The organism is Methylophaga sp. F7, assembly GCF_056863975.1.
Genome location: NZ_CM166511.1, coordinates 574,900 through 627,500, shown reverse-complemented (window position 1 = coordinate 627,500; position 52,601 = coordinate 574,900). Strand labels below are relative to the sequence as shown.

59 protein-coding genes, 4 tRNA genes and 3 pseudogenes (2 of these 66 only partly in view) are annotated in these 52,601 nt (G+C 44.7%); 8 read left to right on the top strand and 58 right to left on the bottom strand.

What is annotated here, in order from left to right; genetic code table 11:
• The 44 genes and pseudogenes from AC08OG_RS03245 to AC08OG_RS03030 form a co-directional block, all read right to left on the bottom strand.
• On the bottom strand, positions 1–805 hold the 5' portion of the coding sequence (locus AC08OG_RS03245) for a DNA-directed RNA polymerase subunit alpha (RefSeq protein WP_292398502.1). 179 nt of this gene lie to the left of the window's left edge; 805 of the gene's 984 nt are visible here — the first part of the coding sequence; its start codon is at positions 803–805; its stop codon lies beyond the left edge, outside the window.
• Positions 806–845: 40 nt separating this feature from the next.
• A complete protein-coding gene (gene rpsD / locus AC08OG_RS03240; protein WP_014707471.1) occupies positions 846–1,466 on the bottom strand; it encodes a 30S ribosomal protein S4 in 621 nt (206 codons plus the stop codon).
• A 21-nt stretch (positions 1,467–1,487) separates the two neighbouring features.
• Positions 1,488–1,877: a 30S ribosomal protein S11 gene (gene rpsK, locus AC08OG_RS03235; protein ID WP_014707472.1), complete on the bottom strand. Its 390-nt coding sequence runs from the start codon at positions 1,875–1,877 to the stop codon at positions 1,488–1,490.
• Between the two features lie 14 nt (positions 1,878–1,891).
• Positions 1,892–2,245 (bottom strand): 30S ribosomal protein S13, encoded by a 354-nt coding sequence (gene rpsM, locus AC08OG_RS03230; protein ID WP_014707473.1) that lies wholly within the window; start codon positions 2,243–2,245, stop codon positions 1,892–1,894.
• Positions 2,246–2,329: 84 nt separating this feature from the next.
• On the bottom strand, positions 2,330–2,443 hold the full coding sequence (rpmJ, locus tag AC08OG_RS03225; protein ID WP_009726913.1) for a 50S ribosomal protein L36: 114 nt from the start codon (positions 2,441–2,443) through the stop codon (positions 2,330–2,332).
• 31 nt (positions 2,444–2,474) lie between these two features.
• Positions 2,475–3,827 (bottom strand): preprotein translocase subunit SecY, encoded by a 1,353-nt coding sequence (gene secY / locus AC08OG_RS03220; RefSeq protein WP_014707474.1) that lies wholly within the window; start codon positions 3,825–3,827, stop codon positions 2,475–2,477.
• 5 nt (positions 3,828–3,832) lie between these two features.
• Positions 3,833–4,267, bottom strand: a complete 435-nt coding sequence (rplO, locus tag AC08OG_RS03215) for a 50S ribosomal protein L15 (protein ID WP_292398509.1) — start codon at positions 4,265–4,267, stop codon at positions 3,833–3,835.
• A 2-nt stretch (positions 4,268–4,269) separates the two neighbouring features.
• A complete protein-coding gene (gene rpmD / locus AC08OG_RS03210; protein WP_014707476.1) occupies positions 4,270–4,458 on the bottom strand; it encodes a 50S ribosomal protein L30 in 189 nt (62 codons plus the stop codon).
• A 4-nt stretch (positions 4,459–4,462) separates the two neighbouring features.
• Positions 4,463–4,972 carry a 30S ribosomal protein S5 gene (gene rpsE, locus AC08OG_RS03205; protein ID WP_292398516.1) on the bottom strand — a complete coding sequence of 170 codons (510 nt, stop codon included), beginning with the start codon at positions 4,970–4,972 and terminating at the stop codon, positions 4,463–4,465.
• 18 nt (positions 4,973–4,990) lie between these two features.
• Entirely contained in the window at positions 4,991–5,344 is a 354-nt protein-coding gene (gene rplR / locus AC08OG_RS03200) for a 50S ribosomal protein L18 (RefSeq protein ID WP_014707478.1), read from the bottom strand.
• Positions 5,345–5,356: 12 nt separating this feature from the next.
• A complete protein-coding gene (gene rplF, locus AC08OG_RS03195) occupies positions 5,357–5,890 on the bottom strand; it encodes a 50S ribosomal protein L6 (protein ID WP_292412772.1) in 534 nt (177 codons plus the stop codon).
• A gap of 22 nt (positions 5,891–5,912) precedes the next feature.
• Complete coding sequence (gene rpsH, locus AC08OG_RS03190; protein WP_292398520.1) at positions 5,913–6,308, bottom strand: 30S ribosomal protein S8; 396 nt, start codon at positions 6,306–6,308, stop codon at positions 5,913–5,915.
• Between the two features lie 29 nt (positions 6,309–6,337).
• Positions 6,338–6,643 (bottom strand): 30S ribosomal protein S14, encoded by a 306-nt coding sequence (rpsN, locus tag AC08OG_RS03185; RefSeq protein WP_014707481.1) that lies wholly within the window; start codon positions 6,641–6,643, stop codon positions 6,338–6,340.
• A gap of 23 nt (positions 6,644–6,666) precedes the next feature.
• Entirely contained in the window at positions 6,667–7,206 is a 540-nt protein-coding gene (rplE, locus tag AC08OG_RS03180) for a 50S ribosomal protein L5 (RefSeq protein ID WP_292398526.1), read from the bottom strand.
• Between the two features lie 21 nt (positions 7,207–7,227).
• A complete protein-coding gene (gene rplX / locus AC08OG_RS03175) occupies positions 7,228–7,545 on the bottom strand; it encodes a 50S ribosomal protein L24 (protein WP_014707483.1) in 318 nt (105 codons plus the stop codon).
• Between the two features lie 16 nt (positions 7,546–7,561).
• Positions 7,562–7,930 carry a 50S ribosomal protein L14 gene (gene rplN / locus AC08OG_RS03170; RefSeq protein ID WP_292412771.1) on the bottom strand — a complete coding sequence of 123 codons (369 nt, stop codon included), beginning with the start codon at positions 7,928–7,930 and terminating at the stop codon, positions 7,562–7,564.
• Positions 7,931–7,957: 27 nt separating this feature from the next.
• A complete protein-coding gene (gene rpsQ / locus AC08OG_RS03165) occupies positions 7,958–8,218 on the bottom strand; it encodes a 30S ribosomal protein S17 (protein ID WP_104935022.1) in 261 nt (86 codons plus the stop codon).
• Positions 8,219–8,227: 9 nt separating this feature from the next.
• A complete protein-coding gene (gene rpmC, locus AC08OG_RS03160) occupies positions 8,228–8,413 on the bottom strand; it encodes a 50S ribosomal protein L29 (RefSeq protein ID WP_014707486.1) in 186 nt (61 codons plus the stop codon).
• Positions 8,413–8,826, bottom strand: a complete 414-nt coding sequence (gene rplP, locus AC08OG_RS03155) for a 50S ribosomal protein L16 (RefSeq protein WP_014707487.1) — start codon at positions 8,824–8,826, stop codon at positions 8,413–8,415. Before rplP ends, rpmC begins: the two co-directional genes overlap by 1 nt.
• Positions 8,827–8,837: 11 nt before the next feature.
• Positions 8,838–9,497 carry a 30S ribosomal protein S3 gene (gene rpsC, locus AC08OG_RS03150; RefSeq protein WP_292398529.1) on the bottom strand — a complete coding sequence of 220 codons (660 nt, stop codon included), beginning with the start codon at positions 9,495–9,497 and terminating at the stop codon, positions 8,838–8,840.
• A gap of 12 nt (positions 9,498–9,509) precedes the next feature.
• Positions 9,510–9,842: a 50S ribosomal protein L22 gene (gene rplV, locus AC08OG_RS03145; RefSeq protein ID WP_014707489.1), complete on the bottom strand. Its 333-nt coding sequence runs from the start codon at positions 9,840–9,842 to the stop codon at positions 9,510–9,512.
• A gap of 9 nt (positions 9,843–9,851) precedes the next feature.
• Positions 9,852–10,127, bottom strand: a complete 276-nt coding sequence (rpsS, locus tag AC08OG_RS03140; protein WP_041354584.1) for a 30S ribosomal protein S19 — start codon at positions 10,125–10,127, stop codon at positions 9,852–9,854.
• Positions 10,128–10,144: 17 nt separating this feature from the next.
• Positions 10,145–10,972: a 50S ribosomal protein L2 gene (gene rplB / locus AC08OG_RS03135; protein WP_014707491.1), complete on the bottom strand. Its 828-nt coding sequence runs from the start codon at positions 10,970–10,972 to the stop codon at positions 10,145–10,147.
• Between the two features lie 26 nt (positions 10,973–10,998).
• The gene (rplW, locus tag AC08OG_RS03130; RefSeq protein WP_014707492.1) at positions 10,999–11,292 is read right to left on the bottom strand and encodes a 50S ribosomal protein L23; all 294 of its coding nucleotides are present in this window, start codon (positions 11,290–11,292) and stop codon (positions 10,999–11,001) included.
• Entirely contained in the window at positions 11,289–11,906 is a 618-nt protein-coding gene (gene rplD, locus AC08OG_RS03125; protein WP_014707493.1) for a 50S ribosomal protein L4, read from the bottom strand. The genes rplW and rplD overlap by 4 nt, the downstream gene beginning before the upstream one ends.
• Positions 11,907–11,929: 23 nt before the next feature.
• The gene (gene rplC / locus AC08OG_RS03120) at positions 11,930–12,562 is read right to left on the bottom strand and encodes a 50S ribosomal protein L3 (protein WP_014707494.1); all 633 of its coding nucleotides are present in this window, start codon (positions 12,560–12,562) and stop codon (positions 11,930–11,932) included.
• Positions 12,563–12,575: 13 nt separating this feature from the next.
• Entirely contained in the window at positions 12,576–12,890 is a 315-nt protein-coding gene (rpsJ, locus tag AC08OG_RS03115; RefSeq protein WP_007144672.1) for a 30S ribosomal protein S10, read from the bottom strand.
• A 5-nt stretch (positions 12,891–12,895) separates the two neighbouring features.
• Positions 12,896–14,086: an elongation factor Tu gene (gene tuf, locus AC08OG_RS03110; RefSeq protein WP_292400745.1), complete on the bottom strand. Its 1,191-nt coding sequence runs from the start codon at positions 14,084–14,086 to the stop codon at positions 12,896–12,898.
• A 24-nt stretch (positions 14,087–14,110) separates the two neighbouring features.
• The gene (gene fusA / locus AC08OG_RS03105; RefSeq protein ID WP_292400748.1) at positions 14,111–16,210 is read right to left on the bottom strand and encodes an elongation factor G; all 2,100 of its coding nucleotides are present in this window, start codon (positions 16,208–16,210) and stop codon (positions 14,111–14,113) included.
• A 74-nt stretch (positions 16,211–16,284) separates the two neighbouring features.
• Positions 16,285–16,755, bottom strand: a complete 471-nt coding sequence (gene rpsG, locus AC08OG_RS03100) for a 30S ribosomal protein S7 (RefSeq protein WP_292400751.1) — start codon at positions 16,753–16,755, stop codon at positions 16,285–16,287.
• Between the two features lie 46 nt (positions 16,756–16,801).
• Complete coding sequence (rpsL, locus tag AC08OG_RS03095; protein ID WP_007144668.1) at positions 16,802–17,176, bottom strand: 30S ribosomal protein S12; 375 nt, start codon at positions 17,174–17,176, stop codon at positions 16,802–16,804.
• 152 nt (positions 17,177–17,328) lie between these two features.
• Positions 17,329–21,521 (bottom strand): annotated as a pseudogene (gene rpoC / locus AC08OG_RS03090) (DNA-directed RNA polymerase subunit beta').
• Between the two features lie 54 nt (positions 21,522–21,575).
• Positions 21,576–25,652, bottom strand: a complete 4,077-nt coding sequence (rpoB, locus tag AC08OG_RS03085) for a DNA-directed RNA polymerase subunit beta (RefSeq protein ID WP_292400757.1) — start codon at positions 25,650–25,652, stop codon at positions 21,576–21,578.
• A gap of 169 nt (positions 25,653–25,821) precedes the next feature.
• Positions 25,822–26,196: a 50S ribosomal protein L7/L12 gene (rplL, locus tag AC08OG_RS03080; protein ID WP_292400760.1), complete on the bottom strand. Its 375-nt coding sequence runs from the start codon at positions 26,194–26,196 to the stop codon at positions 25,822–25,824.
• A 58-nt stretch (positions 26,197–26,254) separates the two neighbouring features.
• A complete protein-coding gene (gene rplJ, locus AC08OG_RS03075; RefSeq protein ID WP_014707501.1) occupies positions 26,255–26,782 on the bottom strand; it encodes a 50S ribosomal protein L10 in 528 nt (175 codons plus the stop codon).
• A gap of 210 nt (positions 26,783–26,992) precedes the next feature.
• Positions 26,993–27,685, bottom strand: coding sequence for a 50S ribosomal protein L1 (gene rplA, locus AC08OG_RS03070; RefSeq protein ID WP_292412561.1), 693 nt, complete (start codon positions 27,683–27,685; stop codon positions 26,993–26,995).
• The gene (rplK, locus tag AC08OG_RS03065; RefSeq protein WP_014707503.1) at positions 27,685–28,119 is read right to left on the bottom strand and encodes a 50S ribosomal protein L11; all 435 of its coding nucleotides are present in this window, start codon (positions 28,117–28,119) and stop codon (positions 27,685–27,687) included. Before rplK ends, rplA begins: the two co-directional genes overlap by 1 nt.
• Positions 28,120–28,194: 75 nt before the next feature.
• Complete coding sequence (nusG, locus tag AC08OG_RS03060; RefSeq protein WP_292412562.1) at positions 28,195–28,728, bottom strand: transcription termination/antitermination protein NusG; 534 nt, start codon at positions 28,726–28,728, stop codon at positions 28,195–28,197.
• 13 nt (positions 28,729–28,741) lie between these two features.
• Entirely contained in the window at positions 28,742–29,080 is a 339-nt protein-coding gene (secE, locus tag AC08OG_RS03055; RefSeq protein WP_014707505.1) for a preprotein translocase subunit SecE, read from the bottom strand.
• A 37-nt stretch (positions 29,081–29,117) separates the two neighbouring features.
• Positions 29,118–29,193: transfer RNA gene (locus tag AC08OG_RS03050), tRNA-Trp, on the bottom strand.
• A gap of 55 nt (positions 29,194–29,248) precedes the next feature.
• Positions 29,249–30,439 carry an elongation factor Tu gene (gene tuf, locus AC08OG_RS03045; protein ID WP_292400745.1) on the bottom strand — a complete coding sequence of 397 codons (1,191 nt, stop codon included), beginning with the start codon at positions 30,437–30,439 and terminating at the stop codon, positions 29,249–29,251.
• Between the two features lie 80 nt (positions 30,440–30,519).
• A tRNA-Thr gene (locus AC08OG_RS03040) sits at positions 30,520–30,595 on the bottom strand.
• Between the two features lie 19 nt (positions 30,596–30,614).
• Positions 30,615–30,688 (bottom strand) — tRNA-Gly (locus tag AC08OG_RS03035).
• 24 nt (positions 30,689–30,712) lie between these two features.
• Positions 30,713–30,796, bottom strand: a tRNA-Tyr gene (locus tag AC08OG_RS03030).
• A gap of 168 nt (positions 30,797–30,964) precedes the next feature.
• On the opposite strand from AC08OG_RS03030, the gene hslV reads away from it, so the two are divergent.
• From hslV to ubiB, 6 genes are read left to right on the top strand one after another with little or no spacing between them, the layout of a single operon-like run.
• The gene (gene hslV / locus AC08OG_RS03025) at positions 30,965–31,510 is read left to right on the top strand and encodes an ATP-dependent protease subunit HslV (protein WP_014707506.1); all 546 of its coding nucleotides are present in this window, start codon (positions 30,965–30,967) and stop codon (positions 31,508–31,510) included.
• Positions 31,510–32,838 (top strand): ATP-dependent protease ATPase subunit HslU, encoded by a 1,329-nt coding sequence (hslU, locus tag AC08OG_RS03020; protein WP_292400770.1) that lies wholly within the window; start codon positions 31,510–31,512, stop codon positions 32,836–32,838. Before hslV ends, hslU begins: the two co-directional genes overlap by 1 nt.
• A gap of 8 nt (positions 32,839–32,846) precedes the next feature.
• Entirely contained in the window at positions 32,847–33,212 is a 366-nt protein-coding gene (locus tag AC08OG_RS03015; RefSeq protein WP_292356319.1) for a gamma-butyrobetaine hydroxylase family protein, read from the top strand.
• A gap of 7 nt (positions 33,213–33,219) precedes the next feature.
• Positions 33,220–33,966, top strand: a complete 747-nt coding sequence (ubiE, locus tag AC08OG_RS03010; RefSeq protein WP_318988379.1) for a bifunctional demethylmenaquinone methyltransferase/2-methoxy-6-polyprenyl-1,4-benzoquinol methylase UbiE — start codon at positions 33,220–33,222, stop codon at positions 33,964–33,966.
• Between the two features lie 3 nt (positions 33,967–33,969).
• Positions 33,970–34,572 carry a ubiquinone biosynthesis accessory factor UbiJ gene (locus AC08OG_RS03005; RefSeq protein ID WP_292356317.1) on the top strand — a complete coding sequence of 201 codons (603 nt, stop codon included), beginning with the start codon at positions 33,970–33,972 and terminating at the stop codon, positions 34,570–34,572.
• Positions 34,569–36,236 carry a ubiquinone biosynthesis regulatory protein kinase UbiB gene (gene ubiB, locus AC08OG_RS03000; RefSeq protein ID WP_292356315.1) on the top strand — a complete coding sequence of 556 codons (1,668 nt, stop codon included), beginning with the start codon at positions 34,569–34,571 and terminating at the stop codon, positions 36,234–36,236. The genes AC08OG_RS03005 and ubiB overlap by 4 nt, the downstream gene beginning before the upstream one ends.
• Here ubiB and AC08OG_RS02995 read toward each other — a convergent pair.
• The 6 genes and pseudogenes from AC08OG_RS02995 to AC08OG_RS02970 all read right to left on the bottom strand — a co-directional run bounded on the left by AC08OG_RS02995 (position 36,237) and on the right by AC08OG_RS02970 (position 42,352).
• Positions 36,237–37,870: pseudogene (locus AC08OG_RS02995) on the bottom strand (formate--tetrahydrofolate ligase).
• A gap of 105 nt (positions 37,871–37,975) precedes the next feature.
• A complete protein-coding gene (locus tag AC08OG_RS02990; protein ID WP_292356312.1) occupies positions 37,976–38,584 on the bottom strand; it encodes a UbiX family flavin prenyltransferase in 609 nt (202 codons plus the stop codon).
• Positions 38,577–39,932, bottom strand: a complete 1,356-nt coding sequence (gene mpl / locus AC08OG_RS02985) for a UDP-N-acetylmuramate:L-alanyl-gamma-D-glutamyl-meso-diaminopimelate ligase (RefSeq protein ID WP_292356310.1) — start codon at positions 39,930–39,932, stop codon at positions 38,577–38,579. Before mpl ends, AC08OG_RS02990 begins: the two co-directional genes overlap by 8 nt.
• Positions 39,933–40,445: a hypothetical protein gene (locus AC08OG_RS02980; RefSeq protein ID WP_292356308.1), complete on the bottom strand. Its 513-nt coding sequence runs from the start codon at positions 40,443–40,445 to the stop codon at positions 39,933–39,935. It abuts the gene before it with no gap.
• Positions 40,446–40,569: 124 nt separating this feature from the next.
• Positions 40,570–41,526, bottom strand: coding sequence for a PQQ-dependent catabolism-associated beta-propeller protein (locus AC08OG_RS02975; RefSeq protein WP_292356307.1), 957 nt, complete (start codon positions 41,524–41,526; stop codon positions 40,570–40,572).
• A gap of 28 nt (positions 41,527–41,554) precedes the next feature.
• Positions 41,555–42,352: an ABC transporter substrate-binding protein gene (locus AC08OG_RS02970; RefSeq protein ID WP_292356305.1), complete on the bottom strand. Its 798-nt coding sequence runs from the start codon at positions 42,350–42,352 to the stop codon at positions 41,555–41,557.
• A 175-nt stretch (positions 42,353–42,527) separates the two neighbouring features.
• Here AC08OG_RS02970 and AC08OG_RS02965 point away from each other — a divergent pair, with 175 nt between their 5' ends.
• A complete protein-coding gene (locus AC08OG_RS02965; protein WP_292411631.1) occupies positions 42,528–42,878 on the top strand; it encodes a hypothetical protein in 351 nt (116 codons plus the stop codon).
• A 31-nt stretch (positions 42,879–42,909) separates the two neighbouring features.
• On the opposite strand, the gene secF is transcribed toward AC08OG_RS02965, so the two are convergent.
• The 4 genes and pseudogenes from secF to tgt all read right to left on the bottom strand — a co-directional run bounded on the left by secF (position 42,910) and on the right by tgt (position 47,290).
• Positions 42,910–43,860, bottom strand: coding sequence for a protein translocase subunit SecF (secF, locus tag AC08OG_RS02960; protein ID WP_292356302.1), 951 nt, complete (start codon positions 43,858–43,860; stop codon positions 42,910–42,912).
• 14 nt (positions 43,861–43,874) lie between these two features.
• Positions 43,875–45,730: pseudogene (gene secD, locus AC08OG_RS02955) on the bottom strand (protein translocase subunit SecD).
• Positions 45,731–45,779: 49 nt separating this feature from the next.
• On the bottom strand, positions 45,780–46,109 hold the full coding sequence (yajC, locus tag AC08OG_RS02950) for a preprotein translocase subunit YajC (protein WP_014707521.1): 330 nt from the start codon (positions 46,107–46,109) through the stop codon (positions 45,780–45,782).
• A 74-nt stretch (positions 46,110–46,183) separates the two neighbouring features.
• Positions 46,184–47,290, bottom strand: coding sequence for a tRNA guanosine(34) transglycosylase Tgt (gene tgt / locus AC08OG_RS02945; protein ID WP_292356298.1), 1,107 nt, complete (start codon positions 47,288–47,290; stop codon positions 46,184–46,186).
• Positions 47,291–47,411: 121 nt separating this feature from the next.
• Here tgt and pyrF point away from each other — a divergent pair, with 121 nt between their 5' ends.
• Positions 47,412–48,104, top strand: a complete 693-nt coding sequence (gene pyrF, locus AC08OG_RS02940) for an orotidine-5'-phosphate decarboxylase (protein ID WP_292356295.1) — start codon at positions 47,412–47,414, stop codon at positions 48,102–48,104.
• A 63-nt stretch (positions 48,105–48,167) separates the two neighbouring features.
• On the opposite strand, the gene AC08OG_RS02935 is transcribed toward pyrF, so the two are convergent.
• The 4 genes from AC08OG_RS02935 to AC08OG_RS02920 form a co-directional block, all read right to left on the bottom strand.
• A complete protein-coding gene (locus AC08OG_RS02935) occupies positions 48,168–49,361 on the bottom strand; it encodes a methyl-accepting chemotaxis protein (RefSeq protein WP_292356293.1) in 1,194 nt (397 codons plus the stop codon).
• 39 nt (positions 49,362–49,400) lie between these two features.
• Complete coding sequence (locus AC08OG_RS02930) at positions 49,401–50,672, bottom strand: flagellar hook-length control protein FliK (protein WP_292356291.1); 1,272 nt, start codon at positions 50,670–50,672, stop codon at positions 49,401–49,403.
• An 82-nt stretch (positions 50,673–50,754) separates the two neighbouring features.
• The gene (locus tag AC08OG_RS02925) at positions 50,755–52,101 is read right to left on the bottom strand and encodes a globin domain-containing protein (RefSeq protein ID WP_292356289.1); all 1,347 of its coding nucleotides are present in this window, start codon (positions 52,099–52,101) and stop codon (positions 50,755–50,757) included.
• Positions 52,101–52,601: the 3' portion of a ParA family protein gene (locus AC08OG_RS02920; RefSeq protein ID WP_292411633.1), read on the bottom strand. The gene runs 123 nt beyond the window's last position; only the last 501 of its 624 coding nucleotides appear in the window; the start codon falls outside the window, past its right edge; its stop codon occupies positions 52,101–52,103. Before AC08OG_RS02920 ends, AC08OG_RS02925 begins: the two co-directional genes overlap by 1 nt.

Here is a 52,601-nt window from a genome sequence, read left to right as displayed (position 1 = left end):
TCAAACAATTTGCCGAACGAACCGTCAGATCCAAGTCATCAATTGCCTGTAATAAAGCTGGATCAATTGGCGGCTGTTTTGGTTCTGATGCTGCTTCTTCAATGACAGTAAAATCAACAAAAGAAGTTAGCTGATCACTTAAGATAGTTGCTGCGTATTTAATAGCATCTTCAGCATCTAATGTGCCATTGGTTTCAACATCAAGGATCAATTTATCCAAGTCAGTACGGTTTTCAACACGGGCACTTTCTACCGCATAAGTCACCAAACGTACCGGACTGAAAGATGCATCAAGATGTAACTGACCAATTGCACGATCTTCATCTTCACCCAACGCTCTGGTATTAGCAGCAGAGTAACCACGGCCTTTAACAACCTTAAATGTTACAGAAAGACTACCACCAGTCAAATTAGCAATAACATGGTCAGGATTTGTTACTACAACATTGTGCGGCAACTGAATATCGGCAGCAGTTACAGGGCCGACACCTTCTTTATTCAAGCTTAAAACAGCTTCAGTAGCATCATGCAACTGGACTGCAATACCTTTCATATTTAAAAGAATGTCTAAAACATCTTCCTGAACGCCAGTAATTGCTGAGTATTCATGCACAACACCGTCGATTTGTGCTTCAACAACAGCAGCGCCTTCCATTGAGGAAAGCAGGATTCTGCGCAATGCATTTCCCAGCGTATGTCCAAAACCACGTTCAAGCGGTTCCAGAACCAGACGTGTACGTGTGTCACTAAACTTTTGGATATCGACAATCCTTGGTTTAAGAAATTGACTCGTATAAGTCGTCATGCAAATTCCTCTAATAAATCCTTAATGGATTTAGTTATGTCTATTTCGAGTAAAGCTCTACAACCAGGTTTTCTGAAAGTTCGGCTGGCAACTCATCACGTTCAGGAGCGCGTTTAAACACACCTGACAGAGCTTGCGTATTTACTTCGATCCATTCAGGAAAACCTAACTGCTCTGCTACTGACATAGCATTAACAATGCGTTCTTGTTTTTTAGCTTTCTCACGGATTTCAACTACATCACCCTCTTGAACTTGATAAGATGCGATGTTAGTGACACGTCCATTGACCATGATTGCTTTGTGAGAAACCAATTGTCTGGATTCAGCACGTGTTGATCCAAAGCCCATTCTATAAACAACATTATCAAGTCTTTGCTCAAGAAAGTTCAGCAGGTTTACACCAGTTGCGCCTTTCTTCTGATCAGCAAGTTTGTAATAATTACGAAACTGCTTTTCAAGTACGCCATACATACGACGAATACGTTGTTTAGCACGTAACTGGACAGCATAGTCTGATTCACGACCACGTCTTGCACCATGTTGACCTGGCTTTTGTTCAACCTTGCACTTGCTTTCAAGAGGATTACCTCTGCTTTTCAGAAAAAGGTCAGTACCTTCTCTGCGGCTTAATTTGCAAGTTGGGCCACGATATTTTCCCATTTGTGATACTCCAAAAACCTGTTAAACGCGACGACGCTTAGGAGGACGGCAACCATTATGTGGAATGGGCGTCACGTCTGTAATATTAGTAATTTTGAACCCTAAATTATTAAGGGCACGGACTGCAGATTCGCGTCCCGGACCTGGACCTTTAATTTCAACATCCAGATTTTTCATACCAAATTCTTTCACCACTTCGCCAGCTTTTTCAGCAGCGACCTGGGCAGCAAACGGGGTACTTTTACGAGAACCACGGAAACCACAACCACCGGCAGTTGCCCAAGAGAGCGCATTACCCTGGCGATCTGAAATCGTTATGATCGTATTATTGAATGATGCGTGAACGTGTGCGACACCGTCGACCACATTCTTCTTAACGCGTTTGCGTTGTCGTGCTGATGTATTTGCCATCGAAGCCTCTTACCTTACTTAATCATACGGCGAGGACCTTTACGAGTCCTTGCGTTAGTTTTAGTTCTCTGCCCGCGAACTGGCAGACCTCTGCGGTGGCGAACACCACGGTAGCAACCTAAGTCTTTAAGACGTTTAATGTCCATTGAGACTTCACGACGCAAATCACCTTCAACAACAAACTTAGCTACTTCAGTACGAAGCGCCTCAACTTCCTGTTCGTTTAAATCACGAATTTTTGCGTCAGGCGCAACACCTGCAGCCTCACATATTTTCTCAGAGCGAGTCCGGCCAATACCGTAAATCGAAGTGAGTGCGATTACCGTGTGCTTTTGCACAGGAACATTTATACCAGCTATACGAGCCATTCAATTACCCTAAATTTCTCAGGAGTGAACAGTGAATTGTAACATACAAAACTACAGTTCAACAACAATCACAAAACAGTCAATTTAACCTTGACGTTGCTTATGTCGAGCTTCTTTACATATAACGCGAAGAACCCCGTTTCTTTTTACGATCTTGCAATTACGGCAAATCTTTTTTACTGATGCCTGAACTTTCATTAGATTTTCTCCAGCAAACTATTTTGTAAAGCTAGCGCAAAAACCCGCCAGCTCCATTATTATTCTTGTTTGATTTACGCATCAAACTTTCATACTGCTGCGACATCATGTGTGATTGGACTTGCGATACAAAATCCATAGTCACTACAACGATGATAAGCAAAGAGGTACCACCGAAATAGAAAGGTACACTCCAGTAAAGTATGAGAAACTCCGGCAATAAACAGACTGCCGTAATATAAACAGCACCAGCTAATGTCAATCGACCCATTACAGTATCGATATAACGCGAAGTTTGCTCACCAGGTCTAATTCCTGGAATAAAAGCACCAGACTTCTGCAAGTTTTCTGCTGTTTCTTTAGGGTTGAAAACCAACGCCGTATAAAAGAAGCAGAAAAAGATAATCGCCAATGCATAAGCCATTACATACATAGGTTGGCCTGGTGACATCAATGTAGAAATATCACTTAACCAGCTCATGCCTTCTGACGAACCAAACCAGCCAGCAATTGTTGCAGGAAACAATATAATGCTTGATGCAAAAATCGGTGGTATAACACCCGCCATATTCAATTTCAACGGCAAATGAGTAACCTGACCCGCCATCATTTTGCGACCTTGTTGACGCTTCGCATAATGGATGGGAATACGTCTTTGGGCACGCTCAACAAATACAACAAAAGCAGTTACAGCAAGAGCCATTACTAATAAAGCTATTACCAAGAATGGTGCAAGCTGACCAGTTCTCGCGAGCTCTAACGTTCCACCAATTGCAGCTGGAAGACCAGCAACAATCCCAGCGAATATGATTATAGAGATACCATTACCAATTCCACGTTCGGTAATCTGTTCGCCTAACCACATCAGGAACATTGTTCCGGTAACCAATGTGATCACAGCGGTGACTCTAAATAACATGCCCGGATCAATCACAACTCCCATACCACCGGCTTGCTGACTTTCTAATGCGATCGAGATGCCGATTGCCTGAAATGTCGCTAAAGCCAAGGTACCATAACGAGTATATTGAGTAATCTTGCGTTTACCTGCAGCGCCTTCTTTCTTAAGCTGGGCTAACTTCGGGTGCACAACCGTCAAAAGCTGCATAATAATAGATGCAGAAATATAAGGCATAATCCCTAAAGCAAATACAGACAATCTTTCCAGTGCACCACCAGAAAACATGTTGAACATATCGAGGATTGTTCCTCTTTGCTGTTCAAACATAATGGCCAGTGCAGCAGGATCGATACCAGGTACAGGAATAAATGTTCCTAACCGATAAACGAGCAATGCACCCAAAACAAATAGAAGACGACTTTTAAGTTCTCCATATCGTCCTCCGCTCATCAATGCGGCAGCTTGTTGTCTGTTTTTTTCCACAAATATTACTCTTCGACCTTACCACCGGCAGCTTCAACCGCAGCTTTAGCGCCTGCAGTAAGAGCCATACCTTTAATTGTTACTGATTTAGTAAGTTCACCAGAGTTAATTACTTTTACACGTAACGTGTTTTCAGGCACAGCACCAACAGATTTTAAAGTCAGCAAATCGATAACATCTGCATCAATAGCAGCAAGCGTATCCAAGCGAACCTGAGCAGTTGTTCTGCTCACACGTGAACTGAAGCCAACTTTTGGTAAACGACGTTGCAAAGGCATCTGACCACCTTCAAAACCGCGTTTGTGGAATCCACCTGAGCGAGCTTTTTGACCTTTGTGACCACGGCCACAGGTTTTACCTAAGCCTGAACCAATGCCACGGCCAACACGTTTGGCTGATTGCTTTTCACCTTCAGCTGGAGCAATTGTATTTAAGTTCATATTTATGCTTCCTCAACCTTCAACAGGTAAGAAACACGATTAATCATGCCTCTATTTTCTGGTGTATCGATAACGACAGCACTACTTCCTGTTTTTCTTAACCCTAAACCTGCTACACAGGCTTTATGTTTTTCAAGTCTGCCAATGGTGCTTTTAACCAAAGTGACTTTTAATTTTGCTTGTGAACTCATTTGATTATTCCATGATCTCTTTAACCGACTTACCACGTTTGGCAGCGATAGATTCAGGGTTGTTCATGTCAGTAAGACCATTAATCGTGGCGCGAACCACATTTAAAGGATTGGTTGAACCAATCGATTTGGCCAGAACGTTATGAACACCAACCGCATCAAATACAGCACGCATCGCACCACCGGCAATTACACCCGTACCTTCCGAAGCAGGTTGCATAAATACCTTAGCTGCACCATGCCGTGCAGTCAGAGGGTGCTGCAGGGTATCACCATTGAGCACAACTTTCTTCATATTTTTGCGTGCTTCATCCATTGCCTTTTGAATGGCAACTGGTACTTCCCGTGCTTTACCTTGTCCGAAGCCAACACGACCATTACCGTCACCAACAATAGTCAATGCGGAAAAACCAAATACTCGACCACCTTTCACTACTTTAGCGACGCGGCGAATACCTACTAACTTTTCAATCAAGCCATCTGATGCGGCTTGGCGTTGTTCATTCTGTGCCATGAGTCTTACCTTATATAACTAGAACTGCAAGCCGTTTTCACGTGCTGCATCAGCCAGGGCCTTAACGCGACCGTGATAACTAAAACCGGAACGATCAAAGGCAACTTGTGTAATACCTTCTTTAGCTGCACGTTGTGCAACAGTCTTTCCAACCAATTCGGCTGCAGCTACATTTCCAGTACCTTCAAGTGCTTTTTTCACTTCTGGATCCAAAGTTGAAGCAGAAGCAACCACCTTAGAACTGTCGTGAGTAAGGACCTGTGCATAGATATGACGCGGTGTTCTGTGAATTGTCAGTCTATAGACTTCCAATTCTCTGATTTTGGCACGCGCTCTTGCAGCTCTGCGTAATCTTGACGATTTTTTATCCATGATTCAGCCTAATTATTTTTTCTTAGCTTCTTTACGAGCAACATATTCATCTGAGTAACGAACGCCTTTACCTTTGTACGGTTCAGGTGAACGATAAGCACGAATATCTGCAGCCACTTGTCCGACCGCTTGTTTGTCAGCGCCCGTAACAACAATTTCTGTTTGACCTGGGGTTTCAACTGTAATACCAGCCGGCACATCATATTGAACAGGATGTGAAAAACCCAAAGTCAGGTCGAGTTTGTTACCTTGTGCTTTTGCACGATAACCAACTCCAACCAGCGTAAGTTTCTTTTCAAAACCTTTTGAAACACCATTAACCATGTTGTTAATTAATGCTCTAGCAGTACCGGTAAGGGCAACAGCTTGTTTTGAATTATTTTTTGCGACGGTCTTGAGTGCAGAACCTTCCTGCGACACTTCTACATCGGAATGAAAAGTACGTGATAATGTTCCTTTCGAACCTTTAATCGTTACTTCACTACCGTTGAGAGCAACCTCAACACCAGCGGGTATTTCAACTGGCGCATTTGCAATACGTGACATGTTCTATCTCCTGGAAAAAGGCTTAGCTAACGGCACACAGGACTTCACCGCCCTGACCAAGTGCTCGTGCTTTACGATCAGCCATCACACCTCTAGAGGTAGAAACGATAGCGACACCAAGCCCACCAATTACTTGCGGAATATTACCCGCAGAACGGTAAACTCGAAGTCCCGGACGGCTGATACGGTTGATTTGCTCAATAACCGGTTTGCCTTCAAAATATTTCAGGCTAATACTAAGCAACGGTTTTCCTGCATTTTCATTAACACTGAAATCTGCAACATAACCTTCATCTTTAAGGACTTGAGCAATACTCAATTTAACCTTAGAAGATGGCATGGTTACATCAACTTTGTTTGCTTGTTGGGCATTGCGAATACGTGTCAACATATCAGCAATAGGGTCAGTCATACTCATTTATTTAGCTCCACTAAACAGATTGGCGTCTACCAACTAGCCATGACTAGGCCAGGGATATCACCATTCATTGCATGTTCGCGCAGTTTGTTTCTTGAAAGACCAAACTTACGGTAATAACCGTGTGGACGACCAGTAATTTCACAACGATTTCTCATACGAACTGCACTAGAATTACGTGGTAACGCATGAAATTTCTTTGCAGCAACTTCACGTTCTTCCATGCTTAATGATGAATTGATCATTTGTTTTTTCAATTCAGCACGTTTTGCAGCGTACTTTTCAACCATTTTTGCTCTTTTAATCTCGCGATTAATCATGCAACGTTTAGCCATAACTTATTCCACCCGGACTTGGTTTATTTTCTAAAAGGAAACTTGAATGCAGCCAATAAAGCACGTGATTCTTCTGCAGTTGATGCAGTAGTCGTGATGGTAATATCCATACCACGTGTTTTATCGATCTTATCAAACTCAATTTCAGGGAAAATGATTTGCTCTTTAATCCCCATACTGTAGTTTCCTTGACCATCAAATGATTTCGGGTTTAATCCACGAAAGTCACGAATTCTCGGAATAGAAATGCTAATCAGGCGATCAAGAAAGTCATACATACGCTCACTGCGTAATGTAACTTTACAACCAATCGGCCAGCCTTCACGTACCTTGAAACCTGCTACTGATTTACGGGCTTTCGTAACGACAGCTTTCTGACCGGAAATAGCTTCCATGTCAGCAACTGCATTTTCGAGAACCTTTTTATCAGTCAGCGCTTCACCCACACCCATATTCAGTGTGATTTTGGTAATGCGTGGCACTTCCATTACGGATTTGTAGCCGAACTGCTCTTGCAGTTGCTTGACTACTTCTTCACGATAAAAATCTTTTAATCTGCTCACTTTAATATCCCAACTCTAAGCTCAAGCGCCAACGGTTTCGCCGTTCGACTTGAAGACGCGAACTTTGCGGCCATCTTCGAGAAATTTGAAACCTACTTTATCGCCTTTTCCAGAAGCTGGATTAAGCAAAGCAAGATTCGACTCATGAATTGGCATTTCTTTTTCAACAATACCACCTGTGCGACCTAACGCCGGGTTTGGCTTAGTGTGCTTTTTGACAAGATTGATGCCTTGAACAACAAACTTACCACCTTCGACCCGACGTAGGATTTCGCCTTGTTTGCCACGATCTTTACCGACCGTAACAACAACTTGATCGCCTTTAACTAATCTTTCCATCTTTCAGCGCTCCTACTTAAAGTACTTCCGGTGCCAATGAAATGATCTTCATGAATTTCTCACCACGAAGCTCACGTGTGACCGGGCCGAAAATACGTGTACCAATTGGCTGATGTGCAGTATTCAATAAAACAGCAGCGTTAGTATCGAAACGGATAACCGAACCATCTGGACGGCGTACTCCTTTACGAGTTCTAACGATGACAGCATTGTGCACATCACCTTTTTTTACTTTTCCACGCGGCGCAGCCTCTTTAATGGTGACTTTAATAACGTCACCAATACCGGCATAACGACGGTGTGAACCACCTAAAACTTTGATGCATTCTACTCGTTTAGCACCGCTATTATCGGCCACATCGAGACTGCTTTGCATTTGAATCATGGTCTAAACTCCAAACTGAATAGTTGCTTACTTCGCACGATCAATAATGTCGACCAGCTTCCAGCACTTCGTCTTAGACAGTGGGCGCGATGAGGCAACACTTACTACGTCACCGATATTACATTCATTTTTTTCATCATGAACATGCAATTTGGTTGAACGTTTAACATATTTTTTGTAGATAGGATGGGCAACACTACGTTCTACTAAAACAGTAATTGTTTTATCCATCTTGTCACTGACAACACGACCAATTAAAGAACGTGTAGTATTTTCTTGTTCACTCATTTCAGTGCCCTATTTATTCTCAGTCAGTACAGTCTTGATGCGTGCAATGTCACGGCGCACACGTTTAAGTTCAGAATTACGTGTCAATTGGCCGGTAGCGTTTTGCATACGCAAATTAAACTGTTCCTTGTGAAGTTCTCCCAGCTCTTTAGCTAGGTCCTCAGCAGATTTTTGTCTAATTTCACTCGCTTTCATTACAGTATCGCCCGAGTTACAAATGTTGTTTTAACAGGAAGTTTAGCTGCAGCAAGACGAAATGCTTCACGAGCAATCTCTTCAGTTACACCTTCCATTTCATAAAGCATGCGACCTGGCTGTACATTAGCCACCCAGTACTCGACATTACCTTTACCTTTACCTTGGCGAACTTCCAATGGTTTACTGGAAATTGGCTTATCTGGAAATACACGGATCCAGATCTTTCCGCCACGTTTGATGTAGCGAGTCATAGCACGACGAGCTGCCTCAATTTGACGAGCAGTAATACGTCCGCGATCTAGTGACTTTAAACCGAACTCACCAAAACTCACTTTGGCGCCACGGTGGGCCAGGCCACGGTTGCGCAGCTTCTGCTGCTTTCTAAATTTCGTTCTTTTTGGCTGTAACATTGGTTATAACCTTATTTTTCTGCAGGTGCGTTTTGTGCCGGAGCATCAAAAACTTCACCTTTAAAAATCCAAACCTTAACACCGATAATACCGTAGGTTGTTTTTGCTTCTGCAGTACCATAATCGATATCAGCACGCAGAGTGTGCAAAGGAACACGACCTTCGCGGTACCATTCGGTACGGGCAATCTCTGCGCCGTTGAGGCGACCAGCAACATTAATACGAATACCTTCAGCACCAACACGCATTGTGTTAGTAACTGCACGCTTCATAGCACGACGGAACATAATGCGACGCTCAAGCTGTTGCGCAACACTTTCAGCAACCAAGGTTGCATCAAGCTCTGGCTTGCGAATTTCTTCAACGCCGACATTGACAGGAATACCCATGATTTCTGATGCTTCCTGGCGAAGTTTGTCGATATCTTCACCTTTCTTACCAATTACAATCCCTGGACGGGCTGTATGAATGGTAATTTTTGCATTCTTAGCTGGTCTGTCGATTTGAATCTTGCTCACAGAAGCATGTGCAAGTTTCTGTTTAAGATAGTTACGTACCTTCAGATCATTATTCAGCATTTCCGAAAAATTGGCTGAATCTGCATACCAGATTGAATTCCAATTTTTAATTATACCAAGTCTGAAACCAGTTGGGTGAACCTTTTGTCCCATAAGTATTCTCTCTTACTTTTCGTCTACAACCACAGTGATGTGGCTTGTACGTTTAAGAATGCGATTACCACGGCCTTTAGCACGAGGTGACATACGCTTCATAGTCGGACCGTCATCAACCATTACGGCCGAGACGTATAATTCATCGATGTCAGCACCATCGTTGTGTTCAGCATTTGCAATCGCTGAATCCAAAACGCCTTTCATTAAATCAGCAGCTTTTTTAGGGCTGAAGGCTAGAATGTTGATAGCGCGTTCAACGGGCAAACCTCTGATTTGATCCGCTACCAAACGCACTTTTTGTGCTGAAATGCGTGCATAGCTGAGTTTAGCTTTTGTAGCCATATCTTAACCTTATCGCTTAGATTTCTTATCAGCGGCATGACCTTTAAAGGTGCGCGTTGGTGAAAACTCACCTAACTTATGCCCTACCATATCTTCTGTGACAAACACAGGTACATGCTGTTTACCATTGTGAACAGCCAGTGTGAGACCAATCATATCCGGGGAGATCATAGAACGACGTGACCAAGTTTTGATCGGACGTTTGTTACTTGCATCTCTCGCTTCCAAGACCTTCTTTTCAAGGTGATGGTCAATAAATGGACCTTTTTTAATTGAACGCGGCATCTGAAATTCCTAGCCTCTTATTTACGATTACGACGACGTACGATCATATTATCCGTACGTTTATTCTTACGAGTCTTGTAGCCTTTGGTCGGCACACCCCAAGGTGTAACAGGATGACGACCACCTGATGTGCGGCCTTCACCACCACCATGTGGATGGTCTACCGGGTTCATAACCACACCGCGAACGGTTGGTCGAACACCACGCCAGCGTTTGGCACCCGCTTTACCCAATGAACGTAATGAATGCTCGCCGTTACCGACTTCACCCATTGTTGCTTTACAATCAAGAGGTACCTTGCGTGTTTCACCGCTACGCAGACGAATAGTCGCGTAACCATTTTCACGTGCAACATATTGAACACTGCTACCAGCACTACGAGCTATCTGAGCGCCTTTACCAGGTTTCAGTTCAACACAATGAACAGTGCTACCTAATGGAATAGCTGAAAACTTTAACGTATTGCCAGCACGTATTGCTGCGTTATCACCTGATTCCAGACGATCACCTGCAGTAATACCTTTAGGAGCAATAATGTAACGCTTTTCACCATCCGCATAATTCAACAGAGCAATATGCGCTGTACGGTTTGGATCGTATTCAACACGCTCAACAACAGCTGGAATTCCATCTTTGTTGCGTTTGAAATCAACTACACGGTAGCGTTGTTTATGACCACCACCTTGATGGCGGACAGTAATACGACCGGCGTTGTTACGACCACCATTTTTAGTCTTTTTCTCTACCAAAGGTGCATAAGGAGCACCTTTGTACAGATCTGGAGTACTGACCTGCACCACAAATCTGCGACCTGCTGATGTAGGTTTAGCCTTTTTTAATGCCATTCCTGTTTCCTCACCCGTATTCTGTATTATTCGCCAAGGAAGTTGAGATCAGCACCATCAGCTAATGTCACATAGGCTTTTTTCCAGTCACTGCGTTTACCGAAACTACGGCCTACACGTTTGACTTTGCCTTTAACATTGGCTGTTGATACAGCAGCAACTTTCACATCAAAAAGGCTTTCGACAGCTTTTTTGATTTCAGCTTTGTTGGCGTTAGGCAATACTTTCAGTACTACCTGGTTATGATCTTCGGCAACACGTGATGCTTTTTCAGCAACCACTGGGCCAAGAATGATTTTGCTTAAGCGCTCTGTATTCATACAAATGACTCCTCAAGCTTGCGAATTGAGTCTTCACTCATTACGACTTTTTCAAAACGCAATAATGCAACTGGATTAACGTGAGCAGCATCTGTTGCGGCAATGTTATACAGATTGCGAGATGCAAGCGCCAGATTACCGGCAGCATTTTCGGTGACGATTAAAGCATTATCAACACCCAGTGATTTCGTCATTGCTAACAAATCTTTTGTTTTGGGTGAGTCAAGTTCAACTTTATCTACAACGACTAATGCATCTTTACGGCGTAACTCTGACAAAATGACAGATATCGCATTACGATACATTTTACGATTAACCTTCTGACTGTAATCGCGATTTTTTGATGCGAATGTCACACCACCACTACGCCATAATGGACTACGGATGGTACCAGCACGTGCACGACCACTACCTTTCTGTGCGAAAGGTTTTCTACCGCCGCCACTCACTTCTGAGCGTGTTTTCTGTGCGTGCGTACCGGCACGTCCACCCGCTAAATAAGCGGTGACAACTTGGTGCACAAGTGACTCATTAAACTCACGATCAAGAAAGGTATCAGAAACAGTAATGTTTCCGGCTTTCTTACCGTTGAATGTTTGTAACTGAAGATCCACGTTAATTCCCCTCAGAATCTTTCTTAGGCTTTCACAGCTGGGCAGACAACGACATTACTGCCTGTCGCACCTGGCACTGAGCCTTTGACCAAAATCAGGTTCCGTTCCGCATCCACTCTGACAACAGAAAGATTTTGCAACGTGCGTTTTTTATCACCCATATGGCCAGCCATTTTTTTACCCTTGAACACACGTCCAGGAGTTTGACATTGACCAATTGAACCCGGCGCTCTATGTGACAAGGAGTTACCATGCGTTGCATCACCGCCACGGAAACCGTAACGCTTAACAACACCAGCAAAGCCTTTACCTTTTGTCAGACCTGAAACATCAATCTTCTGACCAGCTTCAAAAATATCCACTTTAATTTCAGCACCAACGGCAAGATCGTCATGTGAATCCACACGGAACTCACAAACTTTACGGCCTGCTGCTGCTTGAGCCTTGGCAAAATGTCCTGCCTGTGGCTTGGTCACACGTGAAGCTTTACGCTCTCCCACTGTGACTTGAATTGCGTTGTAGCCATCTGTATCAACAGATTTCATCTGACTGATACGGTTTGGTTCTACCTCAATAACAGTAACCGGAGTTGATACACCATCTTCAGAAAAGATGCGTGTCATACCACGTTTACGTCCGATGAGTCCGATAGTCATGACCCAACCCCTCTTAGTTCAACTTAATCTGGACATCAACGCCAGCGGCGAGATCCAGCTTCATCAGAGCATCAACTGTTTTATCAGTTGGCTCAACAATATCCATAAGACGTTTGTGAGTACGGATTTCGTACTGTTCACGAGCATCTTTGTTTACATGTGGTGAAATCAGCACAGTGAATCGTTCTTTTTTGGTCGGCAATGGAATTGGTCCATTGATACGAGCACCAGTACGTTTCGCTGTTTCAACGATTTCCTTAGCTGATTGATCAATCAAACGATGGTCGAATGATTTCAGCCTAATTCTAATAGTTTGGGTTGCTGCCATTTCTATTACTCAACGATTTTACTGACGACGCCAGCACCAACAGTGCGGCCGCCTTCACGAATAGCAAAACGTAAACCTTCTTCCATCGCAATCGGATTGATTAAAGTTACGTCCATCTTGACGTTATCACCAGGCATAACCATTTCTACACCAGATGGTAATTCACATGCGCCTGTGACGTCGGTTGTACGGAAATAAAACTGTGGACGGTAACCATTGAAAAATGGTGTATGACGACCACCTTCGTCTTTCGACAAAATATACACTTCCGCTTCAAATTTTGTATGTGGCTTGATGGTGCCCGGGTGAGCCAGTACCTGTCCACGGTCAACGTCTTCACGTTTGGTACCACGTAACAACACACCAACGTTATCGCCTGCTTGACCTTGGTCCAGCAGCTTGCGGAACATTTCAACACCTGTACAGGTGGTTTTCTGGGTGTCTTTGATACCAACGATTTCTAGTTCGTCGCCAACTTTGACAATACCGCGCTCTACACGACCGGTTACAACCGTACCACGACCAGAGATAGAGAAGACGTCTTCGATAGGCATTAAGAATGCACCATCAATCGCACGTTTCGGCTCTGGGAAGTATTCGTCCATCGCTTCTGTCAGACGAATAATTGAAGGAGCACCAATTTCGCTGGTGTCGCCTTCCAATGCTTTCAGTGCTGAACCAACAATAATCGGGGTGTCATCACCTGGGAAGTCATATGAATCCAATAATTCACGTACTTCCATTTCAACCAGTTCAATCAGCTCAGCATCATCAACCATGTCTGCTTTGTTCAGGTAAACAATGATGTATGGAACACCAACCTGACGTGACAGCAAAATGTGCTCACGTGTTTGTGGCATCGGACCGTCTGCTGCGTTAACCACCAGAATTGCGCCATCCATCTGCGCCGCACCAGTAATCATGTTTTTGACATAGTCAGCATGGCCTGGGCAGTCTACGTGGGCGTAATGACGATTCGGTGTTTCGTATTCTACGTGCGCTGTCGCAATCGTAATGCCGCGCTCTCTTTCTTCCGGTGCGTTATCAATATCCGCGTAATTTTTGAATTCGCCACCTGATGCTTCTGCCATTACTTTGGTAATCGCAGCTGTCAGTGTCGTTTTACCATGGTCAACGTGACCTATGGTGCCCACGTTTACGTGGGGTTTTGTACGTTCAAATTTTGCCTTGGACATCTGTCTACCTCGTTCAACTATGTTTTATTTCGTTTTGTTAATGATTGCTTCAGCCACATTTCCAGGAATTTCACTGTACTTCGCAAACTCCATCGAATACGTTGCGCGTCCCTGTGTTGCTGAGCGTAAATCTGTTGCGTAACCGAACATTTCTGCTAATGGCACTTCTGCCTTAATTATTTTTCCGCTTGGCGCATCATCCATACCGTTGACCAAGCCGCGACGGCGATTCAAATCACCCATCACATCTCCCATATAATCTTCGGGAGTAACCACTTCAATATTCATTATCGGTTCAAGCAATGTAGGCGAAGCATCAAATGCACCATTTCTAAAGGCCATTGAGCCAGCAACTTTAAAAGCCATCTCATTTGAATCGACATCATGGTAAGAACCGTCAAACAAAGTTACTTTGACATCTTCCACAGGGTAGCCGGCTATTACACCATTTTTCATCTGCTCTTGTATACCCTTATCTACAGATGAAATGTATTCTTTTGGAACTGTCCCGCCGATCGTGGCATTTTCAAAGGCATATCCACTACCTGCAGGCATTGGTTCCAAACGTAGCCAGACATGACCATATTGGCCACGGCCGCCACTTTGGCGCACGAACTTGCCTTCAGCTTCAACTTTCTTGCGGATTGTTTCTCTATAAGCAACTTGAGGCGCGCCGACATTCGCATCAACACCAAATTCACGTTTCATACGATCAATAATAATGTCTAAATGCAACTCGCCCATTCCGGCAATAATGGTTTGAGCAGATTCTTCATCCGTCCGAACACGGAAGGATGGATCTTCTTTGGCCAACTTACCTAATGCGATAGACATTTTTTCCTGATCAGCCTGTGTTCTAGGTTCAATCGCCACCGAGATAACGGGCTCAGGAAATTCCATTCGCTCAAGTGTAATAATATGATCAGGATGACAAAGTGTTTCACCAGTAGTCGTATCTTTCAGTCCGATAGCCGCAGCTATATCACCGGCATAGACTTCGGTAATCTCTTCTCGACTGTTGGCATGCATTTGAACCAAACGTCCAATACGTTCTTTTTTTCCTTTAACAGGATTAAAAACAGCATCACCTGATTTCAAAACACCGGAGTAAACACGGAAAAAAGTTAAAGTACCAACAAACGTATCCGTTGCGATTTTAAATGCTAAAGCAGCAAACGGTTCTTTATCATCAGCCTGTCTTGTTGCGTATTCTTCTTTTTCAACATCGACCAAGCCTTTAATGGCTGGTACTTCGGTAGGAGAAGGTAAATACTCAACAACTGCGTCCAATACAGCCTGAACGCCTTTGTTTTTAAAGGCAGAGCCACAGAAAGCCGGAACGATTTCGTTTGCCAGCGCCTGAGATCGAATACCTTGTTTAATCTGTTCGTCAGTAAGCTCGCCGGTGTCGAGATACTGATTCATTAATTCTTCGTTTGCCTCGGCAGCAGCTTCAACTAACTGTTCACGATATTTCTCGCATTCAGAAAGCATATCGCCAGGAATTTCACGAGCGTCATAGGTCACACCCATGTCGTCCTGATTCCAATAAATTGCCTGCATACGCACCAAGTCGACCACACCTTCAAAGCGTTCTTCTGCCCCAATAGGTAATTGCATAACAACAGGACGTGAGCCTAAACGTTTCTTGATTTGTTCAACGACACGTAGAAAATCTGCTCCCTGACGATCCATTTTGTTAACGAATGCAAGTCGTGGAACATGGTATTTGTTTGCCTGACGCCAGACGGTTTCTGATTGGGGCTCTACGCCACCAACTGCACAGAAAACTGCAACGGCACCATCAAGCACACGCAGCGAACGTTCGACTTCGATAGTGAAGTCAACGTGACCTGGTGTATCAATAATATTTATTCGATGTTGGGGGAATTGTTGATCCATACCGGCCCAGAAGCAGGTAGTCGCAGCAGAGGTAATAGTAATACCCCGCTCTTGCTCCTGTTCCATCCAGTCCATAGTAGCAGCACCGTCGTGAACCTCACCAATTTTGTGAGAGATGCCGGTATAAAACAGCACGCGTTCAGTCGTCGTGGTTTTACCCGCGTCGATATGCGCCATGATGCCTATATTTCGGTATCTATTAATAGGTGTACTACGTGCCACTATAGCTACTCTTTACGATCAACAATGTTAAAGAACGAAACCTTGCCTGAATCTGGTCAGGCAAGGGGTATTACTTAAAATCTAAAATGTGAGAAAGCTTTATTCGCTTCAGCCATCCGATGTGTATCTTCTTTCTTCTTAACAGCTGTGCCCTTGCCTTCGTATGCATCTGAAAGTTCGCCAGCAAGTCGCATACCCATGGATTTTTCACCACGTTTGCGAGCCGCATCAACTAACCAACGCATTGCTAAAGCAATACGGCGTTCGGCACGAACTTCAACAGGTACCTGGTAAGTTGCACCACCAACGCGACGTGACTTAACTTCGACCATAGGACTGATATTTTCAATTGCTTTCTGGAAAATCTCCAGGCCATTACCACCTTTATTTTCGGACACTGAAGCCAGTGCGCCATAAGTGATTTTTTCAGCAACCGACTTTTTACCATCTTTCATGATGACGTTAATGAACTTTGCCAACCCGATATTTGCATATTTTGGATCTGGCAGAACTTCACGCTTAGCAACAACCCTTCTTCTTGGCATTTCTATATCCTAAAACTTTAATTTACGCTCAGTGCTTCCCAGGGATTTAACCTTTAGGACGTTTTGCACCATATTTAGAGCGGCCTTGACGACGTGCAGAAACACCAGAGGTATCCAAAGCACCACGCACAGTGTGATAACGCACACCAGGCAAATCTTTTACACGACCACCGCGAATTAATACAACGCTATGTTCTTGCAGATTGTGACCTTCACCACCAATGTATGAAGTCACCTCAAAACCATTTGTTAAACGTACACGAGCGACTTTACGCATCGCTGAGTTTGGTTTCTTAGGTGTTGTTGTGTAAACACGAGTGCAAACACCACGACGTTGAGGACAAGCCTGCAGAGCCGGAACATTATTCTTTTTCTTTTGCTTCAATCTCGGTTTACGAACCAACTGATTAATTGTTGCCATTAATACAACCTTAACAAATATCTATTGATGGTAGCCTGCGATACTAAATCTTCTCGCATTACCATTCCAGTAAAAAGCGGGCATCCAGATAAGGATGCCCGACAAAGAAGAGGAATTTTACAATGCACTAATGCATTGCGTCAAGGCTTCTTTTAAGAAGCTTCGTTGATTTCTTCCTCACTATTTTCAATCACTTCCGCTACAGGTTCAGTTTTAGGCACTGATCCACCGTGACGGCGACGTTGACGCTCTTTATGATAAGCCAGACCGGTACCGGCTGGTATCAAACGACCCACAATTACGTTCTCTTTCAACCCACGTAAACTGTCACTCTTGCCGGTTACTGCGGCATCGGTCAGTACACGTGTTGTTTCCTGGAACGAAGCAGCTGAAATGAATGAGTCTGTAGCCAATGACGCTTTGGTAATACCCAACAGCATTGGTGTAAACAGAACACCCATTTTATCCTGCCCAGCCAATTCATCATTAGCATCAAGCACACGGTCAAATTCGACCTGCTCGCCTTTAAGGAATTTGCTATCGCCCACGGCATCGATTTCAACTTTACGCAACATCTGTCTAACAATAACTTCGATGTGCTTATCGTTAATCTTAACGCCCTGTAAACGGTAAACTTCCTGAACTTCACTGACCATGTAGTTTGCCAATGCCAGAATACCTTTCAATCGCAAGATATCATGTGGATCTTCTGGTCCATCAACAATCATTTCACCTTTTTCAATGTGCTCACCTTCAAACACTGAAACATGGCGCCATTTTGGAATCAGCTCTTCGTGTGGCTCGCCCTCTTTAGGCGTAATAATCAAACGCTGTTTACCTTTAGTTTCTTTACCAAAGCTAATGGTACCGCTGATTTCTGCCATCAATGCTGGATCTTTTGGTTTACGTGCTTCGAACAAGTCAGCAACACGTGGCAGACCCCCGGTAATATCACGGGTCTTACTGCTTTCCTGAGGAATACGCGCCAGGATGTCACCAATCTCAACTTCCATTCCGTCAGTAACACGTACAATCGCACCACCTGGCAGGAAGTATTGAGCCGGAATATCCGTACCCACGATATTGACGTCATTACCATGGTCATCAACCAGCTTAACCATAGGACGCATATCTTTCGCTGCACTACTACGCTGTTTTGGCTCACGGATAATCAAACTGGTCAGACCAGTGACCTCATCCACTTGCTTATCAACGGTAACACCTTCAACCAGATCGCTTAGACGTACATGACCTTTTACTTCAGTTACAACCGGGTGAGTATGTGGATCCCATGTTGCAACAATTTGTCCCGCTTCAACTGCATCATCATCTGCTACAGCAATTTCAGCACCATAAGGAATCTTATAACGTTCACGCTCACGGCCGTTTTCATCAATCAGATGCAATTCACCAGAACGGGAAACAGCGATAAATTTACCGGCTGAGTTTTCTACAGACTTAATGTTGAAGTAACGGATATGCCCTTTAAACTTCAGTACAACTGAATTATCTGCAGCGGTACGAGAAGCAGCACCACCAATGTGGAAGGTACGCATGGTTAACTGTGTACCTGGTTCACCGATAGATTGTGCAGCAATAACACCAACAGCTTCGCCAACATTAATCTTATGTCCACGACCAAGGTCACGGCCATAACATGAAGCACAAACACCGTAGCGAGATTCGCAGGTAATTGCACTGCGAACCATAACTTCATCAATACCTTCACGTTCCAGTTTGGTAACAGAGCCTTCATCAATCATATGGCCTGTCTGCAGTACGACTTCGCCATCACTGTTCAGGACATCTTCAGAAACAACTCGACCCAGTACACGTTCACCAAGTGCTTCAACAACATCACCACCTTCAATGATTGGTGTCATGCTGATACCGTTAGTGGTACCACAATCATCTTCGATTACAACCAAGTCCTGCGATACGTCAACCAGACGACGTGTCAAATAACCAGAGTTAGCTGTTTTCAATGCAGTATCGGCAAGACCTTTACGAGCACCATGTGTTGAGATGAAGTACTGTAATACGTCGAGACCTTCACGGAAGTTAGCCGTGATTGGTGTTTCGATGATTGAGCCATCTGGCTTAGCCATCAGACCACGCATACCCGCCAACTGACGAATCTGTGCAGCACTACCACGAGCACCTGAATCAGCCATCATATAGATGGAGTTCATTGATTGTTGCTGAACCTGATTACCTTCGGCATCAAGAACAGTATCGGTACCCAGACCATCCATCATTGCTTTAGCAATTTGATCGTTGGTACGAGACCAGATATCGATGATCTTGTTGTAACGTTCACCATCAGTAACCAAACCAGAAGCATATTGCGTCGCAATCTCTTCCACTTCAGCTTCAGCTTTAGCCAGAATGTTGCCTTTGGCTTCTGGTATCACCATGTCATCTGCACAAACAGACGCACCTGACATAGTGGCCTGGTTAAAGCCCAGATACATCAGTTGATCTGCAAAAATAACAGTATCTTTTAAACCTAAACGACGGTAGCAAGTGTTGATCAGATCACCAATAGCTTTCTTCGTCATGGTGCGATCAACAACGGCAAAAGGCAGACCTTTTGGCACAATACTAAACAGCATTGCACGACCTACGGTTGTTTCAATACGGATAGTACGATTTTGTTCAGGCTCAGGTAATGTGACATCTGTTTCGTCGATTCGGACCATCACTTTCGCATGCAATGAAACCGCTTTATTATCATAAGCACGTCTCAGCTCTGAGATATCCGCAAAGCGACTTCCCTCACCCTTTTCATTGACTAAAGAACGAGTCATGTAATACAGACCCAGTACAACGTCCTGTGAAGGGATAATGATTGGCTCGCCGTTTGCTGGTGACAATATGTTATTTGTCGCCATCATCAACGAACGTGCTTCAAGTTGCGCTTCTAAAGACAATGGTACGTGAACAGCCATTTGGTCACCGTCAAAGTCGGCGTTATATGCCGCACAGACCAGTGGGTGCAACTGAATGGCTTTACCTTCAATCAATAAAGGTTCAAACGCTTGAATACCAAGACGATGCAGTGTAGGCGCACGGTTCAGTAGAACCGGATGCTCACGAATAACATCTTCAAGAATATCCCAGACTTCCGGACCTTCACGTTCGACCATTTTTTTGGCCGCTTTAATCGTTGTGGCCTGACCACTACGTTCCAGTTTGCCGTAAATAAATGGTTTGAACAGTTCAAGAGCCATTTTTTTGGTAAACCACATTGATGCAGTTTCAGGTATGGCCCGACAACGATAACTGAACGACCGGAATAATCGACACGTTTACCGAGCAAGTTTTGACGGAAACGACCTTGTTTACCTTTGATCATATCGGCCAGCGATTTCAACGGCATACGGTTGGTACCGGTAATCGCACGACCACGACGACCGTTATCCAACAGTGCATCGACAGATTCCTGCAACATCCGTTTTTCATTACGCACAATGATATCTGGAGCATTCAGGTCCAACAGGCGTTTCAGACGATTGTTACGGTTGATTACTCGACGGTACAGATCATTCAGATCTGAAGTCGCAAAACGACCACCATCCAATGGAACCAAAGGGCGCAGGTCAGGTGGTAATACCGGTAATACTTCCATGACCATCCATTCAGGTTTATTACCTGAATCCAGGAAGGCTTCCATCAATTTCAGACGTTTGGTCAGCTTCTTAATCTTGGTTTCGGAGTTGGTGCCTTCGATTTGATCTCGGATAACATCAACTTCTTTCGTAAGATCGATACTTCTTAACAGTTCCTGTACCGCTTCGGCACCCATACGGGCATCAAATTCATCGCCGTATTCTTCAACAGCTTGCATGAACATTTCATCAGAAAGTAATTGACCTCTTTCCAAAGGGGTCATGCCTGGATCAACAACGATAAACGCTTCAAAATACAAAACACGTTCGATATCACGAAGTGTCATATCCAGGAACAGTGAAATCCGTGATGGCAGAGATTTCAGGAACCAGATGTGTGCTACCGGACTGGCAAGTTCAATGTGACCCATACGTTCACGACGTACTTTGGCCACAGTGACTTCAACGCCACACTTCTCACAAATTACACCACGATGTTTCAGGCGTTTGTACTTACCACACAAACATTCGTAGTCTTTAACCGGACCAAAAATCTTGCAACAGAATAAACCTTCACGTTCTGGCTTAAAGGTACGGTAGTTAATAGTTTCCGGTTTTTTAACTTCACCAAACGACCAGGAACGCACCATTTTTGGTGATGCCAGACCGATGCGAATCGCATCAAATTCTTCTGGCTGGGTTTGTTGCTTTAACATGTTAAGCAAATCTTTCATATTTTTTCTCCGCTGTCGTTAAACGACATATGTCCTGATTATCGGTTTGCGTTCTTACTCTTCAACCAGGTCGACATCAATACCCAGTGAGCGAATCTCACGTGTTAATACTTTGAAGGATTCAGGCATACCTGCATCCATCCGATAATCACCATCAACGATGTTTTTATAAATCTTGGTCCGGCCGTTAACATCATCTGATTTGACTGTCAGCATTTCCTGAAGTGTATAAGCAGCACCATATGCTTGCAGTGCCCAAACCTCCATCTCACCAAAGCGCTGACCACCAAACTGCGCTTTACCACCCAACGGCTGTTGCGTGACAAGGCTGTAAGGACCAGTTGAACGAGCATGCATCTTGTCATCAACCAAGTGATTCAGTTTGAGGATATGCATGTAACCAATAGTGACCGGTCGGTGGAATGTTTCACCCGTACGACCATCTATCAGCTTGGCCTGGCCTGTTGCAGGTAAGCCAGCCAACTCTAGCATCGCTTTAATTTCGCCTTCGTCAGCACCGTCAAATACTGGTGTTGCCATCGGCACACCAGCTTGCAGATTGCCGGCTAGTTCAATGATTTCTTCATCATTTAATGAATCCAAATCTTCTTTTTTACCGCTGGTGTTATAGATCTTACCCAAGAATTCTCTCAGTTCTGCAATATCTCGTTGTTGCTGAAGCATTTCTTCGATCTTATAGCCCAGACCTTTTGCAGCCCAACCAAGATGAACTTCCAGGATCTGACCGATATTCATACGTGATGGAACACCAAGCGGATTCAGAACGATGTCAACCGGACGACCATCCTGGGTATAAGGCATATCTTCAACCGGGACGATATTTGAAATAACACCTTTGTTACCATGACGACCAGCCAATTTATCACCAGGCTGGATACGACGTTTAACAGCCAGAAACACTTTAACCATACGTTGAACGCCTGGCGCCAGATCATGACCTGAGGTCAGCTTATCTTTCTTGATTTGGAAAGCTTCATCCATATCATTACGATATTGCTTGATTTGGTTGGCAGTAGATTCAAGCATTGCGTTCAGTTCATCTGAAGCCATCTGAATGTCATACCACTGAGATTTCTCAAGTGTTTTCAGATATGCCTTGGTGATTTTGTCACCTTTCTTCAGACCAGGCGCTTTATCTGCGACTTTTCCTGACAAGTTACGTTCCAGACGGGCAAATACGTCATCGACCATAATACGATGTTGATCTTTTAAATCTGCCCAGACTTTTTCAAGTTCAGCTTTTTCGATCTGACGGGTACGTTCATCTTTTTCAACACCATCACGAGTGAAAACCTGTACATCAACGACTGTACCGTAAGTACCTGAAGGTACTCGTAAAGAAGAGTCTTTAACGTCAGCAGCCTTTTCACCAAAGATCGCTCTTAGCAGTTTTTCTTCAGGTGTTAATTGTGTTTCACCTTTAGGTGTAACTTTACCGACCAGAATATCGCCAGGCTTAACTTCAGCACCAACATATACAATGCCTGACTCATCCAGTTTTGCCAGAGCACTTTCACTGACGTTGGGAATATCACCCGTTACTTCTTCAGTCCCTAACTTGGTATCACGCGCCAGACAATTCAGTTCCTGAATATGAATAGTGGTAAAACGATCTTCTTCAACAACACGTTCTGATAACAAAATCGAATCTTCGAAGTTGTAACCATTCCACGGCATAAAGGCAACCAGCATATTTTGTCCCAGCGCCAACTCACCTTTGTCAGTTGAAGGACCATCTGCCAGAACATCGCCTTTGGCAACAATATCACCAGGCTTGACGATCGGGCGTTGGTTTATCGTGGTGCTTTGATTTGAACGGGCATATTTGATCAGGTTATAGATATCAACACCTGATTCGTTGTCTTCCGTTTCATCATCATTTACCCGGATAACAATCCGGCTTGCATCGACAGAATCCACTTCACCGCCACGTTTGGCTGACACCATAACGCCGGAATCCTGAGCAACTACGCGCTCCATACCGGTACCAACTAATGGTTTATCAGCACGCAATGTCGGTACTGCCTGACGTTGCATGTTTGAACCCATCAAGGCACGGTTAGCATCATCATGTTCCAGAAATGGAATCAATGAGGCAGCAACTGATACAACCTGACGTGGTGAGACGTCCATCAACTGCACCTGCTCTGATGGCATTAATGAGAATTCATTTTTATGACGACAGGGAACCATATTGTCGGCAATTGAATAATCATCATTCAGATTGATAGTTGCCTGTGCAATACGGTATTCACCTTCATCAATTGCAGACAAATAAACGATTTCATCTGTTGCTTTACCATCAATGACTTTACGGTAAGGTGTTTCGATAAACCCGTAACGATTGGTTCTGGCATAACAAGCCAAAGAGTTAATCAAACCGATGTTTGGACCTTCAGGTGTTTCAATTGGGCAAACACGACCGTAATGGGTTGGATGAACGTCACGAACTTCGAAACCTGCCCGCTCACGTGTCAGACCACCAGGTCCTAACGCTGATACACGACGCTTATGGGTTACTTCAGATAATGGATTATTTTGATCCATAAACTGCGATAACTGGCTTGAACCAAAGAATTCTTTAATCGCTGCAGCAACGGGTTTAGCGTTGATTAATTGCTGTGGCATCAACCCTTCAGATTCGGCAATGCTTAAACGTTCACGAACTGCACGTTCAACACGAACCAAACCAACACGGAATTGGTTTTCTGCCATTTCACCAACACTACGTACCCGACGATTTCCAAGGTGGTCAATATCATCGACCACACCAAAACCATTACGGATACCGATCAGTTCTTCCAATACTGCAACAATATCTTCTTTAGAAAGGATGCCTTCCCCATCCAGTTCTTCACGACCCAGACGCCGGTTGAATTTCATCCGACCGACATTCGACAGATCGTAACGATCCTGACTGAAAAACAGGCTGGTAAATAAGTTTTGTGCCGCATCTTCCGTTGGTGGTTCACCAGGACGCATCATCCGGTAAATTTCAACTTTTGCTTCTAACGCACTGCGAGTTTCATCAAGACGCAATGTGTCAGACATGTAAGGACCATGGTCCAGATCATTGGCATAAATGGTATCAATCACATCAATACCAAAGCGTTCAAAAACTTCCAGCAGATCACTGGTGATTTCATCATTAGCATTTGCTAATAGCTCACCGGTAGCTGGATCAACTATGTCCTTGGCGATCACTTTGCCGACCAGATAAGTTGCTGGCACAGCCAGTGTGTTCATTGAAGCTTTTTCCATCTGGCGGATGTGACGACCAGTAATCTGACGTTCGGCTTCTACAAGCACTTCTCCATCAGAACCGATGATATCAAAGGGTACAGATTGGCCACGCAGACGCTGTGGTTGTAAAGCTAATTCAAAGCCATCACCTTTACGGGTGAAGACATCGTTCTCGAAAAAGATTTCCAGGATTTCCTGGTTGCTGTATTCCAACGCACGCAACAGAATCGACGCCGGTAATTTACGACGACGATCGATACGGACAAATACAGCATCTTTAGGGTCAAACTCGAAATCCAACCATGAACCACGGTAAGGAATGACACGAGCGTTATAAAGAATCTTGCCCGATGAATGAGTTTTCCCTTTATCACTATCAAAAAACACACCTGGGGAGCGGTGTAATTGTGAAACGATTACACGCTCTGTTCCATTAATGACAAAGTTACCTTTTTCCGTCATTAATGGGATTTCACCCATGTAAACTTCCTGCTCTTTAATGTCCTTGACTACCTTGGACTTTGCAGGGGCGTCTTTGTCATAAATAACCAGACGCATTTTAACTCTAAGAGGTGCAGCATATGTCACACCACGTAGTTGACATTCCTTGACGTCAAACGCTGGCGTTCCGAGACGGTAGCTGACGTATTGCAATTCCGCCATACCCGTGTGACTTTTAATCGGGAACACTGAGTCAAAGGCTGCGTGCAAACCCATTGCACTGCGTTCATCAGCAGGGACGACCATTTGCAGGAAATCCTGATATGAGTTGACCTGAGTTGCCAGTAAGTTTGGAACGGTCAAGACACTTGGACGCTTGCCAAAATCTTTACGAATCCGTTTTTTCTCGGTAAACGTATAAGCCATGTATTACACCTCGAAGAAACACCTGCTTTCTTTTAACAGAAATGCAGGTAGGGTCATATATTGTAGGTGGCCGAATGTCGATCGGCCTGCAACGGAAAAAGGCCGGTGACTAAAGTCACCAGCCATTTTCTTTTTCGTGGCAGTAAACTGACCACGATTGTAGGTGTGCTTACTTAAGTTCAGCAGTCGCACCAGCTTCTTTCAATTGTTTCAGAACGTCTTCAGCTTCTGCTTTTTCAACGCCTTCTTTAACAGTTGCTGGAACGCCTTCTACCATGTCTTTAGCTTCTTTCAAGCCCAGACCGGTCAATGCACGAACAACTTTGATAACGCCAACTTTGTTTTCGCCAAAGCTAGTCATTACAACGTTGAACTCTGATTGTTCTTCAGCAGCAGCGGCAGCTGGAGCAGCGGCAGCAGCAGCGGCAACAGGAGCAGCGGCAGTTACGCCAAATTTTTCTTCCATTGCTTCGATCAGATCTACGATCTCAACAACAGTCATATTGGAAATCGCTTCCAAGATATCGTCTTTAGATACAGCCATGATATTTTCCTATTTCAAGCTTACAGAATTAAATAATAAGTTACTTATCCAAAATGGATTAAGCAGCTTGTTTTGCGTCGCGAACGGCCGCAAATGTGCGAACCATTTTGCTGGTAGGCGCTTGCAAAGTACGAACAAATTTTTCGATTGGTGCTTTAAGCGTACCCATGAACATGCTGATAGCTTGATCTTTGGTAGGCATTTTCGCCAAACGGTCTAAGTCGGAAGCAGGTAAAAGCTTGCCACCTAATGAAACCATTTTGACTTCGAGTTTTTTGTTGTCTTTAGCAAAATCAGCCATGACGCGTGCAACGGCACCTGGATCTTCCATAGAAAATCCGAATACCAAAGGTCCAGTCATTCCTTCCTGCATGCAGGCGAAATCTGTACCTTCAACAGCACGGCGAGCTAATGTATTACGTACTACACGTAAATAAACATTTTGCTCACGCGCTGCGAGTCGCAACGCTGTCATTTCTGAAACAGTCAAACCACGATATTCTGCTGCTACAGCAGAAAACGCGGATGATGCAATTTCAGCGACCTCAGCAACGACGGCCTTTTTACCTTCGAGATTTAAAGCCACCTAAGACCTCCTTAGGTTCACTACTCACAATCAAGTAGCGTGTGTTGCTAACAAAAGAAGTGTTGCCACTTCCACCTTCACGGCATTCAACCTCAGAAACTTCTGTAGCTGAACCCGTCTGCGCAGGCAGACTAATGTCTATTAAATTTTCATGCCTGCGGTCTTAGACGACCCAGTGAAATCACTGGGCGGTCCAATTCTTTTTCCTGATTAAGCCAGGAATGATTTATCTACTGGAACACCTGCACCCATGGTGCTTGAAACACTGATGCGTTTGATATAAACACCTTTAGCAGAGCTCGGTTTCAGTTTATTCAGATCGTCCAGTAAGGCAAGCAGGTTTTGACGTAAAGCTTCAACTTCAAATCCTGCATTACCGATTGCACAATGGATGATACCGGCTTTATCAGTACGGTAACGAACCTGTCCTGATTTAGCATTCTTAACCGCTTCAGCGACATTTGGCGTAACCGTTCCGACTTTAGGGTTAGGCATCAGTCCACGTGGACCCAGCACTTGACCTAAAGTACCAACGATGCGCATTGCATCTGGCGAAGCGATAACGACATCAAAATCCATGTTACCGGCTTTAATTGATTCAGCTAAATCTTCGAAACCAACAATATCAGCGCCGGCATCTTTCGCTGCATCAGCATTAGCACCTTGGGCAAAAACAGCAACACGTACCGTTTTACCTGTGCCGTTTGGTAATACAGTTGAACTACGTACAACCTGATCCGATTTACGTGGGTCAACACCCAGATTGATTGAGACATCAATAGACTCAACAAATTTGGCTGATGCATTATCTTTTACAAAACTTAACGCTTCATCAAGTTCAAACAGTTTACCGGCAGTCAGCTTTTCGCGAATAGCGCGACTTCTTTTTCCAAGAGCAGCCATTATTCAACCCCTTCTGTATTCAAACCCATACTACGCGCAGTACCGGCAATTGTTCTAACAGCGGCATCTAAGTCAGCAGCTGAAAGATCCGGCATTTTGGTATTGGCAATTTCTTCCAATTGAGCGCGGGTTACAGTTCCGACTTTGTCGGTATTCGGGCGGGCACTACCACTTTTCAGGTTGGCTGCTTTTTTCAGTAAAACAGAAGCCGGTGGTGTTTTAGTAATAAACGTAAAACTTTTATCATTAAACACTGTAATCACAACTGGTGTAGGCAAGCCTGGTTCCAGATTTTGTGTTTTTGCGTTAAACGCTTTACAGAATTCCATGATGTTCACACCATGCTGACCCAATGCAGGACCAACAGGAGGACTTGGGTTTGCCTGACCAGCTGCAACCTGCAGCTTGATATAGGCTGTTATCTTTTTAGCCATTATTAACTCCTAAACGGGTACTAACGCCTTACGGCTCCCCAATAACAATCCAGTAGAAACTGGGCTTTTTCTAGCCTAGCCTTTGGCGACTTGGCTGAATTCAAGTTCGACAGGTGTTGAGCGACCAAAAATAACTACCTCAACACGCAATCTGCTTTTCTCATAGTTGACTTCTTCGACAACACCGGTGAAGTCATTAAACGGTCCGTCTGTGACGCGTACTACTTCGCCAGGTTCAAACAGAACTTTCGGACGAGGACTTTCGACACCTTCCTGAACACGTTGCAGAATTTGTTCTGCTTCTTTATCGGAGATAGGTGCTGGGCGATCACCTGTACCACCAATAAAACGTAAGACCCGTGGCAGATCATTCACAACATGCCAAGTTTCGTCATCCATTTCCATATTCACAAGCACATAGCCTGGAAAGAACTTACGTTCACTACGGCGTTTTTGACCTTCACGCATTTCCACAACTTCTTCAGTAGGAACGAGAATGTCACCGAATTTTTCTTCCAGTCCCATACGGGCTACACGTTCTTCTAAAGAACGTTTAACTTGTCCTTCGTAGCCGGAATAGGCTTGTATTACGTACCAGCGTTTACTCATTTCACATCCAGCTTTATAAAGTCAGCGCGCGAACGGCCCAACCTAATAGTGAGTCATATCCCCACAACATGATGGCAACAACAATAACCATTACGATAACTACCAGGGTCGTTTGTAAAGTTTCCTGCCGGGTTGGCCAGACAACTTTTCTCACTTCTACCTGAGTATCACCTATATATGATAACACTGTTGCACCCACAGCTGCGCGAGATACAATAAACAAGGAAAGTGCAGCCACCGCAAGGAGGCCAAGCACACGCAGCAATGTTGAATACTCAGAGTAGGTATAAAACAAAGCAATCGCAGCGACCATTAAGGCGGCTGCGACTATTAATTTGAGTTTATCTGCCATTGTTTTTGTTATTTATCCATCTTGATGAAAACAAAAATGGCAGGCCAGGAGGGAATCGAACCCCCAACCTACGGTTTTGGAGACCGTCGCTCTGCCAATTGAGCTACTGGCCTAACATATGCTCCCATTCGGCTGAGCACCCATGTGCTCAGCCATAAGCATTATATACTATTCGACGATCTTACTGACGACTCCAGCACCAACGGTGCGGCCGCCTTCACGAATAGCAAAACGTAAACCTTCTTCCATCGCAATCGGATTGATTAAAGTTACGTCCATCTTGACGTTATCACCAGGCATAACCATTTCTACACCAGATGGTAATTCACATGCGCCTGTGACGTCGGTTGTACGGAAATAAAACTGTGGACGGTAACCATTGAAAAATGGTGTATGACGACCACCTTCGTCTTTCGACAAAATATACACTTCCGCTTCAAATTTTGTATGTGGCTTGATGGTGCCCGGGTGAGCCAGTACCTGTCCACGGTCAACGTCTTCACGTTTGGTACCACGTAACAACACACCAACGTTATCGCCTGCTTGACCTTGGTCCAGCAGCTTGCGGAACATTTCAACACCTGTACAGGTGGTTTTCTGGGTGTCTTTGATACCAACGATTTCTAGTTCGTCGCCAACTTTGACAATACCGCGCTCTACACGACCGGTTACAACCGTACCACGACCAGAGATAGAGAAGACGTCTTCGATAGGCATTAAGAATGCACCATCAATCGCACGTTTCGGCTCTGGGAAGTATTCGTCCATCGCTTCTGTCAGACGAATAATTGAAGGAGCACCAATTTCGCTGGTGTCGCCTTCCAATGCTTTCAGTGCTGAACCAACAATAATCGGGGTGTCATCACCTGGGAAGTCATATGAATCCAATAATTCACGTACTTCCATTTCAACCAGTTCAATCAGCTCAGCATCATCAACCATGTCTGCTTTGTTCAGGTAAACAATGATGTATGGAACACCAACCTGACGTGACAGCAAAATGTGCTCACGTGTTTGTGGCATCGGACCGTCTGCTGCGTTAACCACCAGAATTGCGCCATCCATCTGCGCCGCACCAGTAATCATGTTTTTGACATAGTCAGCATGGCCTGGGCAGTCTACGTGGGCGTAATGACGATTCGGTGTTTCGTATTCTACGTGCGCTGTCGCAATCGTAATGCCGCGCTCTCTTTCTTCCGGTGCGTTATCAATATCCGCGTAATTTTTGAATTCGCCACCTGATGCTTCTGCCATTACTTTGGTAATCGCAGCTGTCAGTGTCGTTTTACCATGGTCAACGTGACCTATGGTGCCCACGTTTACGTGGGGTTTTGTACGTTCAAATTTTGCCTTAGACATGCCAGTCTCCCCGCCAAACTTTTTTAATTGTTAAAATCAAAAACAGGCAAGGTACTCCCTGCCCAATCAAATCGAAATAATGGAGCCCGCAATCAGAATCGAACTGATGACCTCATCCTTACCATGGATGCGCTCTACCGACTGAGCTATGCGGGCCATATCTTCCAAACTAAAATGGAGCGGGTGATGGGAATCGAACCCACATAGTCAGCTTGGAAGGCTGGAGTTCTACCATTGAACTACACCCGCAAAATAGTAAACTCTTTAAACAAATGGTGGAGGGGGAGGATTCGAACCTCCGAAGGTAGAACCGTCAGATTTACAGTCTGATCCCTTTGGCCGCTCGGGAACCCCTCCACTAAAGAGGTCGCATTTTCCGGAAATACCCGCTCGCTGTCAACCACTATCTCACTTTTAAATTAAAAAGCATCAAATTGCTGAGTAAAACCGATTTGGAATCGGCATCAGAAGTGACACCATAGTATACTGCATCGCTGTTTTTCTAATTAATAACTGGAGTTTTTTATGGAGCAATACCGTGGCACCACGATCCTGTCCTATCGTCGTGACGGCCAGGTAGTCATTGGTGGTGACGGCCAAGTCAGCCTTGGCAACACCATTATGAAAGGCAATGCCCGCAAAGTAAGGCGTCTTTATCATAATAAAGTGATTGCCGGATTTGCTGGTGGCACCGCAGATGCCTTTACATTATTTGAACGTTTCGAAGCTAAACTTGAAAAACATCAAGGCAACCTGACTCGTAGTGCTCTTGAACTGGCTAAAGACTGGCGTACGGATAGAATGATGCGCCGCCTCGAAGCTCTGCTGGCAGTTGCAGATGCCGAAGCATCTTTAATCATCTCGGGTAATGGTGACGTCATCGAGCCTGAACACGGCTTAATTGCCATTGGCTCAGGTGGTCCATTCGCCCAGGCTGCTGCAACAGCTTTACTGCAAAACACTGATTTATCTGCCAGTGAGATCGTTGAGAAAGGCTTGAATATCGCTGCTGATATCTGCATCTATACTAATCACAACCTCACTATAGAAACTTTGGATTACAACAAATAATGATGAATCAATCACTAACGCCAAAACAAATTGTTCACGAATTAGATAAACACATTATCGGACAGCACGAAGCCAAAAAAGCCGTTGCGATCGCCTTACGTAATCGTTGGCGTCGACAACAGCTTGATGCGACTTTACAACAAGAAGTGACGCCTAAAAATATCTTGATGATTGGTCCAACCGGTGTGGGTAAAACTGAAATCGCCAGAAGACTGGCTTCCTTGGTAAACGCTCCATTTATTAAAGTTGAAGCGACTAAATTTACCGAGGTCGGTTATGTCGGTCGTGATGTTGAATCAATTATTCGTGATCTAGCCGAAAGCGCGATGAAAATGTTGCGTGAAACTGCCATTAATGATGCCAAACCGCTTGCCATTGATGCGGCAGAAGAACGTATTCTTGATTCATTGCTGACACCTGCCCGCGGCACATTGACCGAAGAAGAATCAAATACCCGACAAAAATTCCGCAAAATGCTGCGTGAAGGCAAACTTGATGATCGGGAAATTGAACTGGAACTGGCACAACATCAGATGGGTGTTGAAATCATGACACCACCGGGAATGGAGGAACTCACCAGCCAGTTACAGGATATGTTCCAAAGTATGGGTAACCAACGCAAGTCAACCCGAAAACTGACCGTGGCCAAAGCTATGCGTTTAATCAGTGAAGAAGAAGCTGCCAAGCTGATTAACGAAGAAGATTTAAAAGCTGAGGTTATTAACCGTGTCGAACAAAATGGCATCGTTTTTCTCGATGAAATAGACAAGATTACTCATCGTGGTGAAGGCGCCGGCAGTGGTGCCGATGTCTCACGCGCAGGTGTGCAACGTGATTTATTACCTTTGGTGGAAGGCAGTACGGTTTCAACCAAATATGGCATGTTGAAAACGGATCATATTCTGTTTATTGCCTCTGGTGCTTTTCATTTGAGCAAGCCTTCAGACTTGATCCCGGAATTGCAGGGTCGTTTACCCATCAGAGTCGAGCTCAATGCGCTGACAACAGAAGATTTTGTCAGAATTCTGACCGAACCGGATGCCTCGCTTACTGAACAATACTCAGCTTTAATGGGTACTGAATCTGTTGATTTGAGTTTTACAGCTGATGGTATCAAACGTATCGCCGAGCTTGCCTGGCAAGTAAATGAAAAGACCGAGAATATTGGTGCCCGTCGTCTGCATACCCTGCTGGAAAGGTTGTTGGAAGATATTTCCTATGAAGCGGGTGAAGAATCTCAACAAAAATTTATCATTGATGAAGATTATGTCAGTCAACAGCTGTCAGAGCTGGTGCAGGACGAAGATTTGTCACGCTATATTCTTTAAGGACTTTTATGAGCCAGGCACCATTGCCAAGCGAAATTCAACTACATAAGCATTCCCGTAAACTGGAACTAGTCTACGGGGTTGACCATTATTTGCTATCAGCAGAATTCCTGCGAGTGCACTCCCCTTCTGCCGAAGTCCAGGGGCATGGTCCAGGTCAAGAAGTGCTTCAGGTGCAAAAAGAAAAAGTGGGCATCAGTAATATTGAACCAGTTGGCCATTATGCCATCAAAATTTATTTCGATGATGGTCATGACAGCGGTCTGTTCAGCTGGGAATATCTTTATGAACTCTCGATTAATCAAGATGAATACTGGCAAACCTATCTGGAAAAATTAATGGCTGAAGGATACGAGCGTCAACAAGACGCCTGAGGGAATTATGGAAGACAACAACACTACCCATTTTGGCTTCAAGCAAGTTCCTACTGAGGAAAAAGCTAAACATGTCGCCGAGGTATTTCATTCTGTCGCCGGTCGATACGATTTAATGAATGATTTGATGTCAATAGGGATTCATCGGCTTTGGAAACGTTTTACTTTACATAACAGTAATGTGCGCCGCGGTGCCAAAGTCCTGGATATTGCCGGTGGAACGGGTGATCTGACGGCAAAGTTCGCCGATATGGTTGGGCCAACCGGTAAAGTGGTGTTGGCAGATATTAATGCCTCCATGCTGAATGTTGGTCGTGATCGGCTTACCGATCTAGGTAAAGCCGGTAATATTGAATATGTTCAGGCCAATGCTGAAGCGTTGCCTTTTCCTGATAATACATTTGACTGTATCACCATTGCTTTTGGTCTGCGCAATGTCACGGACAAAGACAAAGCGCTTGCTTCAATGTTGCGGGTACTTAAACCAGGCGGAAAATTAATGATTCTGGAGTTTTCCCAACCTGTCAGCTGGTTAACTCCACTCTACGATACCTACTCGTTCAAAGTATTACCGGCGTTGGGCAAACTGTTTACCAATGATGCTGAAAGTTATCGCTATCTGGCTGAATCGATTCGCATGCACCCGGATCAGTCCAGCCTTAAAAAAATGATGGAAGATGCCGGTTTTGAACGCGTTGACTTCATCAATATGTCTGCGGGCATTGTGGCGTTGCATAGTGGTTATAAATTTTAAATCATGAGTTTATTGTTAAAGTCGCTTGAAATAGCACTAAATCATGCTTTGCGTTTTGATATGGAAAGTCATGAAAAGCTTCAGCATTTTGCCAATCGTAGTATTCGAATTGATATTACCAATCTGAATATTGCCGTTATCGTCAGATTTACCGATGATCGGATTCTGCTAGAAGCAGCCGAAGAACATGTCGCGGATTTAATGATCAAAGCAGATAGCTTTGCCTTGCTGAAACTAGTACAGCAACCGGACAGCTTGTTTTCCAATCAGATTCAAATCCGTGGAGATGTCCAGTTTGCCAAACAGTTACAGGACTGGCAGCAACACTTTGATTTCGACTGGGAGCAACAACTTGCCAGAGTTACCGGTGATACCTTGGCTTATCCGCTGGCTCAGAGACTTCGACGTGGTTTTGACTGGTTAAATTACAATCGCTCAGAATTTGAGCAAAGTTTGGCCGAATATCTACGAGAAGAAAGTCAGTATTTGCCGGATAAATCGCAAACAGAGCGGTTTATGCAAAATGTGGATCTGCTTCGTGCCGATACCGAACGACTGGAAGCCCGAATAAAAAGACTGCAAAACCTTATCGAGAAAAAAACATGAAGCTCAGTCAGTTCGGACGTTTATTGCAAATAAATCATGTGCTTGGTCGCCATCGTCTCGACGAATTGATTCTGGCCATACACTTTTTCCGGCCTTATCGTTTCCTCAGCTGGTTTTCACCCTATCGCTGGCGTCATAAAGCTGACTTGCCCAGAGGGGAGCGAATTCGTCTCGCGTTGCAGGATTTAGGACCGATTTTTGTCAAGTTTGGTCAAATCCTGTCTACCCGCCGAGATTTATTACCTGAAGATATCGCCGATTCATTGGCAAAACTGCAGGATCAGGTTGCGCCCTTCCCTAATGATGTGGCGTTAGCTCTAATCCATGCTGCTTATGAAGAAGGCGAACCGGAACGTATTTTCAGTCATATTGAAGCTGAACCATTGGCCTCTGCATCAATCGCGCAGGTACATGCCGCGACCTTAACTGATGGTAAACAGGTCATTCTCAAACTGGTACGCCCGGGAATTGAGAAAGTAATTCGTCGCGATGTTGACCTGCTTTATACCCTTGCCGGCCTGGCTGAAAAATACTGGTCAGAAGGCAAACGCCTGCGTCCCCGTGAGGTGGTTGCTGAGCTGGAAAAAAACCTGTTTGATGAGTTAGATATGCTGCGTGAAGCAGCCTCAGCATCGCAATTGAAACGGCATTTTGCTGATGAAAGGTTGTTGTACGTTCCGGAAGTTTACTGGTCACTGACCAGACCGAACCTGTTAGTACAGGAACGGGTATTTGGCGCACCAATCAGCAATATAGCGTTATTAAAACAACATAATATCGATTTAGAACTGCTGGCGACAATCGGTGTGGAAATTTTCTTCACCCAGGTCTTCAGACACAGCTTCTTTCATGCCGATATGCATCCGGGCAATATTCTGGTCGATGTCAGCAATCCACAATTGCCGCGTTATATCGCCATTGATTTTGGCATTATGGGTACGCTGTCGCCGGATGATCAACGTTATCTGGCTGAGAACTTTCTGGCATTTTTCAATCATGATTATCGCCGTGTTGCTGAGCTTCATATCCAATCCGGATGGGTACCGGCAGAAACCCGAATGGATGAATTTGAATCGGCTATTCGCAGTGTTTGCGAGCCTATTTTTGCCCGTCCACTGAAAGAAATTTCATTTGGGCAGTTATTGTTAAGACTTTTCCAAACTGCCCGACGCTTTAATATGCAGATCCAGCCGCAACTGGTTTTACTACAAAAAACACTGCTGAACATTGAAGGTTTGGGACGTGACCTGTATCCCGACCTGGATTTATGGCAAACCGCCAAGCCAATTCTGGAACAATGGATGAAAGAAAAGCTGGGTTGGCAGGCGGCCGTTAAATCACTGCAGAAAGAAGTACCAACCTGGGCAGAGACATTACCGACCTTGCCCCGAATGCTGCATGACCTGACCAAACAAGCTCAAGCGGGTCAATTGCATATGCAATTATCGTCTAAGGATTTGGACAAGATCCGTCAGGAAGTACGCCATTCCAGCTACCGTACGGCCACAGCCGTCAGTGGCGCCGCCTTTATTGTGGGTGCAGCTATTATCAAAGGTCTGGATGGCTATTCAGCCAATATGCTGGCTGGCATGCCCGTACTTAGTTGGGTTCTGGGACTTTGGGGTGGCTTAATGCTTTATTTCAGTCTGCGGCGTTCCGGCTAATCAGAACAAGCCACTGATAACACCTTTATCATCAATATCAATGCGTTCTGCTGCAGGAATTTTCGGCAGGCCGGGCATGGTCATCACATCACCGCAAAGCACGACTATAAATCCTGCACCTCTCGACAAACGAACATCACGAATGGTCAGAGTGTGCTGCTCTGGGGCTCCGCGTAAACCAGGGTCACTACTGAATGAGTAAGGCGTTTTTGCCATGCATACCGGTAAATCTCCATGCAATGATTGAAATTCGCCGAGTTTTTTCATTACTTTTTTATCAGCGATCACCTCATTTGCCCCATACAACCGCATGGCGACAGCATTAATTTTTTCCCATAACGTCTCGCTGTCGCTATACAGCAATTTACATTTTCCAGGTTGCTGTAACTTTTCAACTACCGTCTGAGCTAATAACTCGGCTCCCGCTCCACCTTCAGCCCAATGACGGGCTAAAATGGCAGTTGCCCCCATGGACTCAACAGCATCCTTAATCAACGCAACTTCCGCATCACTGTCCTGAATAAAGTGATTTATTGCTACCACGCATTCCAGACCAAACTCGTTTTGTAAATTATGTAAATGCTTACGCAGATTGGTTAGTCCCGATTCAAGCGCCGTTAGATTCTCAGCAGCCAAATCCGGTACATTAACACCGCCATGGTATTTCAATGCCTTAACCGTCGCGACAACTACCGCAAGATCAGGACGAATACCGGCTTTCCGACATTTAATATTAAGAAATTTTTCCGCCCCCAAGTCAGCACCAAAGCCAGCTTCAGTCACCACATAATCGCTAAGCTTTAATGCCATTTTGGTCGCGATAACCGAATTGCAGCCATGCGCAATATTGGCAAAAGGCCCACCATGAACAAACGCAGGATTATTTTCCAGAGTCTGCACCAGATTCGGTTTAATGGCTTCTTTAAGTAAAGCTGTCATAGCACCCTGAGCGTTTAGATCATTGGCATATCTTGGTGTGCCATCAATTGAATATCCAATCAGAATATCACCAAGCCTTTGTTTTAACTCGGTTAATGACGCTGCCAGACAAAATATTGCCATGACTTCTGAGGCGACCACAATATCAAAGCGATCCTCGCGAACAAAGCCATTTGCAGGCCCCCCATCCCTATCGTGATCTGACGTAAGGCCCGGTCATTCATATCCACAACCCGCTGCCAGGTAATTTTACGGGTATCCAGCTGCAGGCTATTGCCATGGTGAATATGATTATCAATCATTGCTGCTAACAGGTTATGTGCTGCTGCGATCGCATGAAGATCACCGGTAAAGTGCAGATTGATATCTTCCATTGGAACTACCTGCGAATAACCGCCACCGGCAGCTCCTCCTTTTAACCCAAAGCAAGGACCCATTGAGGGTTCGCGAACACAGACGGTGGCTTTTTTGCCAATGCGGTTCAACGCATCACTGAGACCAATAGTCGTGGTGGTTTTACCCTCACCGGCAGGAGTCGGGCTAATGGCTGTAACCAGAATCAATTTGCCATCTGGTTTTGTCGCCAGATCATCCATTACCTGCAGAGAAACCTTGGCTTTATAACGTCCATAGCTATCCAGATCATCCACCTGCAATCCTAATTTTTGCGTGGCGATATCCGTTATATTCTGCATTGTTGCCTGTTGGGCGATTTCAATATCTGACATGCTATTATCCGAATTTTGACTCTGCGGGCATTATACGCGAGTTAGTATATGGCTCAGTATCTTGGCCGATAATTACTCGCCCCAGCGTGGCATCAATTGATGTTTTATGGAGGCTTGATCGAGAATTCTGGCCACCACGAAATCGACAACGTCTTCAAGTGTCTGCGGTCGGAAATAAAAACCGGGATTAGGCGGCATAATACAAACACCCAGCCGGGAGAGTTTCAGCATATTCTCCAAATGGATGGGCGAAAAAGGAGCCTCACGGGGGACAACGATCAATTTACGTTGCTCTTTAATCATTACATCAGCGGCACGATTAATCAGATTATCGCTGCCGCCACAGGCAATGGCCGACAAGGTTCCCATGGTACACGGGCAGACAATCATCGTGGGCACTGAATGCGATCCGCTGGCAAGTGGCGATGACCATTGCTGCTCGCCATACAGTTTTATCTGTCCGGCCTGGCAACTAAATTGTTTTTCCAGTACTTTAGTGGCATCTGCTGCACGTGACGGTAGTTTCCAGTCCAGCTCATCGGCTAATACAATTCGACCAGCAGCAGAAATCATCAGATGCACGGTGATTCCCTGCAACAACAACTGCTCTAGTAAACGTTTGGCATAGGGAGCACCCGATGCACCGGTAATGGCCAGCGCAACTTGTTTTGAATCAGTCATTGTTCAACGCATCCAGGATTTTTTGATGAATGCCGCCAAAACCGCCATTGCTCATCACCACAATATGGTCGCCTGATTTACTTTGATTAACCAATTGCTCGACGACATCATCAATGTTTCGAAGCAGTACCGAGCCATCGCCGAGTTGTTGCTGAATGTTATCTAACGACCAGGTTAACTGTGGATCCTGATAGAGAATGACCATATCAGCCGCGTTTAGTGATGCAGCTAAGGTATGCTCATGCACGCCCATTTTCATCGTATTGGAACGCGGTTCCAATACGGCAATCAATCGCTGTTGACCTATGTTGGCCCTTAACCCTTGCAAGGTGGTAGCAATCGCCGTGGGATGATGGGCAAAATCATCATATACTTTGATTCCCCGACATTCACCTCGTAGCTCAAGGCGACGCTTAACACCTTTAAACTGGTTCAATGCTTCACAGGCATGCTCCACAGTCACACCAACATGATGCGCGGCCGCAATAGCTGCCAGGGCATTATTAACATTATGCTGACCAAGTAAAGACCAATCCACTTTGCCGGTATTTTGGTTGTGTTGCACCGTAAAGCTATGTCCATCTTCTGCCGTTTCAGCTAATTGCCAGTCAGCCTGTACATCATTCAAGGTTTGTCTTGGTGTCCAGCAGCCACGCTCCAGCGTCTGTTCTATTGCAGGGATAGCGTGCGGCGTAATCACCAAACCTTCAGCCGGAACAGTACGAATTAAATGATGAAACTGCGTTTGAATGGCAGCCAGATCAGCAAAGATATCAGCGTGATCAAATTCCAGATTATTAATGACTAAAGTACGCGGGTGGTAATGAATAAATTTGCTGCGTTTATCAAAAAATGCCGTGTCATATTCATCGGCTTCGATCACAAAGAAAGGGGTATTTCCAATCGCAGCAGACTGACCAAAATTACCGGGTACTCCACCGATCAAAAAACCAGGTTGCATACCTGCATATTCCAGAATCCAGGCCAGCATACTGCTGGTCGTGGTTTTACCGTGAGTCCCGGATACCGCTAGCACCCACCGATTAAGCAGAATGTTTTCTGCCAACCATTGTGGTCCGGAGATATAAGGTAAATTACGGTTCAGCACATATTCTACGGCAGGATTGCCACGAGACATCGCATTACCCATAACCACCATATCGGGAGCCGGTTGCAAATGCTCCGGCAAATACCCCTGCATGACGTCGATTCCTGCGGCGGCTAATTGATCGCTCATTGGCGGGTAAACATTGGCATCAGAACCGGAAACATCGAAACCACGTTCACGAGCCAGTAAAGCCAGTCCCCCCATAAAGGTACCGCAGATGCCTAAAATATGGATATGCATTCAGGCTACTCCGGACATGACAAGGCCATTAATAACAATCGCCAGCACTACGTATAAAACCGTTAAAGCAACCGCCTTAGGTGCTGATGTTTCAATACTGCGGCGTATGATATGTGCGGTGACCATCAAACTCCATAACATCACCAACATCAGTGCAAACAAGATGAAATTTGCTGTATCTGATTGTTCAGCGTACTGATGAAAGGCCCATAGCAGTGGCATGGCTAACAGACCCAACAGACTGCCGGTGCCGGCCAATGCCATTAATGACTGTTGGTAACGCGGCAAAAAGTGGTTCAGGCGAAGCAGTCCATAAAGAAGAGTCGTTAATACGATCACATCTGTTAAACCAATCCATAGACTGATTCGGAATGACATATCAATTTGGTTGACCGATACGCTGACAATAAAATATATCAACAAGAGCAATTGCATCAGTTGATTATTAGCCGGAAGGCTATCTGGTCCTGAACGGAACAGACAAATGTCGATTAAGCGCAGTATAACTTTCATGTGCGGCATCATAGCGCGTCAGCAATAGTTCACAAAATTTTTCTTGTCTCTTTTATATTTTTAATCATAAAAAAACCCGGCAACGCATAACGCTGCCGGGTTTAATTTTAGTTATGTTTTATACTCAGTCGTCCAGAGCAACACCCCATGGGAAGGAGCCGACTTCGATGGTTTTAATACGCTCCTGCTTAGCAGTATCTACAACTGAAACAGTGCCATCCACCCCGTCAGCAGTGTAAATCATCGAACCGTCTTTCGATAGATCCAAGCCCCAGACACGTTTGCCAACAGGAACATTACCTTTTAATTCCAAAGTCTCCGCATCGAGAAATGCTACCGAATTACCACGTCCTGTGGTGACATAAAGCATTTTATCATCAGGACTGACTTTGATATCCATCGGCTTTGAGTTATCTACATCAATACCTGATTTCTTGATTACTTTCAGTGTTTCCATATCGATAATGGCAACTTCATTGCCAATTTCGCTGGTGGCATAAGCCAGACTGCCATTACTGTTAAAAGCCAAGCCTCTTGGACGTGCGCCTACAACAAGATGTGCCACTGCTTCGTATTTAGTTGTTTCAATAATATGCACCATATTGCTTGATTCACTGGTGACCAAAGCATATTTACCGGTTGGAGATACTGCTACACCCTCGGGTTCAATACCGACCTGAACCACTGCCAGCTTTTCACCTGATTTAGGATCAAGGAAGGTCGCCTCGCCATCATCTTCATTCGAAATCACAATATGACCGCTCACCGGATTAACCCCAAATGTTTCAGGATCATCACCTGCATCCAGGGTTTTGATAACTTCCAACGTTTTTACATCAACTACAGCAATGGCATTATCTTCACTGATAGCGACATACAGCATGGTTTGATCAGGCGACAGACCAATACCCCGAGGCCGTTGCCCTATATCAATTGTCGTTTCAACTTTATTGGTGCGGGAATCAATCACACTTACCGTATTATCTTTTTCATTGGTGGCAAACAAGCGATGAGTAGGTTCAGCCAATGCGGCGGTACTCGCCAGAATCAGTGAACTTAACAAAAGTGTTTTAAATTTCATTCAGCGTTCTCCATAGTATTTTTTAATTTTATTTGCAGGTAACTTTACCAAGACTATCCAAGCCACCTTTAAAACCACGTAACGGCGCTTCAGCAACAATTTTATTATCGTTATCTACTAACAATAGAATTTGTCGTAACTGCCCATTCTCACGGAAATTAGCGTTATCGCCTTTTTGTCCATCAAACACCAGGTCCGTTTTAAGATGATTCAACATAAACTCTGCATCATACTGCATGGTTTGCACCACTGAGTCTGCAATCATTTTGGTTCCAGCCCAGCCAGCCCATGCCTGGTCCGTCATTGCCTCACCTTGAGATTTTTTAAACCGGTTGTTTAACTGGCTAGCAGCAAACTTTACAAAATCTTCGTGCCAGCTTTGTACATTTGCAGGCTTATCCGGATTCTTTTCCTGCCACTGCGCTAGAGCATCAGCACGCATTTCATCACTTGGCGTGATATGAAATAGATTCGGCAGACAGGATTCACGTAACTCATCCGAGCGTGAAATAAGATTTATCACCGGTATTGCAGCAAACTGTTCTGATTGAGCCACTTTCATTATGTAATCGTCATCTGTCGCTAACAACAGCACCGTTTCAATCTCAGTTGTTTCCAGTGCATCAGGCTCCACGACTTCTATTTGGTATTTTTGTCCCAGGAACCCTCCCTGAAGATTGGCTTCCTGAAGTCCCTGTTGCACGCCAAGCCAGACTTGTCCTTCAGTGGGTCCAACATAATGCATGGTGACCTCAATTTCATCTGCCATCAGCCATTGTGGCCAGATAAAAAACAGGAACAATCCATATTTTTTTAGGTGATACATTCATTTCTCCTTCCTTTATAAAACCCTTTCAAAGATACGTACTTAGAGATCCTTGACCATCAGGAAAATCCTCAACCTTTCAGGAAATTATCCTAACTGCACTGCTGCAAAACATCATTATTTTTATAATCAATTAGTTATATAAATTTTACCCTGTAAATCTGCATATAGAATATTGAAACTGGTTGATATAAACCACATCCTTATTTGGCAAGATGTTTTTTCTCAAGATTTCTTGCCAGAGGCCGCTACGGTTCATACTAGGAACAGAGTGAGAAAAATGAAAAACAAATCACTGGAATTGGATCTGAGGCAAATCATGCAGGGACTTGAGGAGTTTGCAACGTTCATGAGTTATCAAAGCAACTATGAGGGATTACGTATACTCAAAGTGGAAACTCAGCATGAGAATGTTCAAGATTACAATACCAGCCAACCTTCAGACAATATTGTATCTATGGAAAAAGCTCGCATTAAACGAACTGAATACGTAGACACTTTTCCCGCTGCCAAAAAATATCAATAAAAAAGGCCCGCATCATGCGGGCCTTTTAATTTTAAACCTGACTCCCATCAGGGTTAACTTCACCATCTTCATCTATTTCAGGCGGCATCAAGTCAGTCTTAGTTACCCCCATCAGCAATACAGCAGTGCCTGCAATATAAATAGATGAATAAGTCCCCACCAGAATTCCGATAAGCAGCGCCGTGGCAAAAGCGTGAATTACTTCACCACCAAATACAAATAATGCCACAACAACCAGCAATGTCGTCATCGATGTCATGATGGTCCGGCCTAAAGTGGCATTAATCGAAGTATTAATTACTTCAAGTGGTTCCGCTTTACGCATCTTCAGAAAGCTTTCACGGATCCTGTCAAAGACTACAATGGTATCGTTCAGCGAATAACCTATCACGGCCAGGATAGCGGCCAACACTGTCAGATCAAAATCCAGACGGAAAAACGAGAAAAACCCAACAGTAATAACAACGTCATGGACTAACGCCAGCACCGAGGCAATCGCAAAACGATATTCAAAGCGCAGTGCCACATAAATAAGAATACCAATCAGCGCATAAACCATCGCCAGACCGCCATCTTCAGCAAGCTCTTCGCCCACCTGAGGCCCCACAAACTCGACTCTTCTAACCTCAACAGCATCGGTTTGCTCTGCTTGCAATAAAGCCACAACCTGATTACTTATTTCAGCCATATTTTCACTTTCAATAACGGGCAAACGTATCAGTACGTCCGTTAAAGAGCCAAAATTCTGAACTAAAGCATCACCGTAACCACCCTGTTCAAGTATTGAACGGACCTCCCCAAGGTCGACTGCCTGAGGATATCCCACCTCAATCATTGTGCCGCCGGTAAAATCGATTCCGAAATTCAAACTGTTGGTCACGATTGAATACGCCGAAATCAGTATTAATACTGCCGAAAATGCTAATGCAATTTTTCGGATCCCGACGAAATTAATGTTTGTTTCTTTGCTCAATAAATGCATGACACAAGCCTTAATTAAATGGACAGTTTTGGTCGTTGCTTACGGCCATAAACAAGGTTAATCACCATGCGTGTGCCTACAATCGCAGTAAACATTGATGTCAAAATGCCTAACGTCAGTGTGATAGCAAACCCCTTAATGGTTCCGGTACCAAAACCAAATAACACTATCGCAGCAATCAACGTTGTAATGTTAGCGTCAGCAATAGTTGAAAATGCTTTTGAATAACCGGCATCAATACTGGCACGTGGGCTGTTACCCAGTCTTAATTCTTCACGAATACGCTCGAAAATAAGCACATTCGCATCAACCGCCATACCAACTGTCAGCACAATACCTGCAATACCTGGCATGGTGAGTGTAGCCTGTAACATTGACAACAACGCCACAATTAACACCAGGTTGGCTGCTAAAGCCAGATTAGCCACTGCACCAAACAATCGATACCAGACAATCATAAATACCAGTACCAGAGCAAAGCCGATCATAACTGAAGCAAAACCCTGATCAATATTTTCCTGCCCCAGGCTAGGCCCAACAGTACGCTCTTCGACAATATCGATTGGCGCTGCCAATGCACCTGCACGTAATAATAAAGCAAGATCCCGTGCTTCAGTCGTACTGTCCAAACCGGTTATCTGAAACTTTTTACCGAGTTGATCACGAATAGTAGCGACACTGATAATCTCCGGGATTTGACGTCGTACACTGACTTCTTCGCCATCAATTATCTGTGTTTCAACTTTAGACTCAATGAAAACCACCGCCATCGGGTTACCGATATTGTCACGGGTAATATTGCTGAAAATGCGTGCGCCTTTTCCATCTAATGTCACCGATACGGCCGGCGAACCGGATTGACCGTCTATTGTTGAGGCCGCATTGATAACATGTTCACCGGTCAGCATCACCCGCTTATTCAATAGATAAGGTCTGCCATCGCGGTGATAATATAATTCAGAATTGGCAGGAACTCGTCCGTTGACCGCATCCTGAACATCACTTTCAAAATCGACTAAGCGAAATTCCAGGGTTGCCGTGGCACCAAGAATTTTTTCGCCTGAGCGGTATCCTGCACACCCGGCAATTGAACAACAATGCGATCCTGCCCCTGTTGCTGCACAGTAGGTTCAGCGACACCCAGCTCGTTAATACGGTTTCGCAAAGTGGTGATGTTTTGTTGTAAAGCCAGGTTCTGCGTTTCGCGAACAATCGTGTCATTTAAGTTTATAGTGACGGTTGGACGCTCTGCATTTTCATCGATAGCAACCACAAGCTCATTGTATTCGCGATCGATTGCATCAATAGCCGCATCAAGATCTGCTGCTTCCCGAAAGCCAAAGGTCAAAACACCATTTTCAACGTTGACCTGGGTATAGCGAATTGTCTTATCACGTAATAAAATACGAATATCGCTGGCATAACTTTCGAGTGTTTGCTTCAACACCGCATCCATGTCCACTTCCATCAGGAAATGCACACCACCGCGTAAATCCAGACCAAGATTCATCGGTTCTGCCCCAAGAGACTGTAACCAGGCCGGAGTATTGGGTGCCAAATTCAAAGCGACGATATAATCTTCAGAACTCAGTTTCTGCTGAATAAGTTCACGTGCCTCGAGCTGTTCATTGGCTTCACTGAAACGAATCAATAAACGGTTTTCTTCCAGCACTACACCCTTGTATGGGATTTCAGCCTGTTTAAGGCTTGATTCGATTTCATTAACCAACTGCAAATCAACGTTGTTCAGTCTTCCGGCAGAAACCTGTACAGCAGGATCATCACCAAACAGGTTTGGCATGGCATAGATAATGGCCGTGAGTATTACAGTCACAACCAGTAAATTTTTCCAGAGGGGGTATCGGTTCATCTTGATATCCAGATAGCAAAAAGGCTGCTCGCAGGCAGCCTTTTCATATTTACAGTTTTTTCAATGTGCCTTTTGGAAGCACTGAATTGATTGATTCACGACGTACTTTAACTTCGACAGTTTCTGCAATCTGCAAGTTAATCGCGTTATCGTTGATATCATTAATTTTGCCCATCAAGCCACCATCCGTTACAACCTCATCACCTTTCGCCAGTGATTGCTGCATAGTACGGTGGGCTTTAGCGCGTTTTTGCTGCGGACGAATCAACATCACGTAAAAAAGCACTAATAAAATGATTGGGAACGCAAAATCAAGCAAGCCCGGCGAACCCGTTGATGCTGCAGTTTCAGCAAAAGCAGGTGAAATCAGAAAATCCATCATATTTCCTCTAAACTGGCAAATAAAAGACAGTGATTATGCCACAGCCAACTGCCGGCTGATAGCCAATTAACCTATTCTGCACGATCCTGACGCATTGCGTAAAACGATTGACGAAACTGTTGAAGATTTCCCGCTGCGATTGCGTCTCTCAGCTGTTGCATCAAGCGTTGATAATAATGCAGATTATGAATGGTATTCAGTCTTGGACCGAGCATCTCACCGGTACGATCCAAATGATGCAAATAGGCGCGACTGTAATTTTTACAGGTATAACAATCACAGTAAGGATCCAAAGGTCCTGTGTCCATTTTATGACGACTGTTGCGAATTTTAATGACACCTTCATGTACAAATAAATGACCATTTCGTGCATTCCGCGTTGGCATCACGCAGTCAAACATATCCACACCCAGACAAACCGCTTCAAACAGATCTTCGGGCCGACCGACGCCCATCAAATAGCGTGGCTTGTCCGTTGGCATTTTCTCGCTAAGGTGGTTGAGAATTCGCAGCATGTCTTCTTTTGGTTCGCCCACAGACAAGCCGCCGATGGCATAACCATCAAAGCCGATCTCAGTCAGACCTGCCAGAGATTCATCACGTAATGCTTCATGCATACCACCTTGCACGATTCCGAATAACGCCGAGGGATTATCTCCATGTGCTGCTTTACTGCGCGCTGCCCAACGTAGCGATAACCGCATCGAAATGGCCGCGGTCTTTTCATCAGCAGGATACGGCGTACATTCATCAAAAATCATTACAATGTCACTGCCAAGGACGCGTTGCACAGCCATGGATTCCTCAGGCCCCATAAAGACCTTGTCACCACTGACTGGCGACCGGAAATGCACACCCTGCTCAGTTATCTTACGCAGCTCACCAAGACTGAAGACCTGAAAACCACCGGAGTCGGTCAAGATAGGCTTATCCCAGCGCATAAAGTCATGTAAATCACCATGTCGCTGGATAATATCTGTACCGGGACGCAACATCAGGTGAAAGGTATTGCCCAGAATGATCTCTGCTCCAGTGGCTTTGACCTCTTCCGGCGTCATTGCTTTAACTGAACCATAAGTCCCAACCGGCATGAAAGCAGGTGTTTCAATGGTTCCCCGGTCAAAACTCAGTTGGCCGCGGCGGGCAAGTCCATCCTGTGCTGATGTCGCAAATTTCATTGTGTTAACTCATCAAAAATTGGCGCACAGGATAGCATTATCGATAAGGTTTCAGTGAATTCAGACGCAATCCCCTGTCAGTTAAGGTAGGATCTGCATAAAATTTTTAGTGGAAAGCAGTATGAGTCAATCAAAAATTATTGTGGCGTTGGATTACCCCGATGCGAATGCCGCGCTTAATATGGCCGATCAGTTGGATCCTTCGCGTTGCCGCCTCAAAATAGGTAAAGAATTATTTACCCGCAGCGGCCCGGAAATCGTCAAAACGTTACAACAAAAAGGTTTTGATATTTTTCTGGATTTAAAATATCACGATATTCCAAATACTGTTGCTAAAGCCTGTGCAGCCGCTGCTGATTTAGGCGTCTGGATGATGAATGTTCATACTTTGGGTGGACCGGCAATGATGTCTGCAGCACGTGAAGCGATCGGCAGTCATCATGATGCTCCTCTACTGATTGGTGTGACATTGCTAACCAGCATGGATCAGCAAACATTTGAAGCCATAGGTTTAGAAGGCACCATTCCCGAAACAGTCCTTCGGCTTGCTGTAATGGCAGCAGATAATGGCTTGGATGGTGTGGTTTGCTCGGCACATGAAACGGCGATGTTAAAAGCCGAACTGGGCAGCCAGTTTCAATTGGTGACCCCAGGCATACGTCCGGCAGGCAGTGCAAAAGGCGATCAACATCGGATCATGACTCCTGCCCAGGCTATTCAGGCTGGCAGCCATTATCTGGTCATAGGTCGTCCGATAACTGCTGCAGCAGATCCAATGCAAAAGCTGATTGAAATTGAAAACGAGTTACGTTAGAGACTCATAAAAAAGCCCGCAGCAAGCGGGCTTTCATTTGTATCAGTATCGTTTTTTAACAAATTAAACTTTAAATTTCCCTGAAGCATCCTGCAATTGAGAAGATAGACTGCTAAGTGTATCAACCGCTTCAGAAGTAGCACGTGCACCATCTGCAGTATGATCAGCAATCTGACTGATATTAACAATACCGCGATTAATATCTTCAGCAACTGAACTTTGTTCATTAGCCGCATTTGAAATCTGCGTGCTCATCTCATCCATGGTAGAAATCATCGCTGTTATAGTATCCAGAGCCGAACCAGCACTGGCAGCTTTTTCGACACTGGTCTTGGCGCTTTCACGACTTTCATTCATGACTTTCACGGCAGCACGAGCACCTTGCTGCAAACGCTCTACCATTTCTTCAATTTCGTGCGTGGATGACTGGGTTCTGGCAGCAAGCGTACGAACCTCATCAGCAACTACCGCAAAGCCTCTGCCATGTTCACCGGCACGGGCCGCTTCAATAGCAGCATTCAATGCCAACAGATTGGTTTGCTCTGTAATTCCGCGTATGACATCAACGATTGCACCAATATTACCGATATCCGCTTCGAGTTCACTTAAAGTCTCAGCCGCTTTTTCAACTTCGCTGGCCAGAGTATCAATAGATTGCATTGTCTCGAGTACCACCTGCTTGCCGGCTTTAGCTTCATTATCGGCATTACGTGCGGCTTCAGCAGCATTGGTTGCGGTGCGTGCTACTTCCTGAACAGAGGCAGTCATTTCATTCATCGCTGTCGCGACTTGATCAGTCTCTTCCTGCTGTTTTAATACTCCCGTCACCGTTTCTTTACTGATGACCGTCATGTTTTGGGTTGCGGTATTTAGCTGACTGACACCACCAATCAGCGTGTGCACCAGATTGGCAACATTTTTGCGGGCACTGTCTAGTTCAAATGCCATCCAGCTGAAATCGCTTTTACCGGAAATGGCAATTTTTTGCGTGAGGTCGCCTTTCTTAATATTCTGAATTCCATTGACCAATGTGGTTGCGCGTTTGTCACCAAAACGTCCAATAACATGTGCCATAAACATGATCAGTGCACTACCGATAACAACAAATCCAGCCACCACTTTAAGTTGTTGCATCGAGGTAACCGCGTTCAGTTCCATGTAGAACATTAACCCGGCCAGCACCACCAAACCGATAATGCCAAATCCGGCAACAATGTACATGCGTTTTCTCAGCGAATAATTCTCTAACTTAAACACGCCGCATTCTCCCTTCTATGTTTATAATTATTGTAATTATCATGCAAACACACTCACACCGACACTATTATCTGGTGAATCAACTGATAACTGTGTTGCTTCATTGTCCATATCGTCCGTTTCAACAATAACTTGAGCTATATTATTGCCGCCATGTAACTGTTCATCTTGCTCAGAACCCTGCGAAGGCTGATCCTGATGGCTTACTTCAGCATTATTTAATGCCAGTCCGCTTTCGTTGAAACTCTCACGTAATCTCGGCAGTGCCTGCTCCAAAGCATCCCTTGCTGCTGCATTTGAGGCAATAAAAGTAACATTGGCCTGATCATTTTGCATACTCAACCTGACCTCTACAGGGCCGAGATTAGCCGGATTCAGCCTTAACTCTGCTTGTTGAACACCCTCACGCGCCATCCAAACCACCCGGCTACTCATCACTTTGCCCCAAGCTGCACTGTTAAGCTGAGGTTGTATGTCCAGCGATAAAGCGGGATTAGCAACACTCGGTGTACCAGCCACAGACGTGGTCATACCCGGGATGGTAGAAAATACTAAAGGACTACTGAGTTTGCTGGCTGAACTTCTCTCCGCCTGAGGATCCAGTTGCCGCATCGCGGAAATTGTTTCAGCACTGGCTGTCATAAACTGTTCCGGCGTTTTCCCCGCCGTTTGCATCATTAACTTAACCTTTTCGGTGGTAACCGCATCACCTTCCACATTTTGCTTCTGAATTGCCTGAAGTATATCTGCACGGATTGACGTTGCTGAAAAATCTGCATTATTTGATTTGCTCTGCATCGCAAGTACAGATTTTTTCATATCCTTATCACCGGACTGTGGAATATTTATTAATGGCGTTGTGGCGAGCTGCTGCTTTTCAGTTTTCTTTTCTGTCACGGGAGTAACAGCCAAAATCATTAAAGGATCACTTTCATCCTCACTCTCAGTCTTATCAGTTTTGCCGTCAGTTTCGACAATGATTTCTTTAGTCGGTGCTTTATCGGATTCCAGTTCTGAATTGTCAGCCGTTTTTTCCGTCTTATCTACCTTTTCCGATTTTTCAGGCGGCAATTCTTTGCCGTCTTTTGCATCCGGCTTTTCCGCTTTGGTGTTTGCTTCAGCCTGTTTATTATCTGTTTTAAGGTCATTCCTGGCCGGTTTATCTTTATCTGATCGCTGAGGTTCATTTAGCCGACGATCCAGTTCCGACGCAAAGGCCGCATTATCTTTACTGTTGGCAGCAGAAGTTATGGCTTTGTCTGTATTGTTCGGGGCAACACTCAGCGAGGAGAGGGTCAGCTGTTGCGTCATTTCATTTCCTTAAACTCTGGTTAGTAGCCGTATAGCGCTGTTATAGGTAATGAATAGCAATGGCTGTGCCAGAATCGATATTTCATAGCTCAGTATTTTTAGTGATTACTTTAATCAACTGCGTTAATGCATTGGTTTGCTCAGACAACTGTTGGCTGATTTGCTCTATGGAATGGCGGCTGCGATTTTCCCAACCGATATGATTATGCGTCAGATCTTTTTCCAGTTGTTGTGAAAGCTCAATGCTTTTATTCAGCTGTTGCTGCTGCTGACCAGACTGAATTTTCAAAGGTTGAAGCAATTGACTCAATTGTTGGTTCAGCACTCTAATTTCCATTGAAAAGTCACGAAGCTGACGCGCATCATCACCCAGCTTTGCCGCTTCAACAGTACAATTTAACGCCAGCAGGCTGGTTTCAAACACGGCGTCATCTATTTCCTGCAACATAGCAGTTAAATGACTGTTTTGCAGTTGAACTTGGTAAAGCGTTTTTTCCAGTGCCGGTAGAATATTTTGTGCTAACGGAGCGGTTTCGTTCGGTGTTGAAGATAGCGATAGACCTGAACCAATCGCACTATGAGGATAACATTCGAGCAGAAACCCCTCGGGCTTATCATTTTTGTAAAGAACCGAAATCGTTAATCGCACATCCAAAAAGTCGTTGCGTAAATCAATACTTCTAGGCAGCTGCTCGAAATCACTTAGCCACTCAATGGGGAAGGGAACGGCTTCAGCGAAATGTTGTAACGAAATACCTTTAAGTCTCTCAACATTAAGATCGGCAAACATTTTTTTGAGACTGTCTTGATACTGTTTTAGCAGTGTTTCTGCCGCTACATTGAGGTAACTTACCACCAGATTTAAATCGATAATAATCATCGGCGTGGCAGTTTGCTCGACGGCTAGCGAGGTAAGCACATACTCTGCTGCCGGAGCTTGATCTGTTTGATAAACCGTTACCGGCTCGGCTACCTGGCCAACAGGAGTCTGCATCAACTCAGCCACATACTGCAGAACATTTCTCCACGCTTGCAGTAACGTGTCATCCCATTTCTGCTCAGAAAATTCGGCAACCACGGATAACCAGTTTTCGATGAACATCTCATAATGGGATTGTTCGACACCATATTGCTGATGTCGCACTCCCAGCCCCTGAAGATAATCCTCGATCATTTCCGAGTCACGTAAATGCTGGATCAACAAAACCATCGATGCGAGTAATTTCTTATGTTGCCCTTCAATCGTGACTGATTTGAACAACGGCATTATCGCCGGGTATTCAGCAAATAATCGCTGATAAAAGCGCTCAGCTAATGCATCACTAAAACTCATTAACGCAGCAAAATTATGCTCGACCAGGGTTATATCTTGCTCATCCAGCCCTGCCAATCCACTAATAGGATGATGTTGTAGAGCATTCTCAGCCATCAGTCTGCTCTTCCCAATAGCAAATCATTTGCCAGAGACTGATAATCAGCTGGATTTGCAGACTCGTTATCGTATATCACCGTTTTTAGCACTCGCTTCGGAAAATACTGTGTCAATAAATCACCGAACTGGTAGGCAAAATCAGTACCGTCCGGCAATCTGTTTAAACATAACCATAACCTTATTGAATCAGATCTCAATTTCGCCACCCGTTGCAATACCGGTAGCATTTTTATCATACCGCGTAATGCACCATGCTCCGCAGAAACTGGTATAAGCATATCACTCGCAGCCAAAACGGCATTCGTGCCTAATAATCCTGAGATCGCAGCGCAATCAATCAGAATGATATCTGCATCTGATTGTATTGTCGAAGTAAGTAGTTGCTTCAGTTTAACACCGAGTTTTATTGATGGTGTTTGCTGTTCGAACAAATGCAGCTCGGGACCCGACGCAATTAAAGACAGTTGTTCGCTTAGAGGCAGTATTACATCACGGGC

Excerpts from the sequence above, each read along its gene's own strand:
- rpsD (WP_014707471.1), bottom strand. The coding sequence starts at position 1,466 with ATGGGAAAATATCGTGGCCCAACTTGCAAATTAAGCCGCAGAGAAGGT.
- rpsK (WP_014707472.1), bottom strand. The coding sequence starts at position 1,877 with ATGGCAAATACATCAGCACGACAACGCAAACGCGTTAAGAAGAATGTG.
- rpsM (WP_014707473.1), bottom strand. The coding sequence starts at position 2,245 with ATGGCTCGTATAGCTGGTATAAATGTTCCTGTGCAAAAGCACACGGTA.
- rpmJ (WP_009726913.1), bottom strand. The coding sequence starts at position 2,443 with ATGAAAGTTCAGGCATCAGTAAAAAAGATTTGCCGTAATTGCAAGATC.
- rplO (WP_292398509.1), bottom strand. The coding sequence starts at position 4,267 with ATGAACTTAAATACAATTGCTCCAGCTGAAGGTGAAAAGCAATCAGCC.
- rpmD (WP_014707476.1), bottom strand. The coding sequence starts at position 4,458 with ATGAGTTCACAAGCAAAATTAAAAGTCACTTTGGTTAAAAGCACCATT.
- rpsE (WP_292398516.1), bottom strand. The coding sequence starts at position 4,972 with ATGGCACAGAATGAACAACGCCAAGCCGCATCAGATGGCTTGATTGAA.
- rplR (WP_014707478.1), bottom strand. The coding sequence starts at position 5,344 with ATGGATAAAAAATCGTCAAGATTACGCAGAGCTGCAAGAGCGCGTGCC.
- rplF (WP_292412772.1), bottom strand. The coding sequence starts at position 5,890 with ATGTCACGTATTGCAAATGCGCCAGTTGAAATACCCGCTGGTGTTGAG.
- rpsH (WP_292398520.1), bottom strand. The coding sequence starts at position 6,308 with ATGAGTATGACTGACCCTATTGCTGATATGTTGACACGTATTCGCAAT.
- rpsN (WP_014707481.1), bottom strand. The coding sequence starts at position 6,643 with ATGGCTAAACGTTGCATGATTAATCGCGAGATTAAAAGAGCAAAAATG.
- rplX (WP_014707483.1), bottom strand. The coding sequence starts at position 7,545 with ATGGAAAGATTAGTTAAAGGCGATCAAGTTGTTGTTACGGTCGGTAAA.
- rplN (WP_292412771.1), bottom strand. The coding sequence starts at position 7,930 with ATGATTCAAATGCAAAGCAGTCTCGATGTGGCCGATAATAGCGGTGCT.
- rpsQ (WP_104935022.1), bottom strand. The coding sequence starts at position 8,218 with ATGAGTGAACAAGAAAATACTACACGTTCTTTAATTGGTCGTGTTGTC.
- rpmC (WP_014707486.1), bottom strand. The coding sequence starts at position 8,413 with ATGAAAGCGAGTGAAATTAGACAAAAATCTGCTGAGGACCTAGCTAAA.
- rplP (WP_014707487.1), bottom strand. The coding sequence starts at position 8,826 with ATGTTACAGCCAAAAAGAACGAAATTTAGAAAGCAGCAGAAGCTGCGC.
- rpsC (WP_292398529.1), bottom strand. The coding sequence starts at position 9,497 with ATGGGACAAAAGGTTCACCCAACTGGTTTCAGACTTGGTATAATTAAA.
- rplV (WP_014707489.1), bottom strand. The coding sequence starts at position 9,842 with ATGGCTACAAAAGCTAAACTCAGCTATGCACGCATTTCAGCACAAAAA.
- rpsS (WP_041354584.1), bottom strand. The coding sequence starts at position 10,127 with ATGCCGCGTTCAATTAAAAAAGGTCCATTTATTGACCATCACCTTGAA.
- rplB (WP_014707491.1), bottom strand. The coding sequence starts at position 10,972 with ATGGCATTAAAAAAGGCTAAACCTACATCAGCAGGTCGCAGATTTGTG.
- rplW (WP_014707492.1), bottom strand. The coding sequence starts at position 11,292 with ATGAATACAGAGCGCTTAAGCAAAATCATTCTTGGCCCAGTGGTTGCT.
- rplC (WP_014707494.1), bottom strand. The coding sequence starts at position 12,562 with ATGACTATCGGACTCATCGGACGTAAACGTGGTATGACACGCATCTTT.
- rpsJ (WP_007144672.1), bottom strand. The coding sequence starts at position 12,890 with ATGGCAGCAACCCAAACTATTAGAATTAGGCTGAAATCATTCGACCAT.
- tuf (WP_292400745.1), bottom strand. The coding sequence starts at position 14,086 with ATGTCCAAGGCAAAATTTGAACGTACAAAACCCCACGTAAACGTGGGC.
- rpsG (WP_292400751.1), bottom strand. The coding sequence starts at position 16,755 with ATGCCAAGAAGAAGGGTTGTTGCTAAGCGTGAAGTTCTGCCAGATCCA.
- rpsL (WP_007144668.1), bottom strand. The coding sequence starts at position 17,176 with ATGGCAACAATTAATCAGTTGGTTCGTAAACCGAGATTGAAGCAAAAG.
- rpoB (WP_292400757.1), bottom strand. The coding sequence starts at position 25,652 with ATGGCTTATACGTTTACCGAGAAAAAACGGATTCGTAAAGATTTTGGC.
- rplL (WP_292400760.1), bottom strand. The coding sequence starts at position 26,196 with ATGGCTGTATCTAAAGACGATATCTTGGAAGCGATTTCCAATATGACT.
- rplA (WP_292412561.1), bottom strand. The coding sequence starts at position 27,685 with ATGGCTGCTCTTGGAAAAAGAAGTCGCGCTATTCGCGAAAAGCTGACT.
- rplK (WP_014707503.1), bottom strand. The coding sequence starts at position 28,119 with ATGGCTAAAAAGATAACAGCCTATATCAAGCTGCAGGTTGCAGCTGGT.
- nusG (WP_292412562.1), bottom strand. The coding sequence starts at position 28,728 with ATGAGTAAACGCTGGTACGTAATACAAGCCTATTCCGGCTACGAAGGA.
- secE (WP_014707505.1), bottom strand. The coding sequence starts at position 29,080 with ATGGCAGATAAACTCAAATTAATAGTCGCAGCCGCCTTAATGGTCGCT.
- tuf (WP_292400745.1), bottom strand. The coding sequence starts at position 30,439 with ATGTCTAAGGCAAAATTTGAACGTACAAAACCCCACGTAAACGTGGGC.
- hslV (WP_014707506.1), top strand. The coding sequence starts at position 30,965 with ATGGAGCAATACCGTGGCACCACGATCCTGTCCTATCGTCGTGACGGC.
- hslU (WP_292400770.1), top strand. The coding sequence starts at position 31,510 with ATGATGAATCAATCACTAACGCCAAAACAAATTGTTCACGAATTAGAT.
- AC08OG_RS03015 (WP_292356319.1), top strand. The coding sequence starts at position 32,847 with ATGAGCCAGGCACCATTGCCAAGCGAAATTCAACTACATAAGCATTCC.
- ubiE (WP_318988379.1), top strand. The coding sequence starts at position 33,220 with ATGGAAGACAACAACACTACCCATTTTGGCTTCAAGCAAGTTCCTACT.
- AC08OG_RS03005 (WP_292356317.1), top strand. The coding sequence starts at position 33,970 with ATGAGTTTATTGTTAAAGTCGCTTGAAATAGCACTAAATCATGCTTTG.
- ubiB (WP_292356315.1), top strand. The coding sequence starts at position 34,569 with ATGAAGCTCAGTCAGTTCGGACGTTTATTGCAAATAAATCATGTGCTT.
- AC08OG_RS02990 (WP_292356312.1), bottom strand. The coding sequence starts at position 38,584 with ATGACTGATTCAAAACAAGTTGCGCTGGCCATTACCGGTGCATCGGGT.
- mpl (WP_292356310.1), bottom strand. The coding sequence starts at position 39,932 with ATGCATATCCATATTTTAGGCATCTGCGGTACCTTTATGGGGGGACTG.
- AC08OG_RS02980 (WP_292356308.1), bottom strand. The coding sequence starts at position 40,445 with ATGAAAGTTATACTGCGCTTAATCGACATTTGTCTGTTCCGTTCAGGA.
- AC08OG_RS02975 (WP_292356307.1), bottom strand. The coding sequence starts at position 41,526 with ATGAAATTTAAAACACTTTTGTTAAGTTCACTGATTCTGGCGAGTACC.
- AC08OG_RS02970 (WP_292356305.1), bottom strand. The coding sequence starts at position 42,352 with ATGTATCACCTAAAAAAATATGGATTGTTCCTGTTTTTTATCTGGCCA.
- secF (WP_292356302.1), bottom strand. The coding sequence starts at position 43,860 with ATGCATTTATTGAGCAAAGAAACAAACATTAATTTCGTCGGGATCCGA.
- yajC (WP_014707521.1), bottom strand. The coding sequence starts at position 46,109 with ATGGATTTTCTGATTTCACCTGCTTTTGCTGAAACTGCAGCATCAACG.
- tgt (WP_292356298.1), bottom strand. The coding sequence starts at position 47,290 with ATGAAATTTGCGACATCAGCACAGGATGGACTTGCCCGCCGCGGCCAA.
- pyrF (WP_292356295.1), top strand. The coding sequence starts at position 47,412 with ATGAGTCAATCAAAAATTATTGTGGCGTTGGATTACCCCGATGCGAAT.
- AC08OG_RS02930 (WP_292356291.1), bottom strand. The coding sequence starts at position 50,672 with ATGACGCAACAGCTGACCCTCTCCTCGCTGAGTGTTGCCCCGAACAAT.
- AC08OG_RS02925 (WP_292356289.1), bottom strand. The coding sequence starts at position 52,101 with ATGGCTGAGAATGCTCTACAACATCATCCTATTAGTGGATTGGCAGGG.